At 67.9% G+C, this 56,159-nt stretch carries 56 protein-coding genes and 1 pseudogene (1 of these 57 running past the window's edge); 27 read left to right on the top strand and 30 right to left on the bottom strand.

Features of this window, described 5'->3' with window-relative positions; translation table 11 throughout:
* On the top strand, positions 1–683 hold the 3' portion of the coding sequence (locus BLW84_RS13140; RefSeq protein WP_093265334.1) for a DMT family transporter. 256 nt of this gene lie to the left of the window's left edge; only the last 683 of its 939 coding nucleotides appear in the window; its start codon lies beyond the left edge, outside the window; it ends in the stop codon at positions 681–683.
* A 423-nt stretch (positions 684–1,106) separates the two neighbouring features.
* On the top strand, positions 1,107–2,903 hold the full coding sequence (locus tag BLW84_RS13135) for a LamG-like jellyroll fold domain-containing protein (RefSeq protein WP_093265333.1): 1,797 nt from the start codon (positions 1,107–1,109) through the stop codon (positions 2,901–2,903).
* A 17-nt stretch (positions 2,904–2,920) separates the two neighbouring features.
* Here the strand turns inward: BLW84_RS13135 and BLW84_RS48360 are convergent, their stop codons facing one another.
* Complete coding sequence (locus tag BLW84_RS48360; RefSeq protein ID WP_218157307.1) at positions 2,921–3,103, bottom strand: MerR family transcriptional regulator; 183 nt, start codon at positions 3,101–3,103, stop codon at positions 2,921–2,923.
* Between the two features lie 551 nt (positions 3,104–3,654).
* Between BLW84_RS48360 and BLW84_RS13125 the strand changes: the two genes are divergently transcribed.
* From BLW84_RS13125 to BLW84_RS13095, 7 genes are all read left to right on the top strand, one after another.
* The gene (locus BLW84_RS13125) at positions 3,655–4,779 is read left to right on the top strand and encodes a glycosyltransferase (protein WP_093265330.1); all 1,125 of its coding nucleotides are present in this window, start codon (positions 3,655–3,657) and stop codon (positions 4,777–4,779) included.
* A 199-nt stretch (positions 4,780–4,978) separates the two neighbouring features.
* A complete protein-coding gene (locus BLW84_RS13120) occupies positions 4,979–5,851 on the top strand; it encodes an FAD binding domain-containing protein (RefSeq protein ID WP_093265328.1) in 873 nt (290 codons plus the stop codon).
* 1 nt (position 5,852) lies between these two features.
* The gene (locus tag BLW84_RS13115) at positions 5,853–6,392 is read left to right on the top strand and encodes a (2Fe-2S)-binding protein (protein ID WP_093265327.1); all 540 of its coding nucleotides are present in this window, start codon (positions 5,853–5,855) and stop codon (positions 6,390–6,392) included.
* Positions 6,389–8,767: an aerobic carbon-monoxide dehydrogenase large subunit gene (locus BLW84_RS13110; RefSeq protein ID WP_093265325.1), complete on the top strand. Its 2,379-nt coding sequence runs from the start codon at positions 6,389–6,391 to the stop codon at positions 8,765–8,767. Before BLW84_RS13115 ends, BLW84_RS13110 begins: the two co-directional genes overlap by 4 nt.
* Before the next feature lie 11 nt (positions 8,768–8,778).
* Entirely contained in the window at positions 8,779–9,657 is an 879-nt protein-coding gene (locus BLW84_RS13105) for an XdhC family protein (RefSeq protein ID WP_093265324.1), read from the top strand.
* Positions 9,654–10,544 (top strand): AAA family ATPase, encoded by an 891-nt coding sequence (locus BLW84_RS13100; protein WP_093265322.1) that lies wholly within the window; start codon positions 9,654–9,656, stop codon positions 10,542–10,544. Before BLW84_RS13105 ends, BLW84_RS13100 begins: the two co-directional genes overlap by 4 nt.
* Positions 10,537–11,682 carry a vWA domain-containing protein gene (locus BLW84_RS13095; protein ID WP_093265320.1) on the top strand — a complete coding sequence of 382 codons (1,146 nt, stop codon included), beginning with the start codon at positions 10,537–10,539 and terminating at the stop codon, positions 11,680–11,682. The genes BLW84_RS13100 and BLW84_RS13095 overlap by 8 nt, the downstream gene beginning before the upstream one ends.
* Positions 11,683–11,795: 113 nt before the next feature.
* On the opposite strand, the gene BLW84_RS13090 is transcribed toward BLW84_RS13095, so the two are convergent.
* On the bottom strand, positions 11,796–12,764 hold the full coding sequence (locus BLW84_RS13090) for an antibiotic biosynthesis monooxygenase (RefSeq protein ID WP_093265318.1): 969 nt from the start codon (positions 12,762–12,764) through the stop codon (positions 11,796–11,798).
* Between the two features lie 82 nt (positions 12,765–12,846).
* Here BLW84_RS13090 and BLW84_RS13085 point away from each other — a divergent pair, with 82 nt between their 5' ends.
* On the top strand, positions 12,847–13,413 hold the full coding sequence (locus BLW84_RS13085; RefSeq protein ID WP_093265317.1) for a nucleoside deaminase: 567 nt from the start codon (positions 12,847–12,849) through the stop codon (positions 13,411–13,413).
* On the opposite strand, the gene BLW84_RS13080 is transcribed toward BLW84_RS13085, so the two are convergent.
* Positions 13,410–14,795 carry an FAD-binding oxidoreductase gene (locus tag BLW84_RS13080; protein ID WP_093265315.1) on the bottom strand — a complete coding sequence of 462 codons (1,386 nt, stop codon included), beginning with the start codon at positions 14,793–14,795 and terminating at the stop codon, positions 13,410–13,412. The two genes, BLW84_RS13085 and BLW84_RS13080, sit on opposite strands and share 4 nt — an antisense overlap.
* Before the next feature lie 493 nt (positions 14,796–15,288).
* Between BLW84_RS13080 and BLW84_RS13075 the strand changes: the two genes are divergently transcribed.
* A complete protein-coding gene (locus BLW84_RS13075) occupies positions 15,289–15,603 on the top strand; it encodes a helix-turn-helix transcriptional regulator (RefSeq protein WP_093265313.1) in 315 nt (104 codons plus the stop codon).
* Between the two features lie 80 nt (positions 15,604–15,683).
* Here the strand turns inward: BLW84_RS13075 and BLW84_RS13070 are convergent, their stop codons facing one another.
* The 9 genes from BLW84_RS13070 to BLW84_RS13030 all read right to left on the bottom strand — a co-directional run bounded on the left by BLW84_RS13070 (position 15,684) and on the right by BLW84_RS13030 (position 26,908).
* Complete coding sequence (locus BLW84_RS13070) at positions 15,684–16,529, bottom strand: alpha/beta fold hydrolase (RefSeq protein ID WP_218157306.1); 846 nt, start codon at positions 16,527–16,529, stop codon at positions 15,684–15,686.
* Between the two features lie 136 nt (positions 16,530–16,665).
* A complete protein-coding gene (locus BLW84_RS13065) occupies positions 16,666–17,928 on the bottom strand; it encodes a nucleotide sugar dehydrogenase (RefSeq protein ID WP_177226438.1) in 1,263 nt (420 codons plus the stop codon).
* A gap of 104 nt (positions 17,929–18,032) precedes the next feature.
* Positions 18,033–20,072 (bottom strand): GNAT family N-acetyltransferase, encoded by a 2,040-nt coding sequence (locus tag BLW84_RS13060; protein WP_093265310.1) that lies wholly within the window; start codon positions 20,070–20,072, stop codon positions 18,033–18,035.
* A complete protein-coding gene (locus BLW84_RS13055) occupies positions 20,069–20,674 on the bottom strand; it encodes a sugar transferase (RefSeq protein ID WP_245761118.1) in 606 nt (201 codons plus the stop codon). The genes BLW84_RS13060 and BLW84_RS13055 overlap by 4 nt, the downstream gene beginning before the upstream one ends.
* A gap of 82 nt (positions 20,675–20,756) precedes the next feature.
* Entirely contained in the window at positions 20,757–22,205 is a 1,449-nt protein-coding gene (locus BLW84_RS13050; RefSeq protein WP_093265307.1) for an O-antigen ligase family protein, read from the bottom strand.
* A complete protein-coding gene (locus tag BLW84_RS13045; protein ID WP_177226437.1) occupies positions 22,202–23,812 on the bottom strand; it encodes a lipid II flippase MurJ in 1,611 nt (536 codons plus the stop codon). Before BLW84_RS13045 ends, BLW84_RS13050 begins: the two co-directional genes overlap by 4 nt.
* Complete coding sequence (locus BLW84_RS13040; RefSeq protein WP_093265304.1) at positions 23,809–24,720, bottom strand: YveK family protein; 912 nt, start codon at positions 24,718–24,720, stop codon at positions 23,809–23,811. The genes BLW84_RS13045 and BLW84_RS13040 overlap by 4 nt, the downstream gene beginning before the upstream one ends.
* 2 nt (positions 24,721–24,722) lie before the next feature.
* Positions 24,723–25,826, bottom strand: a complete 1,104-nt coding sequence (locus BLW84_RS13035; RefSeq protein WP_093265303.1) for a DegT/DnrJ/EryC1/StrS family aminotransferase — start codon at positions 25,824–25,826, stop codon at positions 24,723–24,725.
* Positions 25,823–26,908, bottom strand: a complete 1,086-nt coding sequence (locus BLW84_RS13030; protein ID WP_093265301.1) for a Gfo/Idh/MocA family protein — start codon at positions 26,906–26,908, stop codon at positions 25,823–25,825. The genes BLW84_RS13035 and BLW84_RS13030 overlap by 4 nt, the downstream gene beginning before the upstream one ends.
* A 579-nt stretch (positions 26,909–27,487) precedes the next feature.
* Here BLW84_RS13030 and BLW84_RS13025 point away from each other — a divergent pair.
* Both BLW84_RS13025 and BLW84_RS13020 read left to right on the top strand, forming a co-directional pair.
* Entirely contained in the window at positions 27,488–28,534 is a 1,047-nt protein-coding gene (locus tag BLW84_RS13025) for a chitinase (protein ID WP_245761117.1), read from the top strand.
* A 192-nt stretch (positions 28,535–28,726) separates the two neighbouring features.
* Positions 28,727–29,977: a phenylacetate--CoA ligase family protein gene (locus tag BLW84_RS13020; protein ID WP_143060934.1), complete on the top strand. Its 1,251-nt coding sequence runs from the start codon at positions 28,727–28,729 to the stop codon at positions 29,975–29,977.
* A gap of 259 nt (positions 29,978–30,236) precedes the next feature.
* Here BLW84_RS13020 and BLW84_RS47420 read toward each other — a convergent pair whose 3' ends face one another.
* The 10 genes and pseudogenes from BLW84_RS47420 to BLW84_RS12980 form a co-directional block, all read right to left on the bottom strand.
* Positions 30,237–30,452: a hypothetical protein gene (locus tag BLW84_RS47420; protein ID WP_177226436.1), complete on the bottom strand. Its 216-nt coding sequence runs from the start codon at positions 30,450–30,452 to the stop codon at positions 30,237–30,239.
* Positions 30,453–30,610: 158 nt separating this feature from the next.
* A complete protein-coding gene (locus BLW84_RS46125) occupies positions 30,611–31,006 on the bottom strand; it encodes a hypothetical protein (protein ID WP_143060933.1) in 396 nt (131 codons plus the stop codon).
* A 205-nt stretch (positions 31,007–31,211) separates the two neighbouring features.
* Positions 31,212–31,519, bottom strand: a pseudogene (locus BLW84_RS50295) (DUF6896 domain-containing protein).
* Positions 31,520–31,552: 33 nt separating this feature from the next.
* Positions 31,553–31,900, bottom strand: a complete 348-nt coding sequence (locus BLW84_RS13010; RefSeq protein WP_143060932.1) for a hypothetical protein — start codon at positions 31,898–31,900, stop codon at positions 31,553–31,555.
* Positions 31,897–32,562: a hypothetical protein gene (locus tag BLW84_RS46120; protein WP_143060931.1), complete on the bottom strand. Its 666-nt coding sequence runs from the start codon at positions 32,560–32,562 to the stop codon at positions 31,897–31,899. The genes BLW84_RS13010 and BLW84_RS46120 overlap by 4 nt, the downstream gene beginning before the upstream one ends.
* Positions 32,563–32,664: 102 nt before the next feature.
* Positions 32,665–33,633: a 3-hydroxyacyl-CoA dehydrogenase NAD-binding domain-containing protein gene (locus BLW84_RS13000; protein WP_093265292.1), complete on the bottom strand. Its 969-nt coding sequence runs from the start codon at positions 33,631–33,633 to the stop codon at positions 32,665–32,667.
* Positions 33,630–34,736: an NAD/NADP-dependent octopine/nopaline dehydrogenase family protein gene (locus BLW84_RS12995; RefSeq protein WP_093265290.1), complete on the bottom strand. Its 1,107-nt coding sequence runs from the start codon at positions 34,734–34,736 to the stop codon at positions 33,630–33,632. Before BLW84_RS12995 ends, BLW84_RS13000 begins: the two co-directional genes overlap by 4 nt.
* A gap of 27 nt (positions 34,737–34,763) precedes the next feature.
* On the bottom strand, positions 34,764–36,134 hold the full coding sequence (locus BLW84_RS12990; RefSeq protein ID WP_177226435.1) for a spinster family MFS transporter: 1,371 nt from the start codon (positions 36,132–36,134) through the stop codon (positions 34,764–34,766).
* 478 nt (positions 36,135–36,612) lie between these two features.
* The gene (locus BLW84_RS49025; RefSeq protein WP_245761116.1) at positions 36,613–37,029 is read right to left on the bottom strand and encodes a transposase; all 417 of its coding nucleotides are present in this window, start codon (positions 37,027–37,029) and stop codon (positions 36,613–36,615) included.
* 171 nt (positions 37,030–37,200) lie between these two features.
* On the bottom strand, positions 37,201–38,472 hold the full coding sequence (locus BLW84_RS12980; RefSeq protein WP_093265289.1) for an alkaline phosphatase family protein: 1,272 nt from the start codon (positions 38,470–38,472) through the stop codon (positions 37,201–37,203).
* Between the two features lie 467 nt (positions 38,473–38,939).
* Here BLW84_RS12980 and BLW84_RS12975 point away from each other — a divergent pair, with 467 nt between their 5' ends.
* The 6 genes from BLW84_RS12975 (at position 38,940) to BLW84_RS12950 (ending at position 44,405) form a co-directional block, all read left to right on the top strand.
* The gene (locus BLW84_RS12975) at positions 38,940–40,262 is read left to right on the top strand and encodes an MFS transporter (RefSeq protein ID WP_093265287.1); all 1,323 of its coding nucleotides are present in this window, start codon (positions 38,940–38,942) and stop codon (positions 40,260–40,262) included.
* A complete protein-coding gene (locus BLW84_RS12970; protein WP_093265286.1) occupies positions 40,259–41,044 on the top strand; it encodes an SDR family NAD(P)-dependent oxidoreductase in 786 nt (261 codons plus the stop codon). Before BLW84_RS12975 ends, BLW84_RS12970 begins: the two co-directional genes overlap by 4 nt.
* Positions 41,041–41,433, top strand: a complete 393-nt coding sequence (locus BLW84_RS12965) for a nuclear transport factor 2 family protein (protein ID WP_093265284.1) — start codon at positions 41,041–41,043, stop codon at positions 41,431–41,433. Before BLW84_RS12970 ends, BLW84_RS12965 begins: the two co-directional genes overlap by 4 nt.
* Positions 41,434–41,468: 35 nt before the next feature.
* On the top strand, positions 41,469–42,287 hold the full coding sequence (locus tag BLW84_RS12960) for an SDR family NAD(P)-dependent oxidoreductase (RefSeq protein WP_093265283.1): 819 nt from the start codon (positions 41,469–41,471) through the stop codon (positions 42,285–42,287).
* Positions 42,288–42,486: 199 nt separating this feature from the next.
* A complete protein-coding gene (locus BLW84_RS12955) occupies positions 42,487–43,920 on the top strand; it encodes an FAD-dependent oxidoreductase (protein WP_093265281.1) in 1,434 nt (477 codons plus the stop codon).
* Positions 43,917–44,405, top strand: coding sequence for a nuclear transport factor 2 family protein (locus BLW84_RS12950; RefSeq protein ID WP_093265280.1), 489 nt, complete (start codon positions 43,917–43,919; stop codon positions 44,403–44,405). The genes BLW84_RS12955 and BLW84_RS12950 overlap by 4 nt, the downstream gene beginning before the upstream one ends.
* A 10-nt stretch (positions 44,406–44,415) precedes the next feature.
* Here BLW84_RS12950 and BLW84_RS47415 read toward each other — a convergent pair whose 3' ends face one another.
* Positions 44,416–45,135 carry an IclR family transcriptional regulator gene (locus tag BLW84_RS47415; protein WP_177226434.1) on the bottom strand — a complete coding sequence of 240 codons (720 nt, stop codon included), beginning with the start codon at positions 45,133–45,135 and terminating at the stop codon, positions 44,416–44,418.
* A gap of 8 nt (positions 45,136–45,143) precedes the next feature.
* On the opposite strand from BLW84_RS47415, the gene BLW84_RS47410 reads away from it, so the two are divergent.
* Positions 45,144–45,317, top strand: coding sequence for a hypothetical protein (locus BLW84_RS47410; RefSeq protein ID WP_177226433.1), 174 nt, complete (start codon positions 45,144–45,146; stop codon positions 45,315–45,317).
* A gap of 297 nt (positions 45,318–45,614) precedes the next feature.
* Here the strand turns inward: BLW84_RS47410 and BLW84_RS12940 are convergent, their stop codons facing one another.
* The 3 genes from BLW84_RS12940 to BLW84_RS12930 all read right to left on the bottom strand — a co-directional run bounded on the left by BLW84_RS12940 (position 45,615) and on the right by BLW84_RS12930 (position 47,414).
* Positions 45,615–45,959, bottom strand: coding sequence for a hypothetical protein (locus tag BLW84_RS12940; RefSeq protein ID WP_093265277.1), 345 nt, complete (start codon positions 45,957–45,959; stop codon positions 45,615–45,617).
* A gap of 211 nt (positions 45,960–46,170) precedes the next feature.
* Complete coding sequence (locus BLW84_RS12935; protein ID WP_093265275.1) at positions 46,171–47,016, bottom strand: ABC transporter ATP-binding protein; 846 nt, start codon at positions 47,014–47,016, stop codon at positions 46,171–46,173.
* Positions 47,013–47,414: a GntR family transcriptional regulator gene (locus BLW84_RS12930; protein ID WP_218157304.1), complete on the bottom strand. Its 402-nt coding sequence runs from the start codon at positions 47,412–47,414 to the stop codon at positions 47,013–47,015. The genes BLW84_RS12935 and BLW84_RS12930 overlap by 4 nt, the downstream gene beginning before the upstream one ends.
* Positions 47,415–47,589: 175 nt before the next feature.
* On the opposite strand from BLW84_RS12930, the gene BLW84_RS12925 reads away from it, so the two are divergent.
* Positions 47,590–48,195 carry a class I SAM-dependent methyltransferase gene (locus tag BLW84_RS12925; protein ID WP_093265272.1) on the top strand — a complete coding sequence of 202 codons (606 nt, stop codon included), beginning with the start codon at positions 47,590–47,592 and terminating at the stop codon, positions 48,193–48,195.
* Positions 48,196–48,326: 131 nt separating this feature from the next.
* On the opposite strand, the gene BLW84_RS12915 is transcribed toward BLW84_RS12925, so the two are convergent.
* Positions 48,327–48,557: a hypothetical protein gene (locus BLW84_RS12915; RefSeq protein WP_093265271.1), complete on the bottom strand. Its 231-nt coding sequence runs from the start codon at positions 48,555–48,557 to the stop codon at positions 48,327–48,329.
* Between BLW84_RS12915 and BLW84_RS50290 the strand changes: the two genes are divergently transcribed.
* Complete coding sequence (locus BLW84_RS50290; RefSeq protein WP_093265269.1) at positions 48,482–48,763, top strand: helix-turn-helix domain-containing protein; 282 nt, start codon at positions 48,482–48,484, stop codon at positions 48,761–48,763. The two genes, BLW84_RS12915 and BLW84_RS50290, sit on opposite strands and share 76 nt — an antisense overlap.
* Positions 48,764–48,894: 131 nt before the next feature.
* On the opposite strand, the gene BLW84_RS49875 is transcribed toward BLW84_RS50290, so the two are convergent.
* Positions 48,895–49,824, bottom strand: coding sequence for an STAS domain-containing protein (locus BLW84_RS49875; RefSeq protein ID WP_093265268.1), 930 nt, complete (start codon positions 49,822–49,824; stop codon positions 48,895–48,897).
* A 73-nt stretch (positions 49,825–49,897) separates the two neighbouring features.
* Positions 49,898–51,175: a helix-turn-helix transcriptional regulator gene (locus tag BLW84_RS12900; protein WP_093265266.1), complete on the bottom strand. Its 1,278-nt coding sequence runs from the start codon at positions 51,173–51,175 to the stop codon at positions 49,898–49,900.
* A gap of 153 nt (positions 51,176–51,328) precedes the next feature.
* Here BLW84_RS12900 and BLW84_RS12895 point away from each other — a divergent pair, with 153 nt between their 5' ends.
* Both BLW84_RS12895 and BLW84_RS12890 read left to right on the top strand, forming a co-directional pair.
* Positions 51,329–52,414, top strand: a complete 1,086-nt coding sequence (locus tag BLW84_RS12895; RefSeq protein ID WP_093265265.1) for an S-(hydroxymethyl)mycothiol dehydrogenase — start codon at positions 51,329–51,331, stop codon at positions 52,412–52,414.
* The gene (locus BLW84_RS12890) at positions 52,411–53,037 is read left to right on the top strand and encodes an MBL fold metallo-hydrolase (RefSeq protein WP_093265263.1); all 627 of its coding nucleotides are present in this window, start codon (positions 52,411–52,413) and stop codon (positions 53,035–53,037) included. The genes BLW84_RS12895 and BLW84_RS12890 overlap by 4 nt, the downstream gene beginning before the upstream one ends.
* A gap of 22 nt (positions 53,038–53,059) precedes the next feature.
* On the opposite strand, the gene BLW84_RS12885 is transcribed toward BLW84_RS12890, so the two are convergent.
* Positions 53,060–53,779: a GntR family transcriptional regulator gene (locus BLW84_RS12885; RefSeq protein ID WP_093265262.1), complete on the bottom strand. Its 720-nt coding sequence runs from the start codon at positions 53,777–53,779 to the stop codon at positions 53,060–53,062.
* A 133-nt stretch (positions 53,780–53,912) separates the two neighbouring features.
* Here BLW84_RS12885 and BLW84_RS12880 point away from each other — a divergent pair, with 133 nt between their 5' ends.
* From BLW84_RS12880 to BLW84_RS12870, 3 genes are all read left to right on the top strand, one after another.
* Positions 53,913–54,605: a hypothetical protein gene (locus BLW84_RS12880; protein ID WP_093265260.1), complete on the top strand. Its 693-nt coding sequence runs from the start codon at positions 53,913–53,915 to the stop codon at positions 54,603–54,605.
* Positions 54,606–54,618: 13 nt separating this feature from the next.
* Positions 54,619–55,581 (top strand): PDR/VanB family oxidoreductase, encoded by a 963-nt coding sequence (locus BLW84_RS12875; RefSeq protein WP_093265259.1) that lies wholly within the window; start codon positions 54,619–54,621, stop codon positions 55,579–55,581.
* Positions 55,582–55,824: 243 nt separating this feature from the next.
* On the top strand, positions 55,825–56,159 hold a 335-nt coding region (locus tag BLW84_RS12870; protein ID WP_218157303.1), incomplete at its 3' end, for a hypothetical protein.

The raw sequence follows: 56,159 nt of genomic DNA, 5'->3' as shown, positions 1-56,159 counted from the left end.
CACTGGGTTCGGACTACGCGGCCTGGACGGCTTCGATCTACCACGTCGGCGCCGGGATCAGCACCGTTCTGGTCAACGTGCAAGTCGTCGTGTTGCCCGCCCTGGCATTCCTCGTCGACCGGGAGAAGGTCACGGCGCGGTTCGTGATGGCGCTACCGCTGATGCTCATCGGCATCAGCCTCGTCGGCGGGCTCTGGGACGCAGGTGCGCACGGCGCGATCACCGGGACCGTGCTCGGCGTGATCGCGGGGATCGGGTACGCGGCCTATCTCTTCATCACCCGCCGAGCGTCCCAGCGGGTTCCCGGCCTCACGATCCAGCCGCTCACTTGGGCAACCACGGCCGCCGCACTCACCGCTGCAGCGATCGCAACGCTGTCCGGAGGTATCCGCCTGTCGGGCATCTCGGCGCACTCCTGGGTCCTCCTGGTCGCGCTGGCCGTGATCGGACAGGTCGTCGCATGGCTCTTCATCCACCACGGCAGTGTCCGGCTCCCACCCACGACGACCGCGGCCATGCTCCTGCTCCAGCCCGTCCTCGCCCTGGCGTTGTCCGCCGCGATCCTCGGCGAGCACCCCACCCCGCTCCAGCTGCTCGGCGCGGTACTGGTCCTCGTCAGCGTCGCCGCCGCGAACGGCATCATCCGCAGGACTGGCGCACGTTCGCAGGCCACCGGCGCATGAGACGTCCGACGAACGTGGCACCGTCGGCAGACGCCCATTCCCCTGAAGCGGGAATCCTGCAGCCGGCACGAACGCACACAAACCGAGCCCCCTCAAACGCCTCCGGTACCTGAGCTCTCAGCGACACCCTCGCTCAGTGTTGCCGGCTCGGAGTCTGTGGCGATGCGTAGCGCTGTGCTGGAGCCTTCCCCAGTCCAGGGTCGGATACCGGCGTTTCAACAGCCGTGGGTTGCTGGGCGTGCCAGGAGCGTTGAGCGCTTTTGCGGCGGTACAGGCCACCAGAAGGGTATCCGTGCGTCCACAGTGGCTCGCCGCCTCTCGCGCCGTCGTTGTTCGGCTTCGCAAAACCAGTGGCCTGACCTGCGGCGAATGTTCATCATCCGTTTCCGACACCGTCCACATTAGCCATCTAGCGTTCGCGCCATGATGAACGCTAATCGGCGTACTTTCCTGCTCGGCACCGGTGTGCTCGGCGCTGGGCTAGCCAGCTCAGGCTTGGTCGGCGCATCAGGCACCGCCAGCCAGGCCGGGCGGATCGATCCGGAGAACCCGCGATTCACCGTGGCCGTCATGCCGGACACCCAGTACCTGTTCGACGCCGATCGCGGCGACTCCACCCCTCTCGACGCCTCCCTGCGGTACGTGCTGAAGACGGACGAGAACATCGTGTTCCTCGCACACCTCGGCGACCTGACCGAGCACGGCCAGCCGGGCGAGCTCGCGCAGATCGGCCGCTCATTCGAAGATCTCGACCGGCACCGGTTCCCATACAGCGTGCTCGCAGGGAACCATGACATCGACTCGTCCACGGACGACCAACGCGGACCGACACCTTTCCTCAGCACCTTCGGTCCGAAGCGAGCTGCGCTCTCCCCGGCCTACCGCGGCTCGAGCAAGGACGGATACAACAGCTATCACATCTTCCGGGGCGGTGGTCGGCAATGGCTGTTGCTGGCGCTGGACTGGCGTCCGTCGGCGAGTGGCATCGCGTGGGCCAACTCGGTGATCAACCAGCACCCGGACCTGCCGGTGATCCTGACGATCCACGAGATGGTGTACGCCGAAGCCGACGGGCAGGCGCAACTGTCCGAGTTCGGCCAGCGCGTCTGGCGCGACCTGGTTGCCGACAACGACCAGATCTTCCTCACCCTCAACGGTCATTTCTGGCCTCCCGGCCGCACGGTGCTCCGCAACAAGGCCGGCAATGACGTGCACCTGCACATCACCAACTATCAGGACCGCTACTACGGCGGCAGCGCGATGATCCGGTTGTACCGGTTCGACCTGGCGCGCGGTGTGATCGACGTGCACACAGTCTCTCCGTGGCTGCTGGCGAAGGCTCCTGACCTGAACGAGCTGGAGCGCCAGGAGATCGAGCGCACCGGCGACGTGGACTACTTCAGCGTTCCGATCGACTTCGAGCAGCGCTTCGCCGGCTTCGCACCGGTCCCTGTGCCCCCACCGCGACCAGCGCGGGACATGCTGCTGCCGGGAACGATCGCGTACTGGCGTTTCGACAACGCTGCCGCCGGGACCAAGGTCGAGTCCGTGCGAGATCTCTCCGGTCAGGGCAACGACCTGAAGCTCATGACACTCGGCGGTGGCTCGCTGACGTACTCCACAGACTTCGACAGGCGGCAACCAAGCCATGCCAGCCTGCAGTTCACCGGGTCCAAGAACCCTCCCCGCGGTTCGTACTTGCAGACCGTCGACTCGGCGCCGTTGAACAGGATGGACTTCGCCAGCGGATACACCATCGAGGCGTTCGTCAAGCTGCCACCGGACTTCAAGGACGGCAACCACGCCTGGTGCGGCGTCTTCTCGCGATTGGGCACCGGCGCAGACGCAGGCAAGACCGGTGATGACCCGAGCGAACCGGCGGTCACGTTGTCCCTCTCAGACGGCGCCGGATTCCAGTGGGCGACATTCCCGCTCAACACGAACAGCATCAGCACGAACTGGAGCCACGAACTGCAGCTGGACAAATGGTGGCACGTCGCCGTGGTCAACGACGGCACGCACACCACCATGTACGTGGACGGGTGCCCGGTCGTCCGGAACCCGAGGACTTCCGCGGCCGGCCTCGCCAATCCAGGCACTAGTTGGCTACTCGGCGGATACGCCTATGACCGGACGGTAGAGCAAGGCTTCCACGGCTGGATCGGAGACGTCCGCGTAGTCGCCCGCCCGCTCCCGGTGAGCGACTTCATGCTCGGCTGACATCCCGGCTGGACTCATCATTGCGTGTGATCGCAGCTAGGAGGAGGGTTCCGCGTGTTGGCGATCACATCGTCGAGCCGGTCACGCGCCGCGAGCAGGTCGATGATCCGCCGACTGATGCGGGCGCGCTCGGTCTCCGGGTGGTCCAGGAGCCCCGGGGGCACTGTGCCGGAATCCACGCACGGCAGCACCTCGCGCACGGACCTGCTCGGCAGGCCGGCGGCGAAGAGCTGCTCCAGTCTGGTTTTGTAGGCTCTGAGCGAGCTTCCCAGTGGGGTGAGCCATTTTCCAGGCCGCACCGGGACTCCTTCTTCGCTCCACCACGCGGATCATTTCCCGCTCCGCGCTGATGGTCGGCGTGCAGCCTTGCCCGGTGCACGTACAGGATGTACGCAGAGTGGCGCTCCGCTGCAACGTCACAGTCAACAGTAAGTTCGCTGACGAGACCGTTGATTGCCGAAGCAGGAATCCCGTTGGTGTACCGGCAAACGTATGCGATCACCACGCAGGGATAGGAATCCCAGATCACAGCGGATCGGGCTGCGTCGACGGCGTCGACCATAGAAATCAGGCTCGACGCCCGTCGCCCTCGAAATGCTCTACCAGAACCGAACCGCTGATCAACGACCCAACCCTGTTCCGTCCGAGTAGCAACGCCGGGAAACCTTCGCGGGCGCCCAAAAGGGCATGATTCCTCGTGCTGCCCCGCATTCTGGACATTCGTCCAGCGCAGCGTGGCTAGCCTTTTCGCATGCGAGTCCTCTTCTCCACCACCCCTCAGCACGGTCACCTGCTGCCACTGCTCCCCCTCGCCCGCGCCTTCCAGAAGCGGGGCGACGACGTCGCGGTACTCACCTCCGACACGCTGCAGTCCGTCCTGGAACCCGAAGGGCTGCACCTGCTCTCTGCCGGCCCGACGGCAGCCGAGCTGATGGCCGAGGTGAGCGCGCGCACCGGGGTGGACGCGGCGCACAACCCGACGCCTGAGGCCGTCGGCGAGTTCTTTGCCGGCGCCCGCATCGACCTCACCGCCGACGAAGCGCTTGCCGCCGCGAACAACTTCCGGCCGGACCTCGTCGTCCGCGAGGTCTGCGACTACGTCGGTCCGCTTGTCGCAGCGGCCCACGCGGTCCCGATGGTCAGCCTCGCATTCGGTCCGGCGCTACCGACCCCATTCGTCGCGGCCTTCGAGGCGACCGCCCAACCCCGGTTCGCTGCGCGAGGTCTGTCATTGCCAGCAGACATGTGTCTGCTCGACACCTGCCCGCCGTCGCTGCAGGCCGACGACTGGCAGCGCCCGGCGGGCTGGCAACCGTTGCGTCCCGAGCCCCACCGTGCACCCGGCACCCCGGCACCGGCCCCCGTCGCGTCGGAGCGGAAGCGAGTGCTGGTCAGCTTCGGCACTTACTTCGACGCCCCGGAGGTCATCAGTCCGCTGCTGACCGACCTGACCACTTCGGACATCGACCTCGTGGTGACACTCGGTTTGCTCGCTTCACCTGCGCAGTTCAACGTCGATCACAGCCGGATCAGCTTCGTCCCCTTCACCCCGCTGGCCGATCTGCTGCAGGGCGTCGACGCGATCCTCACCCACGGCGGCGCGGGCACCACTCTCGCCGCCTTGGCCAAGGGGATCCCGCTCGTGGTCATTCCGCAGGGCGCCGATCAGTTCATTCAGGCCGAACGCGTCGCCGCCACGGGCGCAGGCATCGCTCTGGAACCCGGCGAAGCCACCCCGCAAGCCACTGCTGCCGCGGTCTTGAGGGTCCTCACGGACCCGCTCATCCGCAAGACCACCAACGCCTTGGCCGAGCAGATCGCCGCCATGCCCACCCCGACCGAAGTCGCGGCCGTCCTGGCAGCGGCCGCGGATTGACCCTCCCCCCGCCGCACCGAGACATCCGGTCACGGTACGGCGGGGGGAGAGACCACACCGGTCCGATTTGCCCCACGAGTTACCGCAGCCAGGCGAGAATGGCCGAGATCGATGTCGAGGTAGGTACTAACGCCCCTTGTGGCGGGCGGGCCGTCGGCAGAGCGTCACATTCGCGCGGCCCCGTCGACGGGAGGGGCGCATGCAGGTACCAGCGACGTTCCAATACGAGAAGGCCGCGAGCGTGGCCGACGCGCTTGCCCTGCTCGCCCGGTACGGGCCCGAGGCGAGGGTGGTGGCGGGCGGGCAGAGCCTGCTGCCGATGATGAAGCTGCGGATGGCCGAGCCACCGGCCCTGGTGGACATCAACGGACTCACCGAACTCGCCAGGATCAGCGTGGACGGAGATGAGCTGTCCATCGGTGCGATCGTCCGGCACGCCGAACTGCTCGCCTCGCCCGTCGTCGGCGAGCACCTCCCGATCCTGCGCGACGCGGAGCGCTTGATCGCTGACCCGATCGTGCGCAACCGCGGCACGGTCGGCGGATCGCTGTGCCAGGCCGATCCCTCGGAGGATCTGTCGGCGGCCTTCGCCGCCCTGCGGGCCGTACTCGTGGTCGAAGGCGCCGGAGGACGCCGGAACGTGGCGGTCCGGCAGTTCTTCACCGGCCCCTACGAGACCGTGGTCGAGCCAGGCGAACTGCTGGTGGAGATCCGCGTTCCGATCCGATCGCACGCCAGCGCCTACCAGAAGGTGGAGCGCCGCGTCGGGGACTGGCCGGTGGCCGCGGCCGGTGCCGTGCTGGAGCTCGATCGCGATCGGGTTCGCGAGGCCGGGATCGGCCTGACCGCGGTCGGCGCCGCCGGATTCGTCTCTGCGGAGGCCGAGGACGTCCTGCGCGGCAGGCCCGCTGACGAAGAGCAGTTCGCCGAGGCCGGGCGGATCGCCGCCCAGCACTGCAATCCGGTTTCCGACCAACGCGGGCCGGAGGACTACAAGCGGCACCTCGCGGGCGTCCTCGTGACGCGCGCGTTGCGCAAGGCAACCGCCCGCTCGCGCGGCGAGGAGGCCTGACATGCAGATCACCACGACCGTGAACGGCCGGGAGTACACCCAGGACGTCGAACCGCGGCTGCTATTGGTGCATTTCCTCCGCGACCACCTCGGACTCACCGGCACGCATTGGGGCTGCGACACGTCCAACTGCGGTGCCTGCGTCGTGTGGCTGGACGGAACGCCGGTAAAGGCGTGCACGGTCCTGGCGGTGATGGCCGACGGTTGCGAAGTCCGCACAGTGGAAGGGCTGGAGACAGAATCCGGGCTCGATCCCATCCAGCAGGGCTTCGTCGAATGCCACGGACTGCAGTGCGGATTCTGCACGCCCGCCATGCTGATGACCGGCCGCTGGCTGCTCGACCACGACCCGGACCCTTCCGAGCAGACCATCCGGGAAGCGATCTCGGGCCAGGTCTGCAGATGCACCGGCTACGAGAACATCGTCCGCTCGATCCGCTGGGCTGCCGAGCACGGATCTGGCGCGCCGACTGCGGTCGCGGAGGCCGACGAATCCGCGGTGCCCGGACAGCGGTCCGCCGCCGAGGAGGTGCGGGCATGACGGCAGTGGAAGAACACGGGGCGCCGATGGGGTTCGGCCCCATGCACCGGAAAGAGGACGCACGGTTCATCCGCGGACGCGGGACCTACATCGACGACGTGCAGTTGCCGGGGATGCTGCACGGCGCGGTGCTGCGCAGCCCGGTCGCGCACGCGAAGATCGTGTCGATCGACACCAGGGCGGCCGAAGCCCACCCGAAGGTCCGGGCGGTGATCACCGGCCAGACGCTCGACGAGCTCGGTCTCGCCTGGATGCCGACCCTGTCCTATGACACGCAGGCCGTGCTCGCCACGGACAAGGTGCGTTTCCAGGGCCAGGAAGTCGCTTTCGCGATCGCCGAGGACCGGTACGCCGCGCGGGACGCCTTGGCGCTCATCGACGTGGAGTACGAGCCGCTGCCGGCGGTGGTGGACGCCCTCAAGGCGCTCGACCCGGACGCCCCGGTCATCCGCGACGACAAGGACGGCAAGTCGGACAACCGCATCTTCGATTGGGAGGCCGGTGACAGGGCCCGCACCGATGAGGTCTTCGCCCGGGCCGAGGTGGTCGTCGAACAGGACCTGCTGTACCCGCGAGTGCATCCGGCGCCCCTGGAGACCTGCGGCGCGGTGGCGGACATGAACCCGGCCACCGGCAAGCTCACCGTCTGGGAGACCAGCCAGGCACCGCACGCCCACCGCACCGTCTACGCCATGGTGGCCGGTCTGCCGGAGCAGAAGATCCGGGTGATCTCGCCGGACATCGGCGGCGGGTTCGGCAACAAGGTCCCCATCTACCCGGGTTACGTGTGCGCGATCGTCGGCTCGATGGTCACCGGCAAACCGGTGAAGTGGGTGGAGGATCGCGCCGAGAACCTGATGAGCACGAGCTTCGCCCGCGACTACCACATGCGCGGCGGGATCGCGTCCACCAAGGACGGGAAGATCGTCGGAGTCCGCGTCGAGGTGATCGCCGATCACGGCGCCTTCAACGGCACCGCGCAGCCGACGAAATTCCCGGCCGGGTTCTTCCACGTGTTCACCGGCTCGTACGACCTGCAGGCGGCGCACTGCCACGTGACCGGCGTCTACACCAACAAGGCGCCCGGCGGAGTGGCCTACGCCTGCTCGTTCCGCGTCACCGAAGCCGTCTACCTCGTCGAGCGGATGGTCGACTTGCTGGCCCGCGAGCTGGACGTCGACCCAGGCGAGCTGCGGATGAAGAACCTGTTGCGCCCCGAGCAGTTCCCCTACACCTGCGCCACCGGCTGGGAATACGACTCCGGGGACTACCCAGCGGCGTTGCAGCTGGCCATGGACATCGCCGGCTACCCAGAACTGCGCGCGGAGCAGCAGCGGAGGCGGGAGCGGGGCGAGTTGATGGGCATCGGCATCAGCTTCTTCACCGAGGCGGTCGGTGCTGGACCCCGCAAGCACATGGACATCCTCGGGCTCGGCATGGCGGACGGTGCTGAAGTGCGGGTGCACCCGACCGGCAAGGCGGTGGTGCGGATCTCCGTGCAGACCCAGGGCCAGGGCCACGAGACGACCTTCGCGCAGATCGTGAGCGACCAACTGGGCATTTCGCCCGATGACATCGAGGTGGTGCACGGCGACACGGACCAGACGCCATTCGGCCTCGGCACGTACGGTTCGCGCTCCACACCGGTCTCCGGCGCAGCCGCCGCGGTGGCGGCGCAGCGGGTGCGCGAGCGGGCGAAGGTCGTGGCCTCGGCGATGCTGGAGGTCAGCCCGGACGACCTGGAGTGGGAGCGGGGGCGCTGGTTCGTCCGCGGCGACCCTGAAGCGGGCAAGACGATCAGCGAGATCGCCCTCGCCGCGCACTCCACCCTCGAACTGCCGGAAGGCGTCGAAGGCCACCTGGACGCCAGCTGCGTTTACAACCCGCCCAACCTGACGTTCCCATTCGGCGCCTACATCTGCGTCGTCGACGTGGACGGGGAGACCGGGAAGGTGGCGGTGCGCCGGCTGGTCGCGGTCGACGACTGCGGTGTGCGGATCAACCCCATGATCGTCGAGGGGCAGGTGCATGGCGGGCTCGCCGAGGGCGTCGGCATGGCCCTGATGCAGGTGATGGCGTTCGACGAGGAAGGCAACAACCTCGGCGGTTCGTTCATGGACTACCTGCTGCCGACGTCGGTGGAATGCCCGTCGTGGGAGCTCGGTGCCACGGTCACGCCCTCGCCGCACCACCCGATCGGCGCCAAGGGGGTCGGCGAGTCGGCGACCGTCGGGTCTCCGGCGGCGGTGGTGAACGCGGTGCTGGACGCGCTCAAGCCGTACGGCGTTCGCCACGCGGACATGCCGTTGACCCCGGCCACCGTGTGGCGCGCCATGCAAGGTCGTCCACTGAGGACGGATTTGGCGATCGGCTGAGGTGGTGGGATGTGAGCGATTTCGTGGAGCGCAGAGCGGATCTGCGCTCCAGGCGCACGCCGTTCGTGGTCGCGACCGTCGTCCGGGTGCAGCGGCCCACCAGCGCGAAGCCCGGCGATTCCGCGCTGGTGCTGCCGGACGGGACCGTGGAAGGCTTCGTCGGCGGTGCGTGCGCGGAATCGACCGTGCGCGCGCAGGGACTGCGACTGCTGGACGGCGGAGCTCCGGTGATACTGCGGATCACTCCCGCAGTCTCCGACGAGACGCGCGCTGAAGGGCTCGTCACGGTGAGCAATCCTTGCTTGTCCGGCGGATCCCTGGACATCTTCCTGGAACCGGTGCTGCCGCCCGTGCTGGTGCGGGTGTTCGGTGATACGCCGGTGGCGCGCGCACTGGTTCGTCTCGGCGGGGAACTCGGGTACGAAGTGGACAGCGCGACCGATGCGGATGCCGGACTTCCCGCCGATATCGGGGCCGTGGTCGTTGCTTCGCAAGGCCGATCCGAGGAACCGGTGTTGACCTCGGCGCTGCGGGCCGGCGTTCCCTACGTCGCGCTGGTCGCCAGCCGCCGCAGGGGCGCCGCAGTGCTCGACCGGCTGGACGTGACCGCTGAGAAGCGGGCGCGGGTGCACACACCGGCGGGACTGGACATCGGCGCTCAGACCGCACCGGAGATCGCGCTGTCCGTGTACGCCGAACTGGTCATGCAGCGGCCACGCCGGGCAGGGCCGGGGAAGCAGACGCCCATGGCCGTGGACCCGGTGTGCCGAATGGCGGTTGCGATCAATGCCTGTACCCCGTCCGCGCACTGCGGCGGCCGATCCGTCTACTTCTGCGGACCCGCGTGTCGCGAAGCTTTCATCGACGAGCCGGCGAGATACCCGACATGAGCGAGCCGTCCAGCCCGTTCCGCGATGCCGTCACCCTGCAGGCGGAGTTGGGCAGCGTCGGATATCTCGCCGACGACGCGCTTACCACCGCGCTGCTGCTCGCGGTGCGGATGCAGCAACCGATCCTGCTGGAAGGCGAGCCCGGTGTCGGCAAGACGGAGGCGGGCAAGGCGCTTGCGGCGGTGTTGGACACCCGCTTGATCAGGTTGCAGTGCTATGAAGGTCTCAGCGCCGCGGAGGCGCTCTACGAGTGGAACTACCCGCGCCAGCTGCTCGCCATCCGGCTGGCCGAGTCGCGCGGTGCGGTGCTGCGCGACGCCGACCTGTTCACCGACGAATACCTGCTGGAACGGCCGCTGCTGGCCGCGATCTCCCACCCCGGCCCGCGCCCCGCAGTCCTGCTCATCGACGAGGTGGATCGAGCCGACGACGAGTTCGAGGCGTTCCTGCTCGAACTGCTCGCCGACGCCGCTATCACCATCGCCGAGCTCGGCACCCGGCGAGCCGTGGTGCCGCCGATCGTGGTGCTGACGTCCAACCGCACCCGCGACCTGCACGATGCCCTCAAGCGGCGCTGCCTGTACCACTGGATCGCCTATCCCGATGCCGACCGGGTCGCCGCAATCATCCGGCGCCGGGTGAACGCGACCAATCAGCTGGCTGCCGCCGTGGCCGCATCGGTCGGTCGCCTGCGCCGTCTGGACCTGACCAAACCGCCCGGCGTGGCCGAGGCGATCAACTGGGCGATGGCGCTTCAGGTCCTGGGCTTGTCCACAGTGGATGAAAGTGCCGCGGAACGGACGCTCGGTGCCGTGCTGAAGTACTCCGAAGACGTCACGGCAGTGCGCGAAGCGGGGACGACGGTTCTGGTGTGCGACGATGGCTGATCTGGCTGACCTGGTGGCAGCGTTCGGCGCCGCGTTGCGCGCCGAGGGACTGCCGGTCGGGCCGGATCGCTGTGCGCGCTTCACCGACGCCATCGGAGTGGTTCGACCGGCGAACACCCGGGAGCTGCGCTGGTGCGCACGAGCGACCCTGATCTCCGATCCGGACCACATGCCGGTGCTCGATGCGGTGTTCCGCGCGGTGTTCGAGCGCGTCGTGGACCCGTCTGAGCAGCGCGGACAACTGGAGCATCCGCCGGCGGAGCGGGCGATTCCACCGACCAGGCCCGGTGGCCCAGACCGGGACAGCGCGAATTCCGGTGGTGCGAACAGGTCGACCACGGACCTCGAGGTTCCGGCGTTGGCCAGTGCCGCGGAACAGCTGAGCCATCGCGAATTCACCGACCTCTCGGCCGACGAACTGCGGTCATTGGCCGCTCTGATGCGCCGATTCGCACTCGTCCCACCGGTGCGGCGGTCACGACGCGACCGCCGCACCGCGCACGGTCGCCGAATCGACCTGCGCAACACGTTGTGCGCCGCTCGGCGAACCGGCGGGCACCCCGTGCGGTTGAGCAGGCGCAGCCCGAAGCTGCGAGCGAGGAAACTCGTCGTCCTGTGCGACATTTCCGGCTCCATGGAACCGTTCGCCCGAGCATTGCTGCAATTCCTGTACTGCGCGGCCGGCGGAGCGCACGCGGAGGTGTTCACCTTCGCCACCCGACTGACCCGGCTGACCCGGCTGTTCGCCCGCACGCGAGCCTGCACCGCGTTGGCGTGTGCGGGCGACGCGGCCCCGGACTGGTCCGGCGGAACCCGGATCGCCGACGCGGTCGGAGAGTTCCTGGACCGCCACGGTCGGCGCGGCATGGCAAGGGGATCGGTGGTCGTGATCGTCTCCGACGGGTGGGAGACCGGAGATCCGCGCGAGCTGGGACGGCAGATGGCGCGGCTGGCGCGGCTGGCGTTCCGGATCGTCTGGGTCAACCCGCGAGTGGCACGTCCCGGCTACCGGCCGATGGCGGGCGGGATGGCAGCGGCGTGGCCGTACTGCGACGTGGTGCTCAGCGGGCACCGGCTCGACGAGCTCGACGAGCTGACCGCAGCGATCGCCGATCCGTGGCGCCGGCGGCGCAGGTGACGCCTGGTCGCATTCACCTTGTGATCGCCTGCAGAGGACATTCGCTACGATCGCCGCGCGTCGCCATTCCCTGTATTGCGATTTTCTTCAAGTTCGTCCTACCGGGCTCGCGGTTAGGCAGTGACCCAGGCGAAGATGACCAGGAACAGCAGGTAGCAGGCTACGATGGCGGCCGTGCCCGCCAGGTTCGTCACCACCACGCGGACCGGCCCCGGCACCAGCCAGAACGCGAATAGCCTGTTCACCAGGGGCATCAGCAACCAGGTCAGGACGCTCACGCTCAACATGTTGCCGATGAACAGGGACAGATACCCCGGTAGCCCTGCCGCGTCCAGTTGGTGACCGACTGTCAGATTCAGGACCATGACGGTGGGATAGAGGGCCAGCAACACGGTCATGGCCTGCTTCCAGTTGGGTGGGATCCCTTCCTCCCCTTCGCCGTCGAAGCGGAACCAACTGCCGAATGCCGATCTGATCTTCCGCACGTCATAGGCTGCGAAGTAGTCCCTTCCTTCCTCCAGAAGTTTCGCTCGCGCCTCGGAGTCCAACCATTCCTCCAGGTGCTCACGACTGTCGTATCGGAACACCGCGACCCATTTTTCCTGAACTCCTGGTACGGGCTCGAAAAGTTCGAGTCCCATGAATCCCGGAGACTTCTCCTGCACCTTGCGGACCTTGTTCTGCCAGTGCCTGAACTCGCGTTCACGACCCGGCCTGACGTCGTGTGAGACGACCGCGGTCACGACATCCCGGGTCGGCGGCTCTCCAGCGAGAACCTCCTGCGTGGTCGGCCCTTCGAACAGGCCCTCGCCCTCGGCGAGCAGTTCCTGCCGTTCCGTCGAGTTCAACCAGGCCCTCAACTGGTCGATCGTCGAAAAGCGAAAGACGACCGACCACGCGTTCTGCTCACCTGACGTCGGTGGATACTGCTCCGCCGCCTCGAACCCGGTGAAGCCGCTGGCCGCCTGGTCCACCCTTTGTTGCCATCGCTGGTAGTCGTCCTCACGGCCTTCACGGACCGTCAACGAGATCAGGACGGTCGCGCCGCGACTCCCGAATTCCTGGTTTGGCCCCCATTCCATACCGGGTAACCATAACTAGCTCCGGCAGGTCGGACAACTCGACTAAGAAGCGCTGAGTGCGATTTGATCGGAGGTTCTGGGGATGGAAAACAAGGAACTCATTGCCGAAGCCGTGCGGTTGGCGACCGAATCCGTTGAGAACGGGTGGGGCGGCCCGTTCGGCGCGGTGATCACCCGCGACGGAGAGATCATCGCACGGGGGCAGAACCGCGTTCTGCTCACCGGCGACCCGACCGCGCATGCGGAGGTGGAGACCATACGGAAGGCCTCGCAGATACTGAATTCCGAGGCGCCGAGCATTCCGGAAGACCACCAGAACGAATCGACACTGGAGTTCGTGCCACGGCAGAAAGATTCGGATGACGTGGTGCCCGAGCGGGCCCGCATGCTCATGGGATGCTCCATCTACATCAGCGGTGCACCGTGCCCGATGTGCATGAGCGCGATCTACTGGTCCCGAATCGACGCGGTCTACTACGCCAAAGATCTCAAAGACACCAGAGAGATCGGTTTCGACGACGCCTTCCAGTACGACGACTTCAAGAAACCACTCGACCAGCGGAGAATATCGATTCAACAAATCTATCCCGAGATCGGGGACAAGGCGTACCAGGCGTGGATGAACAAGCCCGACCGGCACCCGTACTAGCGCGGAGCGACGCCGTCGGGATAGGTGTGGAAAAGTCCGTCCGGGTCGAAGCGTGCGCGCAGCGCCTGCAACCGCTGCCAGTTCTGTTCGGTGTAGCACCGGCGGGCTCGTTCCGGCTCCGCAGTGAGGTCCGCTTCACCCACGTAGTGGCCGACCGTGACGGGTTCCAGAGCCGCCATCGTTTCGCGCAGCCAAGCACGGTTCGCGGCGTCGTCGGCCCGCTCCTGCCACACGGCATAGCAGTCGAGCAGGGTCCGTCCGGCCACGGAGAACGCCGTGTCCGCCGCCGGGTCGACGTCGCGGAGTTCCGGCGACAGGGTGGCGAGGATGACCGACTCCCTCGCGGGAGCGGCCAGGATCGGTTCCCGCAGGCGGCTCACCACGTCACCGAGTTCGGCATTCGACCACGCCGTGTCGGCGGCGTAGCGACGGCCCTCGGGCCAGAACGTCGCGGCGGCGTCGAACAGCCCGTCGAAGGTGGAGGGCACGGCGACCTGGGCCTGAAGCGCCCGCCCGGCGGCGGGACAGCGGTCGAGCGGCGCCAGTGCCTCGACTGCGGCGTCCGTCGAGTCCGCGAAGGCGGCGGCGGTGACGATGGCGACCTTGCCCGGCTGTTCCGCCGTCACCCCGGGTGGTGCGGCGGCAAGAAGGAAGCTCGGCTCGACCATTGGGGGCAGCCGGTCGCCCAGGTCGGACGCCCAGCCCGCAACCTCCTCCGCGTCGGCGAGCGAGTAGACGTAGGTGCTCGTGGTGAGCGCGCGCGGCAAGGGATAGACGTCCACCAGGTAACTGGTGACGACGCCGAAGAAGCCCGGGCCCGCGCCGCGCGCCGCCCAGAACAGCTCGGCGTTGTCCCGCTCGTTCGCGTACACAAGCTCCCCGTCTGCGGTGACCACGTCGATCTCTCGCACGCTGTGACACGCCGGTCCCCAGACGCGGGTGTTCCAGCCAAAGCCACCGGCGAGCAGGTAACCGCTGACGACCACCTGACCACAGTGGCCGGCCGGAAAGGCAAGCCCGTGCTCGGCGAGTGCGGCAGCGAGCCTGCGGTTGGAGACCACCGGCGACAGCCGCGCGGTGCGCGCGGCGGGGTTGATTACCACGTCCCGCAACCCGGACAGGTCGACGAGCATTCCCCCGTCGCGCAGCGGGGAGCCCCACCAGTTGTGCCCACCACCGCGAACCGCGACCCGGAGACCACGGGCGCGGGCAAACCGCACCGCGCGCACGACATCGTCCCTCGATGCGACAGTGACGATCAGCTCGGGAAAGCGCTCCGGCTTCCACGCGTTCCACAGCATGGCGCGCCTCGTCCGCTCGTAGGCATCCGATCCGCGCCACACGACGGTGCCCCGGGTTCCGCGCAGCATCTCGGTACCCATTACGTCCCCCACACCTGTGTTCGCGGCAATGCACGACCCCGACCTGCCGCGGGGAAGCGTCGACACGTTCGTCCCGGTTCCCGGACTCCACGAGCCCGCCATCGCGAGCGTGGCACAGCAGAAGTGCCTGTGCTCGCCGGTGGGCAAGGCAGAGGGGCATCAAGCAGCGGTCGAAGCGGCGACCTCCTGGGAGGGACTTGGCGGCACGTTCGGGGGTCCCGCGCGACCGGGCGGCCGGTGGGAACCCCGCGCCAGGCCTGACCCCGGCAACCAAGCCAACGGGTTTCCCGTGTACGAGTCACCCAGCGATTCCGGCATTGCAGCTGACCGACGCATGCGCGTCCGCGCGAAAACCCGTGACACGTAACAGAACCAGTTTCTCGTGCCGGGATCTGGCCGCTGGAGGTAGACGGAATAGTAGTTCTCGTAGTCCTCCCCGGCGCCGGCACGCAGCCCGGCGAGATGAGGCCGGTCCGCGTGCGGCTGAAAGGGAGTGCTCAGGGACACGACCCCACGCACCACATCGGGCGGCCTGTCCCGGGCGACACTCACCAGGCGGTTCACCAGCACGATAGGCGAACCACCACTCTGCTACCTCCGGCGCCGGCGAATGGAACTTGCCGCACGCCGGCTACGGGAAAGCGACGACCCGCTGACCGCCATCGCCAAACGCATCGGCTACACCTCCGAGTTCGCCTTCTCCCGCGCATTCTCCCGAACCTTCGGCATACCGCCCAGCCACTACCGCACGGCCAGCAGGCAAGACCGCCGCCACAACCAAGAGAGCAACTCGCCGACCCACGACTGACCTTGACCCGACAACGCCTGCCTCAAGTCTGCTGGAGTGGAGTCCGCGATCTCAGCCTCAACTGGGGCCGCGCAATCCCGTCAGGTGTGCAGTAGGTGCCTGTGCAGCTCCGGCACGACCACATCCCACACGGCAGGCGGCGGGATCTCATGCCCCACTCCCCCTAGGCGCATGAGCCGGGCTCCTGGGATCACTCGCGCGAGCGCTTCCCCGTGCGGGAGAGGAAACATCGGGTCGTCAGCGCTATGCAGGACGAGGGTCGGCACGCGAATCTCGGCCGGGTCCACCGAAGTCCCAGGTTCGGCGATGAAGTGGTTCGCCATCGACGATGCCATGTTGCGACTGCGGCGCACCTCGAGCGTCGCCAGGGCACGCACGCGCGCCTCGTCGAACCCGAGCGGGCCGGCGAAGGGTCGCTCGACGTCGACGCGATAGTCGATGACCGCGGTCTCGTCCGCCCAGTCGATCTCTGGCTCGGGCTCCTCCCAGGTTGCGGCGACCGCGAGGCTTGGCGGCGGCAGATCACCACGGTCGCCACCCGCGGGGCTGGATTCGACGAGCGTCAGAGACCGCACCCGCTCGCGTGCGCGCACCGCGATGCTCTGCGCGATACCGCCACCCATCGACATGCCCATCAGGTGCGCGTCCTCGATGCCGAGGGCATCGAGGACGCGTAGCGGATCGGCGGCAAGGTCGTCGCCGGTGTAATCGGGCTGTCCTGGCGCGGACGTACTCGATTGACCGGTGTCGCGGTGGTCGTACCGAATGACCTGCAGCTCACCAGCGCCGAGAAGGTCGCAAAACTCGGGTGTCCACCAATCCATCGACTGGCCACCACCTGCGATCAGCAGCAGTGCCGGGGCGCCGTCGGGTCCACGGCGATCGAGCGCCAGCTCGATGCCGTCGACTTCGAGGACCTTCACCACTCCTCCAGTGTGGTCCGGAAGCCGGTCCACCGGAACCCTGCTCAGACCCGCAAGATCGGCCATTCTCCTCGGCATGTCATCGGTCTTCTCCGCCTCTGCGTCGGATGTGAGGGTTCCGTTCGTGTCGCGGAGTTCGTCAAAACCGTTCCACCTGCGGTGAGCGGAGCCGGTTGCGGGTGTCCAGCACGCGGTCGGCGTAGCGCTCCAGCAGCGCCCAGTCGAGCATGTCGTGGTCGGCTAGCACGATGATCAGGTCGGACTGGGAGATCTGGTCGGCATCGAACCCCACCAGCCGCACGTAGGGCGGAACTTCGTCCGGGTCGATGAGGGGGTCGACCGCGCGCAGGTCGGCGCCGAGCCGGTCGAGGCGCTCGGCCACGGCCATCGACGGGGAGTTGCGTGCGTCGCCGGAGTTCGCCTTGTAGGTCAGCCCGATCAGCAGGACGTTGCTGCTGTTCACGGATTTGCGGCGCCGGTTCAGGTGTTCCGTGGCACGTGCGACGACATAGTCCGGCATGTGCTTGTTGACATCGTTGGCGACGTCGACCAATCGGAACTCCTGTCCCAGGGAACGCCGCACCTGCCAAGACAAGTAGGAGGCATCGATTGGCAGGCAGTGCCCGCCGACCCCGGGTCCGGGCGAGAAGCGCATGAACCCGAACGGTTTGCTGGCCGCCGCATCGAGGACTGACCACACGTCCACCCCGAGTCCGTGCGAGAACACCGCGAGTTCGTTGACCAACGCGATGTTGATGTGCCGGAAGGTGTTCTCCAGAAGTTTTGCCAGTTCCGCCTCCCGAGGTCCTGGCACCGGAACGGTCACTTCCACCAGCTGGTCGTAGAAGTCGCGGACGACGCGCAGCGATCCCGGGTCCACACCGGACACGATCTTGGGCGTGTTGTGGAACTTCCAGGTCGGGTTGCTCGGGTCGATGCGTTCTGGGCTGTAACCGACGTAGAAGTCGGCTCCTGCGCGCAGTCCTGAACCGGACTCCAGGATCGGTACGAAGATCTCCTCCGTGGTCCCGGGATAGGTGGTGGACTCGAGCACTACGCAGCAGCCGGGCGAGATGTGCGTGGACAACGCACGGGCGGCATCTTCTATGTAACGCAGATCCGGTGCGCCGTCGTGCAGTGGGGTGGGAACGCAGACCGAAGCGAAGTCGAAGCCGCGCAGTTCCGCGCGCTCGGTGGTCGGTAGGTACCGGCCCGTCGCCAGAGCGGCCTCGAGTCGCTCGTCGTCCACGTCGTCGATGAAGGACTTGCCGCGCTGGAGCAGATCGATGCGGTCCTCGTCGACGTCAAGACCGACGACGTCGAATCCGGCCTCGCAGGCGCGCATGGCGACGGGAAGGCCCACGTAGCCCTGGCCCACGATGGCAACTCGTGCACCGGACATTCCGATCACCCCTTCCGGGCTTTTCCTGGCTGCGTTCGTCCGTGCAGGTGCAACGGCACGCTTCGTGTTCACGGCTGATCGGTCATCGCGCTGCATGAAGCCCCCTAGCAGAAGTACCGGTAGAGCAGGGAGCCTGCCTTCCCGGTGATGTCATCGGAGACGGATTCGTCGGTGAGCAAACCGGTGATCTTGCCGAGCAGATCGTCCACTTCGGAACGCTCAGTCGATGATCCGCGTTGTGAGCGCAAGATCACGACCTGCTTCTCGTCGTCGGCGTACTTCCGCTTGAAGCGCAGCAGCCCCGGCTGGTCGAGGTCGCTAACACCCCAGTCGACCAGCCGCAGCCCGCGATCCACAGCCCAGCGGATCGCGGCCCAGTAGATCGCGTCGTTGGGGCGCAGGTGCAGCCGGTCCTGCAATGACGAACCGAACTTGAAGTGCAGCACACCGTTCCACTGCAGGAACACCGCAGCGGCGACGGGTTCGTCGCCCACGCGCGCTGTCATGGTCACGACCGAGTCGTCGGAGTGGAACTGCTCCCAGATGTTCTCGAAGAACTCCATCGGCTGGGCCAGCATTCGGTACTTGTGCTTGCGCAGCCGGACCTGCATCCGGTGAAAGTTCCGCAGCGCTTCCACCCCGGTGTCGGCACTGATCCGGACGCCGCTCCGCTCGGCTGCGGCGATGTTGCGGCGGGCGTTGGCGGAGATCCGCCGGTGGAGTTCGGGCAGGGGGGCGTCCAACCGCGTCGCGTGCCAGGCGAGCCGGCCTGCTTCCCGCAGCCGCGGATCCCGCACGGGGGCTTCGGAGTGCAAGCACCGCAACGCAATGGGGAGGCCCTGGTCGACGATCCCGTCGGTAAGCTGGTGCCAGACGGTCTCGTCGGGTGCGAACGGGTCCGCCCAGTCCGAGAACGGCAGGCTGCACAGCCGTTCTCCGCGGATGTCGTGGACGCGGACCCAGGCGAAGCCGCCGACTACCGCTCCCGATGCGTCCACCGCGATGCGAGCTTCAGGGGTGAAACCGTACGTCCGGCACAGTGCCTCCAGCCACGGCTGGGAGGTGAACATGCTGCCCTGCGGACCAGCGGCGAGTTCCGCCCATCGCGGGTCTTTCCGCGGGTCGACGGTGACGATTTCGGGTGTCGCGCTGCGCATCAGGGCCTTCGCAGGAGTTCGGGAGAGCTGGAACGACGGTGGCTCCCGCAGCGCTCCCACCGCCGTGGACCGAGCTGCCAGCAGGTCATCGACGGTGATGTCGCCGAGTTCCCGGTGCAGTACCAGGCCGCGGCGATCGAGTTCGGTCGCGAGCTGGCGCTGGTGGTCGTCGATCGCCTCGCCGAACCGGCGCTCCCTGGTGACCACCACCGGCGCCTTCCCCGCATCGAACGCCAGCAGCACGGACCCGGTACCGGAGTGGCTGATCACCACGTCGGCCGACGAAAGCGCCTCCGCGAGTTGGGTGATCGGCAGGTACGGCTTGGTCTGGATCGGCAGGTCGTCCACCGGCGCCGGACCGGTCTGCCAGAGAACTTCGACCGGCAGACCGGTCGCCTGGTGCAGCGCACCGTCCGGCTCGAGCAGCGGCACCAGAGATTCGATCATCCGGCGGAACGGGTACGTCGATGCGCCGACCGTGACCACCACGCGCAGCCGGTCTCCCCGCGGGCGGTCTGCGATCGTTGCCCGGTAGACGTCGAACTGGCTGCCGCCGTAGCGCCAGCCGCGGTCGGCAGCGTGCGGGTACTGGGTGTACACCCGGACCCGGGGAACCCAGCGGAGCAGTTTTCCCGTCAATGACGGGCTGTTCACCCGTGCGGCGCTTTCGATGTAGTGGCACTCCACGCCGCGCGCGGCCAGGTATGGCAGGAAACCGAGTGCGATGCCGGAACCGGTGGAGATGGCCCGGGTGATGCCCCGGGCACGCCACAGCCGGTGCGCGATCGGCAGGCACCGCAGAACTCCCCGCACGCTGCGGCATCCGACCGGCGGAACGTATACGACGTCCCGATCTGCCAGCATCGACGTGCTCTGCTCGTTGCGGCTGGTCACCCACACCGCCGGACCGTCCGCGGGAATCCGCTCGGACAGGCTGTGCAGCTGGGCCAGGTGACCGCCCGTGGTCGCCACGAAGAGTGTCGTCATCGGGCACCGTCCCCGCGCAGCATCGACGGCAGGGTCCGGGCCAGGATCCGAAGGTCGGTCTGCAGGCTGCAGGACCGCACGTAGACCATGTCCAGACGGAGCATGCCCAAGGTGTCCATGGTGCTGCGGCCGCTGACCTGCCACAGCCCGGTCAGCCCGGGTTTCACCGCGCTCCGTTCGGCGAACTCCGGTGGGAACATCGCGGCCTCCCACTCGAGGCACGGGCGGGGGCCCACCAGCGCCATGTCACCGCGCAGCACGTTGAGCAGCTGCGGCAACTCGTCGAGGCTGGTACGCCGCAGCCAAGAACCCACCGCGGTGATGCGCGGATCGCGGTCCAGCTTGAAGCTGCCGTCGGCGGAAGTGTCCTCGCCGCGCAACTCGCGTGCGATCATGTCGCGCAGCGGTTCGTCGCTGCACCCCAGGCGCATGGTGCGGAACTTGTAGAGCGTGAACGGCTTTCCGCCCTGCCCGACCCGGCGTTGCCGGAACAGCGCCGGGCCCGGGCTGGCGAGGCGGATGATGCCGGCGACGATGAGCATCGGCGGCGCGAGAACGGCCAACCCGACGGCTGCACCGACCACGTCGATCCCGCGCACCACGGACCGCTCCCACCGAGGTCGCCGACCGCGCGGCGGCAACGGTTCCGGTGTGCGCTCCGCCCGCGCCGCCGGTGTCGGTCTCCTAGGTTGTGCGAGACCGATCGAGAGCAGGATCTTGAGTGCTGTTCTCGTCATCACCAAGCCTCCCAGACATGATCGCCAGCAGAACGAACAGCAGATCGCCGAACCCGCGGACCGCCAGGTGGATGTCGATCAGCGACAGAACCAGGACCATCCACCAAGCGACCTCGAGCGTTGCCGCGCACGCCCCTGCCGAGCCGGGACTCGCGGCCAGCCGACTGACCCCGCGCAGCACCGCGACCGACAGCCAGACGAACCCGATCAGCAACGGAATCCCGCCGGCCCAAAGGAAATACAGGTAGCCGGATTCGAGGTAGATGTGGTCCCGCCAGGTCTCCGGGGCGGTGAGCACCGAGTCAGGCGAGATCCCGAAGACGAAGTGCCCGTCCGCCAGCTGGGGCAGGTAGAAGGTGGTGAGGTTGTCCCACCGGCCGAGCCAACTGCGGGGCACGGTGTAGCCCTGCGTGAAATCCGCCATGCGGCCGAGGAACGCGGGCGCGCCGACGAGCGCGGCGATCCCCACGATCGGCAGGAACCTGGCCACCTGCTGCCGGGCCTGCGGGTAACGGCGCAGGATCAGCACCCCGGCCACGAGTGCGGAGATCCAGGTCGAGAACTGCCCGCTTGCGAGGACGCCGGCACCGAGCAGGACACCGAGCCCGATCCGCTCCCACTTGCCGAGGATTCCGCGAATGCCGCAGTACAGCAGGAGTACCAGCCCGACGGTGATGTAATCGCCGGTCGCGATCGAGGACCCCAGTGTCGCCGTGCCGCGGTCGCTGGCCTCGCTCGTGCTCGCATGCCAGAACCCGCTCAGCAACGTCAGCACCGGTTCGACACCCAGCGTCTGCAAGATCGCCACTATCGACAACCCAGCGGTCGGCCAGACCACCAGGCGGATGCAGCGGAGCCGCTGTTGCTCGGTGTGCACGGTCAACCGGACGAGCAGGAACAGCGCCACGAGTTTGCACACCGGCAGCAGCGCCATTAGATCGGAGCCGTGTGGTTCGGCGCCGCGCAGCATCATCGACGCGATCGGCCACACCGTGCTGAGCACCACGAAACCGGCTAGCGGGACGTCCAGCGGCCGGAGGCGCAGCGGGATCGGGTCACCACGTAGCAGCCGCAGCCAGCCACCGAGACACGCCCCGGCCACCAGCACGGCGAACAACGCCTCGTTCGGCCGCGCTCCCGGCACCAGCGCGCCCCGTTCGATACCCGCGAGAAACGGCAAGGTCAGCAGGTAGGCATAGGTCGCGAACACGGGACGGTACGCGGCCGCGGCGAAGAGCGCTGCGCCCACCATTGGTCCGACGACCACCGGTCCGGCCACGACGACGGCCAGTCCCGCCAGCGATGCGCACAAGGCGGCCCGGGTTATGAGCCGTGTTTCCGCGCGGTCCGGAATCCTGCCGGAGACCTCGTCGCGCCGGGGCAGCAGAGCGCTCATGGGCATCGTCCGATCCAGCTGATGCGCACCGCCCCGGCGTAGACCGCGATCGCCACCAGTCCGCACGCGCCGAGGGCGATCACACCTCCAGCCCGGCTGATCTCGCCGGTGCTCAGAAACCAGCGGCCGAAAGCGACGATCGGCACCATCGAGACGCAAGCGAGAAGAGCCCGCGCGATCTGTGCGTGGTCGATCCAGCGTTCGGGCCGCAACGCGGCTCGCAGCCCGAAGAGCACGGTCACCGCTCCGACCAGCTCACCCGCCAGCAGGCCCGCGCACAGCACCACCAAGCGGGATTTGTCGTCCGGCACGAGCAGTGCGGCGACGGTGACGGTGAGCGACGCGGCCAGGAGTGCGTAACTGGCCAGCCGCGGGCAGCGGGTGTTCAGCTGCGCGAACAGCGCATCGAGCCCGACCATGTGCACGCTCGCCGCGAACTGGGCGACTGCGATCACCGCGAGGCAGGCCGCGAGCTGGTCGATCAGCTTGTCCGAGTGCAATTCCCCGTTCGCCAGCATGCTCGCGACCGGGTGTGCGAGCGCGGCGAGCAGGAGCAGCGGAGGCAGGCTGGTGATCGATGCGAGCGTCAGGGCTTGTCGCCACGACGCGGCGAAACCGCTGTGGTCGTCGCGTGCAACTGCGGCTGACATCCCGGGCAAGACGACGGTCGACACTGCCCGTGCCCCCAACGCGGTCGGGACCTGCATGACCGTGTAGGCGCTCTGCACCACGATGACTCCGCCAGGCACAGTCGACGCGGCGGCCAGAAGCACGTACAGCGCGACCGATCGCGTGAGGGGCAGGCTGATCGAATTGCGCAGCCGTCGCAGGACGGACGCCACCTCCGGGTCCGGTCGCCAGCGCAATGACGGGCGCAGCGGCAGCCCCGCCCGGGCCGCCCCGAACAACTGGAGGCAAGCGTGCACCGCCACGGCAAGGGTGCTGCCCAGCCCGAGAACGACCAACGGGCCGGCCGTGATCTCCGCGACATCGAGCCCCGGCCCCCAGTGCACACCTACCACGACTACGGCGGCGATGAGCACCACGTTCTCCGCTGCGGGAGCCACGGCCGCCAGCGCGAAGCGTTCGCGGGCCTGCTGAGCAGCGGCTCCCAGCGCTGCCGCTGTGTAGAGCATGACCTGCGGGGCGACCAGCAGGACGAGCACTGTTGTCGTCTGCTCGGCTTGTTCCCGGAGCGAGGGTTGCGGGATGCCGAGGGTCAGGCACCATCCGAGCACTGGCGCGGAGAGCGCCACGATGCCGGCTAGCACTGCTGAAGCGATCAGCAGGAATCCGGTGACCCGGCCGAGCAGCCTGGTTGCCGCGTCTGGTCCGCCGCGCGCGAGCACCTGCACCACGGTCGGGACGATCACGAGAGCGAGCGCGGGCCCCGCGATGACGCTGTAGGTCAGGTTGGGGACCATGTTCGTGGCGACGAACGCGTTCGCGAAGTAGGTCGGGCCGAGCACCGCGCCAACCACGACGACCCGGACCAACCCGGTCAGTCGGCTGATGAGGATTCCGCCGGAGACGACGGCAGAACGCCGCACCGTTCTCCTGGCGGCTGGCCGGGACAGGCCGGCGCGCAGCACGGACCGAGCACTCACCGAATGCTCCACCGGCGGACCAGGAGCACAGCTGTGACGGCTGCGACCAGGAGTCCGGCGACCGCTCCGGCTGCCGTGGCGAACATGGGGCGGGGGCTGACGGGGTCGGTCACCGAGTAGGCCGGCACCACGACCTTGGGTTCGGACCGCGCGAGTTGGGTCATGCTGAGCTGGTCGAGCTGCGACTGCAACTGCTGCTCACGTTGCTTCAGGCCGTGCACCAGAGCTTCGGCGGCGGCCAGCGAGGGAGAGCCGGGTACTGCGCGCTCTCGCGAGACCTGCGCGTTCGCCTCGGCGAGCTGCGCCCGGACATCGGCGAGGTTTTCGAGCACGTAACCGTCCACTCCGGACTCGCTGTTGGTTCGCGCCACGTCCCGGTAGCGGTCGACGATCTCCCGGGTCCGGCGCACGGCGGCGTCGGGGGTACCAGCCCTGGCCTCCACCTGCAGGACCTCGCTGCTGTCCAGCAGCGACATCGTCACCGTCTTCTCCAATTCCTCCACCGGAAGCCGCTCCTGGTCGGCGACCGGCCCCAGCACCTGCCTGCTGCGCAGCAGCACCAGTTGGGTCGTCAGACTCCGGTCCTCGCGCAGGAAACCGGTCGACTTCTCCTCCCCGATCTCGAAGAGGATCTGCGCGCGCGCCGCGTACACCGGCGGCCACACCAAGGCCCCGATGAATGCGGTGCCGGCGCCGAGCAGCACGATCAGCAGAGATACGCCCAGCAGTCGCCGCTTGTTGGCCAGCAGTGCGGACCACGCCCGGCTTTCCGGCCCGGGCGGCGGGGTCTGCCGGTCTTCCCGGGCGCCGGGGAGCGGACTGGTGGGCGCGGCACCGGTTCTCACCTGTGCGGCGTCCAAGTGCTGAGCGTTGACCGGTTCGCCGTTGGAGTGTTGGGTTTCGGTCAAGGTCAGACACCTCGCAACGCGTCGCAAACCCGTACGACGTCGCCGTCGTCGAGCGTCGGGGAGATGGGCAGGGACAAGATCTGCGTGGCCGCCTCCTCGGCGATGGGAAGCCGTTCGTCGCATCCGGCGAAAGCCGGTTGCAGGTGGCAGGGAACCGGGTAGTGCACGCCCCACCCCACATCGGCAGCGGAAAGCGCCGCCCCCGCCTGTTCCCGCCGCAACGTCCGCACCACCGCGAGGTGGTGCACGTGCTCGGCTGCGGGGTCCACGGCGACCGGCTCGAAGGACACCGGCAGCGATTCCCGGTACCGGCGCATGAGTTCGCGCCGACGCGCGTTGTCCGAGTCCAGCCGCGGGAGTTTCAAGGACAGCGCTGCGGCCTGGATGCTGTCGAGCCTGCTGTTCCGGCCTGGCAGCTCGTGGCGGTGCCGGTCGTGCGCGGCTCGACCGTGGTTCGCGAGGCGCCGCACCCGGTCGGCCAACTCGACGTCGCTGGTGACGACGGCGCCGCCGTCGCCCAGTGCGCCGAGGTTCTTCCCGGGGTAGAAGCTGAAAGCGGCGGCGCGGCCGACACTTCCGGCGGGTTGCCCGCCGTAGCGCGCCCCGTGCGCCTGTGCCGCGTCCTCGATGAACGCGAGACCGCAGCGGTCAGCGAGCGAGCTCAGCGCCGGCACAGCGACCATTTGGCCGAACAGGTGGACCCCGATGATCGCAGCGGTACGTCGGTTCACCGCTGCGGCTGCCGCCGCGGGATCCATCAGCAGCGTGTCGGGGCGGACATCGACGAATACCGGTCTCGCCCCGGCCGCACGCACCGCTTCCGCGGTGGCGACGAAGGTGTTCGCCGGAACGATGACCTCGTCGCCGCCTCCGATGCCCAGCGCAGTCAAGATCAGTTCGATGGCGTCGGTGCCGTTGGCGACACCGACGCAACTGCGCGACTCGCAGTACGCGGCGAACTGCGTCTCGAACCGCTCGACTTCCGGCCCGCCGACGAACCGGCCGTGTTGGAGGACCGCCTTCCACGCCACTTCCAGATCCGTCTGCAGGTCGGCGTTGATGTCCACGAGGTCCAGGAAGGGGACCGCACCGGTGTTCCCGCTCATTGCACGGCCTCCCTGTAAGCCGGCTCTGCGAGCAGCTGCGCGGGTTCCACGTCATCGGCGGAGCGCTGGGCCGGAACGTCCAGAACCCGTACCGGCCGACCGGTGACCTGTGCCAGGTCCGACGCGCTGAGCACCCGGACGATCTCCAGGCCTTGCCGACCGGAGGTGTTGGGGACTCGGCCGGTGCGTGCGCAGTCGATGAAGTGGGTGTCCTGCACGAGCAGCGGCTCGCGGAACGCCACGTGCGGCGAGACGATGTCGCCGGAGCGGTAGGTGATCGGCATCGCGTGCGCGTCCGCCGGATCGTCGAGGCCGTGCGAGTCGACGCCGATGTCGTAGACGCGGATCCGGTCCTCGTCGGAAGTGTCGTCGTAGACCGCCATCTTCCGGTCGCCGACGACCGTCACGCGGCGGACCTTCTGCGGATTGAGCCAGCTGACGTGCACGAAGGCGTAGGTCCCGGACTTCTCCAGCTCCAGCCGCACGTGCGCCACGTCCGCGTGTCGCCCGTCGACGTGATGATGGGCCCACGTGGTGACCGACGCCGGCGTCTCGCCCATCAGGAACGAGATGATCGAGAGGTCGTGCGGTGCGAGGTCCCAGATGACGTTCACGTCCCGTTGGTAGAGACCGAGGTTCAGCCGCGCGGTGTCGATGTAGAGCACCCGCCCCAGCTCACCGGAATCGATGATCTCCTTGAGCTTCCACACGGCGGCGTTGTATTCGAAGGTGTGGCCGGCCATGAGCAGCACGCCACGTTCATCGGCGACATCGACGAGTCTTCGGGCGTCCTCGATCGAGGTCGCCAGCGGCTTCTCGACGAGGGTGTGCTTTCCCGATAGCACGGAGCGCAGCGCGATCTGCGCGTGCGAGCACGGTGGAGTTGCCACCACCACCGCGTGCACGTCGGGGAGAACCTCGTCCAGCTCGCACGCCGTGCCCGCCGCCGGGAAGTTGCGGTGAGCCTCGGCCAGCCGCCCGAGGTCCCGGTCGACGACCACCACCTCCACGCCGGGCAACGTGCTGAGAACGCGTACGTGCTTGGAACCCCAGTAGCCGTAACCGACTACTGCAACGCTCATGCTGTCCGTTCGATCCACGCAAGCCTCCAGAAACCGGTTGGGACGCAACAGGGATCCGGTGAGCCATCGTTGACCTTCATGCGGAGATCCGCTTGGTTGGCAATACCAAAGTGGATGCTCCACCGAATTTGTCGCACAGCGTCAGCGCGGTTCTGTCTGCCCACGAGCAGGCGAACCTCTGATTGGGACGCAGCGCCGTCACCTGCACGCCTGACTGCGGGCGCGCAAAGTGACCACGACGGCGGAAAACGAGCAATCCTCGCGGAATCGGTGCAGCCGAACTAGATCCACTTTCTGGAAACTGAAAATCGCAGCCTGATCGAGTTACATCGAGCTGCGGCTGACAGAATGCGGAGCGGATGGATGGCAGCGAGGGAGCCAGGACATCCTGCAGATCTTCGGCGGAAGATCGAAGTTTCCCCGGATCTCAGGCCGGCTTCGGTCGTGCAGTCGATCGCGAGACGGGGCGGCTGCACGCTGGTGCTCGGCCTGCGCAGCGCGTTCGTTCGACATCGAGTTCGACTTCTGCGAACGCTAGCGCGGCACATCCGCTGGCCGGCCTGTTGGCGGAACCACCGAATGAGTACCCCCGATTACCGGACCGTCCATATGGTGACGCGACAGGCGGCTCTCATGGCGGCAGGGGAGAATCGAATCATGCCGAAGATGTGCGCGCTTTTCATGACCCTCGTGATCTGTTGGGCGTTCATCTCGTGCGGAACACACAGCCACAAGCCTTCCCGGAGCACGGCCACGGTGACTTCATCGCCCTATCTTTTCTTCGGGTGGGGCAACCCTCCTGATCCGGTTGCGGTGATGAAGGAAACTGGCGTCAAGGCGTTCACCCTTGCTTTCATCCTCTCCGGTAATGGCTGCGATCCCGCATGGGACGGCGAACGGCCGCTGGGCGGAGACGATGCCGCTCAGATCAAGAGGATCCGCGACGCGGGCGGTGACGTCGTCGTCTCCATGGGGGGCGCCGCCCAGGAGGGGCGAAAGCTGGGCGAGGTGTGCCCGGACGAGCAGTCCCTGGCGAACGCGTACCAGAAGGTCATCGACGCCTACCAGCTCAAAGCGGTCGACATCGACATCGAGAAGGGCGAATTCAAATCCCCTGAAGCGCAGGACCGCGAACTCGGCGCACTGAGGATCCTCAAGCAGCGGAACCCCGGACTGAAGACGACCCTGGTGTTCCCCACGGAACGTACCGGCCCGAGCGACTTCGGCAAGCGGCTCATCCGACGAGCGCACGAGCTCGGCGCCAACGTCGACGTCTTCACGATCATGCCGTTCAACTTCGGGGGCACCGACATGACCCGCGATACGATCTCGGCCGCCGAAGGGCTCGCGTCGGAGATCGCCCGCACCTTCGCAGTACCGATCGAAGAGGCGTACCACAAGGCCGGCATATCGTCCAAGAACGGTGGGCTCGAGGAAACCGTGCGGTTGTCGGACTTCCACAATTTCCTGGACTACGCCAACGACCGACGTCTCGGCCGATTCACCTTCTGGGCGGTCAACCGCGACCGTCCCGGCGACCCGAGTCATGACGCGGGGAGCGGGATCCCCCAGCGCGACTGGGACTTCACCAGGGTCGTAGCGAGCTACCGCTCCACGGAGCCCTGATCGGTCCGGTCCGAGAACCGGAGAGCTGAATCTGCCCGTGTCACGAAGACTTGCTGATTGAACAGCCCAGGAGTCCGGATGATGTCTCTGCTCCGCCTGCACACCGCCTTGCGCCCACGAGTGGTCTCTGCCGTTACACGCAGCGTTGTGGAGCCCGCTCTGCGGACACCTTATCTGAGCACCGCCCGATGGTTGCCGGAGTTCTTCACGTGGCCTGAGCAAAAGCGGCGATCTTGGCAACGGGACCGGTTGCGCGCTGTCTTGCGGCACGCCCAGCAAGAGGTGCGGTACTACCGCGACGTGCTGGCCGGGCGGGACGTGGATGGGGTGGACCTCGCCGAGCTCCCCGTGATCGACAAGGCGATGATGCGGTCGTGCATGGACGATTTCTTGAGCCGGGGCTGGCGAGACATCCCGCACATCGCCAAGAAGACCGGTGGTAGTACCGGCGACCCATTCCAGTACCCGCTCGACAGGCGCGCCTGGATGCACATCTACGCGGCGAACCTGTACTTCTGGGAAAGCACCGGCTACCGCTACGGAGACCGCCTGGTAATGGTGGGTTCGCCGCCCTCATTGCAGTCCGCGAGCGAGGGTGTGAAGTCCCGCTTGCGCGCTCTCCTGGAGGGGCGCGTGGTCTCCGCAGCGGGATGCCATACCGACCCGAAGACGAGCCTGGAACGCGCGCTCACGGCCGGGCGCGCGGGGGGAGTGCTCTGGTACGGATACGCGAGTCATGTCGCAGCGATGGCCGACGCCGTACTGGAAGCCGGCGTGCGCGTGCCGGCGCCTAAGGCGATCGTCACGACGGCTGAGCTGTTGCTCCCGTCCTGGCGCGAACGCATCGAGCAAGCCTTCGAGGCGCCACTGCGCGACCAGTACGGGTGCAACGACGGCGGCATCATGTCGCAAGAATGCTCGCTCGGTCGGCTTCACCTCGCCGAGAACGTATCGATCGTCGAGATCCTCGACGACGCCGGCCGCCGGTGTCGACCGGGCGAGGAGGGTGACGTGGTCGTGACGAACCTGCACGCCCGGGCGCTGCCCTTCCTGCGATACCGGATCGGGGACCGGGCCGTGCTCGGCGCGGCGACATGTCCATGTGGCACGGAAGGCACATTCCTGGAGCGGGTGATCGGTCGGCAGGGCGACAGTTTGCACCTGCCGAACGGCAAGCACGTTTCGATGCACCCGCTCGGGAAATGCTTCTTCGACGCCCGTCACGTGCGTCGCTACCAGTTCGTCCAGCCGGAGCCCGGTCGTGTCCTGGTGCGTCTCGACGTCGAACCGGGTTTCGAGGCGGATGAGCGCTCGATGATACTCGGCGAAGTTCGACGCCTGGTGGGCAGCGCAGTCGACATCGACCTGACGACCGACGAGCCGCTGGAACGCACTCGGGGCGGCAAACACCGCGTAGTCGTGCGGACCTTCGACTCGGCGTGACTTCGTTGCGCACCGCGCCCACTTCGTCATCCGCGGCGTCAGACTGCCGAGAGCAGCCGCACACCACGGCAATGAGCCCAAGATGAAAGAAGCCACGAACCCAGCAACAACATCAACGCTTGATGCGCCGGATCACCGAGATCAACCGGCCCGCCCGCCTCCGGCAACCACAGCTGCACGCCCTGCTCGGCCAAAAATCATCACGGCCCGGAACTGATCACCGCAGAAAGCCCGCTCGTACTCACCCACGACCACGGCGTCAACCGTGCAGCTTGCGCAGTTGGCGGGCCTTCCCTTCGTGCTCCTGCCCCGCGCGGTCGGCCCGCGACTGGACGACCAGATCACCCGCCTGTGCGCCGCAGCCGGCTTCACACCGCAGATCGCCCAGCACGCGGTGGAATGGCAGACCGTTTTCAGCAGCCTCACGAGGACTACTGCTCGACGGCTGGTAATGACCCGACTGCTTCTCCGACACCGTCCACTCCCCCAAATCCATCCGTCGCCCCGCACCACCAGCGCGTCTAGCGCCCCCCAGCTCCGGTGGACAGTGCTGTGCGGCGCGGCGCGCTCTACTGCCCTTGGACTTCGATCACGGCCATGGTGCAAGCGAGCCCGGATGTACGAATGGTGACACTAGAGAGAAAGCGAAGGAAAACAGTCACGATCCTCCCAGTCGCCGTCGAAAGCCTCCAAGATCAGCTCGTACGCTCGCACTTTCCTCAAATCGCCGGATCGAGACCACTCCAGCCGCCGACTTTCAAACTCTTCCCTCAGCCACTGCCATCTGAAGCGCCAACCGAGATACTGCAATGACTCAATCACACCAGAATGCTCGCCGGAATCAAGCAGTCGGATGATCGCAGCCTTCATCGAGTCCAGATCTGGATATTGATCATATTTCCTGGCCACTTCATTCAGTATCGAATCAGCGGCCAGGATCGAGTTTCTCTCCTTGATAACCTCAACTACATCTTGAAGCCGGCGAAATATCCGACAAGACTCAGAATTTTCTGCTTCGCGGTTATCCATACCGTACCCGCCCCTAGCTACCATCGTTCCTTGTGCGTACGCGGCCCGATGTCGAAGCCAGCTCGCCCGAATGCTTCTTCTGCGGCCTCGCGAGGACTGCTACCCGACGACTGGCAATGCCCCGACCGGTCGCCTATGGACTTAATTCCACCATCGAAGAATCGGATATGAGCGCGACCTCCCCCAACCGCAATCCAGCAGAGCGCTAAGTGACTATCGAAAACCATCCGCTGCGCGGCTCTGTCAATCGCCCCTGAGAAACCAAGGATCGGCAGACCTCGGCAAGCTCCTCAAGACTCCTTGACGGCCCCTTTTCAGCGCTCATCGAAAAGCGCTTCACCCGCCAGGAGTCAAAACCTCCAGGACCTCCTCCAGGAACTCGACGTCAACCTCGGCACCGTCAGCCTCAATAAAGAGGCACCCTGAACCATGGAAGTTGTATTCAAGACCTTCGCAGATGGTTCCGGCCTTTTCCATGGCCCTCGACCGATACTGGCGGAGAAGACCAGCCAGTCCCCCCGCCCCCGGGTGGCAGCGCTGAACCCTTCAAGCGAACACGGTCTCGATCTGCACAGAGGCGACCGTACGCAGCCCCTCCAGCACCAGTAGCTCGGCTCCCGCGCGTACGTGAGACAGTACCAACTCCGGCACGAGGAATCCGACCAGGCAGCGGCGACTGTCATCATCTACTCGATCGGTCTCTTGCAGCAGGATGCTCACCTGGTCCGCCGAAGCCGGCCAGCCCGGCTGGACCTCGTCGTCGCCGCCTTGGACGAACACCGCGGTAGCCATATAGACGGGCGCGGTCGGTGGGCCTGACTTTCGTCCTCCTTCCTCAGGCGTGCGCCAAACAACCATGGCCTCAGCCACCGGCTTCTCGATCTTCTCCATCATGGCCACAACTCGATTCCGCTCATCTGCTCGTTGATCCGGGCAAGTTGGCCGCCGTCGGCGTAGTAGCCAGGGCCGACCCCATCCAACTTGCCCGCGTGAAAGTGCAACCCATCGGCCAACGCTCTGGGTATCCGCGTCGTGACAGTCAGGCCGTCACCACCGTTGAGCAGTTCGCCCCACCGGTCGGCGTGTTCGCCTTGCGTCGCAAACCACTTTCGCTCCATCTGGCCCTCGCCGGTCCCGAACCTGCCGGTCTTGGCAATGGAATCGAATTCGGCGGAGTCCACATTACGGAAGATCTGGACAATGTCCGCGGCGCCCCCAGAACCCTGCCGAGCAGCTACGCTCGATGATAGAGCGTTTGAGCTAGTGACATCACGGTCCGCACGAACGTCCACACCGTTGCCCGCTGCACCGCAGCCGTTGTAGAGAAGACTCCTGCTGTGGTTGTAGCCGTCGGTGCTGCTCCAGGTTTCGGTGATCTCACAGCCGTCACCGCTGTAAATCGCCTGCGCCTGTGGCGGCAACGGAGCCAGACCTCCAGCAGCGGTCAGCTCGTCCGGGATGAACGGTTCATCCGCGGCGGAGTCTGTTTGCGCTGCGTGCGCGAGCTTCCGCTGGGAGGCGCTGAGGGCCGCGTGCTCATTTCTGGATTGGTCCACGGTGGACCGCAGCGCAGCTCTGCCTAGGGGGTCGCACCTCCTCACAGCTTCAGCCTGTTCGGTGTGCGGGTGCAGGAGGCGCTGCTTCGGCTCAGCTGTTCTTCAATCCTCCTGTCGCGTCGGTACCGGGGTGCCGTTGCGCAGTTCCGGTTCTCGGAGGCGGAAGATCGCTTCGAACTCGCGCATTCGTGCTGCTCGGTACTCCGCGACTCCTTCGGAGTCGTAGTGGTAGAAGCCGGTGCCGTCCTGCAGGCCTCGGCGGTTGGTCGACATGTTCTCCTCGATCACGTCCGGCGGTTGGAAGCGCTCGCCGAGCTGTGCCGCCAGGTAGCGGGACGCGTAGTAGAGGATGTCGCCGCCGCCCCAGTCGATGAACTCCAGCGGGCCGAGCACCGAGAAGCGCGGGCCGAGCCCGGCTCGAACCGCCAGGTCGATGTCCGCGGCGCTGGCCACGCCCTCCTCGACCATGCGGGCGGCCTCGTTCATCACCAGCGCCTGCAACCGCGGCACGATGTAGCCCGCCGAGACCCCGCACACCACCGGAACCTTGCCGATGCGCTCGAGCAGTCCGGTCAGCGTCGACACCGCGTCCGGGTCGGTGTCGTCGCTGCGGCTGACCTCGATCAAGGGCATCACGTCGGCGGGGTTGAGCCAGTGGGCGTTGACCACCCGGCCCGGCCGGGTGGTCAGCTCGGCGATCTCGGTGACCAGGAACGTCGAGGTAGTCGACGCGATCACCGCGAACTCGCCAACCTGGGCGCAGACCCAGGCCAGCACGTCCCGCTTCACCTCGATGACCTCCGGCACCGCCTCGAACACCACGGCCGCGTCGGCAAGCCGCGCCGATTCCCGGCCGCACACCGTCAATCCCGCCAGCGCCGCGTCGTCGCCGAGCTTGGCGCGCAACTGCTCCGCCAAGCGCTCGCGGACGCGTTCGCAGTAGGCGCGGCGCTCGTCGTCGGTGCGATCCTTGACATCGGCCAACACCACCGGCAGGCCCGCCGCCAAGCAGGCCAGCGCGATGCCCTCGCCCATCCGGCCGGCACCGACCACCGCGATCTCGTCGGTCACGACTTGAACCCCTCCCCCAGCAGCTGCGCCAGATCGTCCCTGGACAGCTCCGCCAATCCCAGGCTCTCCAGCGTGCGTCCCTCGGCGTAGAGGTCGCGGCCGGTCACCGCCGAGGCGATGCTCAGCAGGCCGTGCGCGACCGGGGTCGGCACGCCCGCCCAGCGGCCGACCGACACCAGCAGGGACAGGCCCAGCCTGGTGTCCTCCAGCATGTAGCGGTGGCTGAGCAAGTCGATCTTCTCCCGCCAGTCACCGCTGTCGGTCAGCTTCTCGTGCGCGGCGCGACCGTACATCCACTCCTCGCCGTCGGTGGCGTAGTGGTCGGCCAGCGGGAAGTGCGGGGCGCGATAGCCGAGCGCCTCGCGCAGCGCGATGCGCTCGGCGTCCAGCGCGTCGGTGACCCGGCGGATCGACTGCTGGGTGCCTTCGTTGTGGATGTCCCAGGCGTCGAAGTGCTCCAACGGCCCGGCGTTCATCATGATCAGCGGCGGGTGGATGATCGGCCCTGCGTTCATCAAGGCCCCGCTGAGCCCGTCCTCCGCGATCTCGACGCTCGGGTAGGCCTCGCGCAGCACGCCGAACGCCTTGTCCGCCAGCCGGCTCGGGAACACCCCCGTCGGCAGGCGAGTCGCGTATCCGCTGATCACCACCTCGGTGCTGCCGTGTTTGCGGGCCAGGTACGGCAGCGTGCCCGTTTCAGCGAACGCGACATCGGCGAAGTTGCCCGCGTCGACCATCGCCTTGCCGAACAACACGGAACCGAGAGTTCCCGGCGGCAGGAAGACCACCTGGCCATCAGCGAGCAGCGGGGCCAGCCGCTCGGCCAAGTCCTGGTGGGTGGTCGAGGGTAGCGGGATGACGATCAGCGCGGCGTCGCGCACCGCCTCACCGAGGTCGGTGACCGGCCGGATCGCGCCGCTGGCGTCGCCCACCGGCACCTGCCGGGTGCCGCCGTGGTCGCGGATGGTGATGGCACCTGCCTCGCTGAGGGCCTGGTGCGCCTCAGCGTCGCGTCGCCACCACCGCACGTCGTGCCCGTGCTCGGCGAGTTCCGCCACTGCGGCCCAGCAACCGTGCCCGCCTCCAAGGACTGCGATTCTCAACTCGTCGAACCCTTCTCGTGTCGGAATTCAGCCGGCCGGCACCGTCTCGCGCTGCTCAGCTAGCAGCTTTTCACGCGAGAGGCTGTGCCGGAAGTGCTTGCAACCGCGCCACAGGAGCAGGACGGTCACCACCGACGCAAGGCCGTAGACAATGGACAGCGACGAGCCGACCATCTTCTCGTCCCCGAAGACCCGGTCGGTGACCAGCGCGACCAGGGCCGTGCCCAGCGCGAGGCCGATCAGGTTCGAAATCAGCAGGAACATCGCCGACACCTGGGCCCGCATCTGGTTGGGGCTGAGCACCTGCATGGCGGCGGTGGAGGCGGGCATCGGGAACGAGGCGAAGAACATCGCCACCGCCAGCAGCACCAGCGACGCCCACAGGTTCCCCACCTGCGTGAACGCGATGACCGGGACCGTCATGCCCACCGCGCCGATCACCCCGGCGCGCATCGCGGCATCCGTGTGCCCGCGCTTGGCCAGCAGGTCGATCAACCAGCCGCCGAAGAGCACCCCGCTGCCGTTGGCCAACAGTACGACGGCCCCCAGCAGATAGCCGGCCTCGGTGGGAGTCAGCCCGAAAGCGCGGATGTAGAACGCCGGGGTCCACGCCATCATCCCCAACAGCACGAGGGCGTAGAGCGAGAATCCCAGGTAGTGCATCGCGAAGGTCTTGCGGTGGCTCCACAGGAACGCGAACACGTTGCGCAGCGCGACTTTCTGAACACCACCGTCGGCGGTGTGCTTGAGGCCCTTGCGGCCCGGGTCGCGCACTGTCAGGAACACCAGCAACGCCAGCAGCAGTCCGGGCAGCCCGACGATCAGGAACGTCAGCTGCCAGGCACGCACCTCGCCGACCAGCGGCAGCGCGACGGTGTCGACCGACTTGAGCAGGTTGATGACGTAGCCGCCGATGATGAACGCGGCGGCGCCGCCGATGAACGACCCCAGCGAGTAGATGCCGTAGGCCCGTCCGAGCTTGTTCTTCGGGAACATGTCGCTGAACATCGAATACGCCGCGGGCGACAACGCGGCTTCCCCGACGCCCACCCCGATCCGGGCCAGGAACATGTGCACGAATCCCTTGCTGAGGCCGGAAAGAGCGGTGGCCACGCTCCAGAACGCGATGCCGATGGAGATGATCAGCGGTCGGGATCGCTTGTCGGCGAGGAGTGCGATCGGCAACCCCATGAACGAGTACAGCAGGGAGAACGCCAGCCCGTTGAGCAGGCTGAACTGGGTGTCGGTGAGGTTCAGGTCGCGTTTGATCGGTTCGATCATCAGCGACAGGATCTGCCGGTCGACGAAGGAGAAGACATAGGCGATCATGCAGACCGCCACCACGTACCACTGGTACCGGTACGATTTCCGCGCCTCGGGCAACAATTCGTCGGTCATCGGCAAACGCCCTCTGCAATTCAGTGGTGTTGTCAGGCCGGCCGGACTCGGCGAACGACCGAGCCGGCGAACATCGGCGTGCCGGGAACGCTAATTTCGCGTGACCTCGGCAACAACTAGTGCTTCCCTTCCCGGGAGTTGGGAATTTCCTGAGGTGGATAAGGAAATCCCCTACTCCGATGCGGGTGCCGATGTCCGGCTGCGTGGAGGTTCGACACGTCGCATCCGACCGGACTGGCCGGTGCCGGTGCCGATGCCGACGCCCCCGGCCTGCGTGGCGCGCCGCACCAGACCGACGCGGCGCGCAGCCCGACGAACCCCGCGGAGGCGCCCCAACCGGAACCCCGGCAGGACAGGTGGCACAGCTAAAGGCCCCTGGCTCAGCCGATACCGGAGAGCAGAAGGCGTGTAGTCGGCGGGCAAGTCCGCCTCGGACACATATACCCCATGAGACCGTGGTGAGCGTACTTCGGATCGATCACCACGGTCGTTCGCGTCTTTCGCCTGCAGTGGCGTGCGCACGGCGTTGATCGACCGCCAGGTTCACCCTCGAGAACTTCGAGGACGGCCATGCCCGCCTCGCCTCAAGGCAAGCGATCGGCTCCATCGTCGAGGTAGGCCAGCAGGAACGCCAGGCGAGACCGTCGTAGCTGGCGTCGGCCACCAACAGGATGTCCGGGTCCCTTGGCTGCCAATGCCCTGCAGCGATCAGCCGGGTCACCACCCCACGGACCTGCCCTGCGGTGACGGTCGCGGCGTCATCCCCGGGCGCCAGCCGCACCGCGTCCAGCGGCGCGGTCCCTGAGCTGCGCCCGGTCTCCAGCGCGACGATCACCGAAAGGGCAACGCGGTGAGCGGTGGTGCAGGCGACCTGCGGCAACCAGGTCTGGGACAACCGGGACCGAAAAACCCAGACACACGGCATGTGGATCAGCGACCGCGGCCTGGCCGATGGGGCGGCTGGGGGCGGATCGATAGCGGTGGTGGTCTGGTCTGCGCGCCTTCGCAGGTGCTCGGCGGGGGGGTAGCCGGTCGGGGGCCCGCGTTGGCAGGCCCCCGAGCCGGGTCAGCGCAGCGCCTCCCTCAACACCCGGCCCTGCGCACCGGTTGGGGCCGGTACGCCGAGCAGCTCGGAGATCGTGGGTGCGACGTCCACGTGACTGGGGACAACCCGGGCGTTGGGACGTACGCCGGCGCCAGCGATCAGGAAGGTGGTCTGCAGTTCGGTTGTGGACCCGTGTCGCCCGGCGGGTGCGGCCGGCGGGTTGGGATCGACCGTCCAGCCGGGCTTCGGCTCGACGAGCAGCTCGCCAATGGCCGGGCTCATCCGCATCATGCGTTGCTCGGGCTTGCCGAACACCGCCCGTACTTGCGGGAGCTTTTCGATGTTGGCGCGGATGCGGGCGATGGCGCCCGGGTCGGCGGCGGCACCGCGCATGTGCAGGCTGCCGTTGCCACCCACCACGATCGCCACGTCGGTGTCGGCCGCGGGCGACGCGCCGCTGCCGAGGAACTCGCCCTTGAACCCGGCCTCGGCGATAGCGGTCAGTACGTCGTTGCCGAACGCCTTGTCGAACGTCGTCATGCCGTGGTCGCCGACGATGAGGAATGCGGTCCGGCCGTAGGTGCCGGCGTCCTTGGTCGCCTGCACGATCCGGCCGAGCTGGCGATCCATCTCGGCCATCTGGACGGCGAGCTGCGGGTCGTCAGCGCCCACCTGGTGACCCAGCGCGTCCAGGTCATTGCAGTAGACGGCGGTGAAGTCCGGGATCTCAGGCACCGTCACCGGCGTGCCGTTGGAGATCACCGGCCGTCCGGCCATCAGGTCCGTGAACTGGTCGACCCGCTTGTCGCAGGTGCCGCCGGGCTGCGTGTAGAGCGCCTTCGGATCGCCGTACGTCGTGCCGTAGTTCTGCAGGATGAACCACTGGATCGAGGCAACAGTGCGACCCTGCGCACCCAGCGACTGAGCCAGCGTCTCCGCCGCCATGGCTCGGCTCTGGCCCGTCGCCACGTTGGTCGCGGCGTCGTACACGTACGCGGTGTTCAGGTGGCGTTCGGGGAAGGCGCCGGTAGCCAGCGACGCCATGGATGGGCTGGTGATCGTTTGCATGACACCGGTGCTGTCCGTGATGGCACCGTGACGGGCGAGTGCGTCCAGGTTGGGCGTCGCCACCCGGTGCCGGTACTCGGAATCGAAACCGTCCCAGACGACGAGTACGACGTGGTCGGCGCGAGGGCCGGCGGAGCCGTGCCCGATGGCCGGGGTTGGGGTGACCGCCAAGGTAATCGCCGCTGCCGCGGCTACCGCGCAGGCGAGGGCCCGTCGGAGACGCATATCAACCTCCCGTTGTTAGGCGTCCATCGGGGCGGAAGGCTGCCATGATCGCTTGGCCGGTCGTCGTGATCGAGTGGAACAGGTCATGATCTGCGTGGAAACGCTCGGCGACGTCCGCGATTTCGCGAAGGCGTCGGTATCGGCCGCCGGCTGACGGATGGATATGAAATCGCCCAGGCCCACGGCCTGGACGGGGATGTGCCGGGCGAGCGTCAGACCGGGGTCAGTTGGGGTTGTTGGCGTGGATGAGCGTCTTCCACGAGCCAACGTCACCTCCTGTCTCGTGACGCCGAGACGCTGCGCGCAGTTGGAGCGGCCACCTTCGTACCGCCCCACTGTTGTGCCCCGTTGACCGTTGCCAAGCAACGGGACGGATCCATATACTCCCATTTAGTGAGCATAATGCTCACTATTTGAGCATACCGTGCTCATTCGTCCCGGACGAGGGCCGCACCGAAGGACATTCAATGGCGAATTCCACCACCGACAGCGTCACAGCCGCCGACCAAGCGGGCGCGCGACCCGCGCAGTCGCACGCCAAAGTCATCCGCGCCGCCATCCTGGGCACCGTCGTCGAGTACTACGACTTCGGCATCTACGGCTACATGGCGACCATGGTCAGCGCCCACTTCTTCGTCCAGGACGATCCGACCGCGGCGCTGCTCGGCACCTTCGCCGCGTTCGCCGTGGCGTTCTTCCTCCGCGTGCCGGGCGGGATCTTCTTCGGCCACATCGGCGACAAGTACGGCCGCAAGAAGGCGCTGACCTGGACGATCCTGCTGATGGCGGTGGCCACCGCGCTGATGGGGCTGCTGCCCACCTACGCCACGCTCGGCGTCTGGGCGACCGCGCTGCTGACGCTCTCACGCTGCTTGCAGGGTTTCGCCGCCGGCGGTGAGCTCGGCGGCGCCAACTCGTTCGTCTCCGAGCACGCCCCGCCCAAGTGGCGCGCCTTCCAGACATCGATGGTCAACTCCGGCACCTACATCGGATCGCTGTGCGCATCCCTGATGGCGCTCGTGCTGACCACGGGGCTGTCGGCCGAGCAGATCGCGGCCTGGGGCTGGCGAATCCCGTTCCTGCTGAGCCTGGTCATCGGCGTGGTCGGGCTGTGGATCCGCAACTCGCTGGATGAGACCGAGCAGTTCGCGGACGTCCAGGAGCAGAGCGAGGTCGTGAAGGTCCCGCTGTTCGCGGTGCTTTCGACCGCGTGGCGGCAAGTCCTCACCATCATCCTGCTCGGCGCGGTGATCACCGGCGGCTACTACATCGCCTCGGTCTACGCCGCGACCTACCTGCAGACCGCCGGGCAGCGCTCACCGCAGTTCGCCTTCGCCGCGACCTGCATCGCGATGGTCCTGGGCGTGATCACCCTGCCGATCTCGGGCTACCTCGGTGACCGGATCGGGCGCAAACCGGTGTTCATCGCCGGTTCCGCGGCCGGGGCGCTGCTCGGGGTGCCGATGTTCATGCTGATGGCCGACGGCCCAGCGCCGCTGGCGATCCTGGGCCCGGCCGTGCTGTTCATCTGCGTCTCGGTGGTCAACGGCGTCTCGTTCGCCACGTACGCCGAGATGCTGCGGGCCCGCTTCCGGTACAGCGGAATCGCGTTGGGCAACAACGTGACCAACATGCTGCTCGGCGGCACCGCGCCGTTCCTCGCGACGCTGCTGGTGAGTTCGACCGGCAACAAGCTCGCCCCGGCCGGGTACTTCGTCGCCTGCGCCCTGATCAGCCTCGTCACCTCCTTCTTCCTCAAGGAGACCAAGGGAAGGGAACTCGCACTATGACAGCCAGGTTTCGCGATCGCCGGATCGTGGTGACCGGCGCCGGAAGCGGCATGGGCCGGGCGGAGGCGCTCGGCCTCGCCCGGGAAGGCGCCGATGTGCTGGTCGCCGACATCGATCTGGCTGCCGCCCGCGCCGTCGCCGACGAAATCACCGCGGCGGGCGGCACCGGCCGGGCTCACCACCTCGACGTAGCCGACCCCGACGCGTGGCGAGGACTCGCGACGGCGCTCGACGGGAAGCCGTTGCACGGCCTGGTGAACAACGCCGGTGTGAGCTTCCGGAAGGGCATCGCCGAGACGTCGGTCGACGACTGGCGCCGGGTCATGGACATCAACCTGTCCAGCGTCTTCTTCGGCATGAAGTTCCTCTCCGGCCCGCTGGCGCGAGCCGGGGGCGCGTCGGTGGTCAACGTGTCCTCGATCGCCGGGATGGTCGGCTACTTCTCCGCCTCCTACGGGGCGAGCAAGTGGGGCGTGCGTGGACTGTCCAAAGTGGGCTCCCTGGAATTCGCGACCAAGGGCGTCCGGGTGAACTCCGTCCACCCGGGGCTGGTCGACACTCCCCTGCTGCATTCCGGTGACCACCGGTTCGTCGACGAAAGCCTCCGATCCGTGCCCGCCGGCCGGGTGGCCGCGCCCGAGGAGATCGCCGAGGCGGTCGCCTTCCTGCTCTCCGACGAGGCGTCCTACATCAACGGCACCGAGCTCGTCGTCGACGGCGGCCTGGTGTCCGGCGGCACCTACCACCGCATCACCACCGCCCTCGCCGAGGGCGCCTCATGACCGGCACACTGCTCGAAATCCTGAACCTGCTGGGAAAACAGGCCCACGCCATCGACGGCGGGGCGGCCCGGCAGTGGGCCGAGACCTTCACCCCCGATGGCGTGTTCCGCTCCCCCACCTATCCCGAGCCCGTCCGCGGACGGGAAGCGCTCACCGAGTTCGCCGCCGCCTTCGCCGCGAACAACCCCCGAGCCCACCACGTCGTCACCAACGTCTGCATCGACCGCGAGATCAGCGCGGACGAGTGCCACGTCAAGGCCAACCTGCTCATCGTGCGGACCACGAGCTCCGGCGCGGTGGCCATCGACCGGGTCACCACCATCGACGACAGCTTCGTCCGCCACGGCGGGCTCTGGCGGATCGCCGAGCGGGTAGTCACCCGCGACTGAATCGCCTCTTCCTGCGAACACTTGGAGAATCCCCCATGACGGCACCGAACGACCAGGCCAACCCGACGCGCGCGGACGACAGCCCCATCTCCGCGAGCTACCCCGAACTCGTCGGCAAGGTCGCCGTCGTGACCGGTGCCGGTCGCGGCATGGGCGCGGTCTTCGCCACCGAGCTCGCGCGGCGCGGCATCAACGTGGTGGCCGGTGACCTCACCGGCGCGCCCGAGGTCGCCAAGCAGGTCAACGGGCAGATCACCGACGGCGGGCGGGTCGTCGGCCACCGCGCCGACGTCACCGACCCCGCCGGTCACGACGGCCTGCTGCGCGCCGGGCTCGACGAGTTCGGTCGAGTCGACTTCTGGGTCAACAACGCAGGGATCTTCCCGCAGGCCGAGTTCACCGAGATCCCTCCGGAGCAGCTCACCTCCACCTACCAGGTCAACGTCAACGGCGTCGTCTACGGCGCGCAGACCGCCGCCAGGCACATGCGCGAACACGGCGGCGGCGCGATCGTCAACATGGCCTCGGTGGCCGGAGTCCGGGTGCGCGCCACCCGCGCGGCCTACAACTCGTCCAAGGCCGCCGTGCGGCACCTGACCAGCTGCATGGCCGTGGAACTGGGCTCGGACAACATCCGGGTCAACGCGATCGCGCCCGGCTTCGTCGACACCGAGATGACGCGGTGGGTGCGGGAGGACCCGGCGGCGCTCGACCGCGCGCTCAGCACCGTGCCGCTGCACCGGGTCGGCGCGCCCATCGAGGTCTTCGGTGCCCTGTACTTCCTGCTGTCCGACAGCGCGCGGTACATCACCGGCGCGGTGATCCCGGTCGACGGCGGCTCCCAACACATCTGAGAGGGCCTGTCTTCGAACTCGTTTTGCGTGGCGGTGCAAGCCAATGCACGGCGGCTGGGCCGTCCTCGCCGGGAGAACCCCGGAGGGGTGGGCACCGTGAACCCGCGGCGGTGCAAGCGCCGAGGGTGGGCTATGCGCCTGCGGCGCATCAAAACAGAAGATCACAACCAAGATCAAAGACAGGCGCTGAGGTAGATCCATGGGTTACGACTACGACCTCGTCGTCATCGGTGCCGGGGGCGCCGGGCTGGCGGCGGCGGTATCGGCGGCGCAGCACGGGCTGCGGGTGCTGGTGCTGGAATCCGAGGCCGAGATCGGCGGGTCGACGCAGCTCTCCGCCGGGATGCTGACCGCCGCGGCCACCGGCGTGCAGCGGGCGCTGGGCGTCGAGGACTCGCCGGAACGCATGTTCCAGCACTACATGGACCTCAACCAGTGGCGCGTGCTGCCCGGCCCGACGCGGATGTTCTGCGAGCAGTCGGGCACGCTCATCGATTGGCTGCTCGACCTCGGCGTCGAGATCCCCGCCCAGCTGTCCCGCAACGCGCACATGCCCGGGTTGACCCGCGCCGGCGTCGAGGACGTCTGGCGCGGCCACGTGCCGAAGGACCAGGGGTACGGGCTCGTCCAGGCCCTGGACCGCGCCCGCCGACGGCTCAAGGTCGATCTTGCGCTCGGCAGCCGCGCCACCGACCTGCTCCGCGACGGGCCGGCGGTGCGCGGGGTGGTCGTCGACGGCGCGGAGGTCACCGCGCCTTCCGTCGTCGTGGCCTGCGGTGGGCTGGCGCAGAACCCCGAACTGGTGCGGGAGTACTTCCCGGACGCCGGCATCGCCGGCGACAGCCTGTTCGTCGTCGCCGCCCCCGGCAGCCGGGGCGATCACATCGCGCTGGCCGAGCGGCACGACCTGTCGCTGTTCGGACACGGCTGGGGTCTGCTGCTGGTCACCGCCGAGTTCCAGCGGTTCCACCACTGGCAGAGCGGTTTCCCGCCGGCGTCCCGGATCCACGTCAACGCCGACGGCCACCGGTGCATGGACGAGGACGCCCCGTATGCGGTCAGTCCCGGAATCCTCAAGGACCACGGCGGATTCGTCTGGGCGGTCTTCGACGAAGCGGCCCGCACCGGGCTACCGCCCGGTTACGCCGACTGGGCCGCGGACCGGGTCCTCGAAGAGGTCGGCAAAGGCGTCGTCCGGCGCGCCGACACGCTGCCCGAGCTCGCCGAGCGGATCGGCGTGCCGGCCGCCAACCTCATCCGGAGCGTCGAGCGGTTCAACGCGCTGTTCGAACGGGGCTACGACGAGGACTTCCTCCGGCACGAGTCGTTGGCCGCCAAGCAGGTCGACCCCCGGCTGCCACCGGTGGAAACCGGTCCGTTCTACGCGGTCCGGATGCTCCCTGCGGAGCTGGTGTGCACGCACACCGGCCTGCGCATCGACAGCCGCGCCCGCGTGCTCGACACCGGCGGCCGCGTCGTTCCGGGGTTGTACGCGGCAGGCGAGGCGGCCGGGGGAATCCTCGGGGAACGCTACGTGGGCGGCGGGAATTCCGTGGCCCACGCCCTAGTGCTCGGTCGGCTCGCCGGGCAGGAAGCAGCACAACGGCTCAACGACGCAGGGAGCGCCGCATGACCACATCGGACGATCGGGTCGCCATCGAGCAGGTGCTCTACCGCTACGCGAGGGCGGTGGACCGGCTCGACTACGACGGCATCCGGGACTGCTACTTCCCCGATGCCATCGACGACCACGGCGGCTACCACGGGCCGGTGAGCGGACTGATCGAGGACATCCGGCGGCGGCACACCACGATCGACTCGTCCCAGCACTTCATCAGCAACGTGCTCATCGACTTCACCGGCGACGACTCGGCCGAGGTCGAGTCGTACTGCCTCTGCTACCTCAGACAGGCTCCGGTCGACGGCACGACCGAGCAGGAACTGGCCACCATCCGATGCCGCTACGTAGACCGGTTCGAACGGCGCAGCGGCCAGTGGCGCATCGCCGACCGGGTCGTCGTCTTCGACGAGTTCCGCACACAAACCATCACCGACAGCCTCAACCCCGGCTGGGTCCGCTCCAGGAGGGACGGCACTGATCCGGTCTACCGGCAGTGATTCTGCAGCGTCAGCGCACCCGCGAGCGTGAGGCGAACAGCTGCGCGCTCACCTCGCGGGCTGCCTCCACCACCCGCGGCGCCACCTGCTCGATCGCAGCGGGATCGACCAGCGACACACCGATGCTGACCTCCGACATCGTCGGCGGTGTTTCCACCGGCACCGAAACCCCGATGACTCCTGGGATCACGTGACCGGTGGAAACGGCGTAGCCCTGCTCGCGGGCCGCCACCACCTCGGCCGGGTCGTCATCGCGGGATGGGCGGCCCGCCAAGATCGCAATACCGCCTGAGCCACGGTCTATCGAGTGGCGCTGACCTGTCCGGAAGGCGATGTGCGCCGCGGCAAGCCTCGGCTCGACCACCAGCACCGCTTGTACCTCGGCATCGCTGACCGGCACCATCAGGTGCGCCGTCGCATCGACGGCGTCGGCGAGCCCCGCCATGATCGGGTAGGCCAAGCCGCGCAGATCACTGTCCACCGCGGACGCCAACTCCACGAGACCGTAGGCCAGGTGGTACCGCTTGTCCTCGGTCCGCCGGACCAGGTTGTGCGCGGCAAGCGCCTCCAGCATCCGGTGCAGCGCATTGCGGTTGAGCCTCAACGAGCGCGCCATTTCGGTCAGCGTCTCGCCATCCGGCCGTCGGGCGAGGTGCCACAGGACCCGGATTCCCCTGTCGAGAGTCTGGGCCCCCGAAACCGAGGATCCTCGGTTGTCTTCCACGCTCATCCGCCGCCTTGCCGATCGCACTTCCCACGCAATCCTATCCAACCGGCGACAACCACGCGAAGACCAGCTCAGCCACCGAAGACACGCTGGAAGACGAACTCGCCGCCATCCTGGACTACCTGGTGGCGAGCGTCGATACCGACGTTGCCGAGGCACTGCACCATGCGCTCGGCGCCGCGTAGCTGCCCCGGTGAAGATCGCTCGATGGGGTGCGGTCGCCGTGGATGCGGTCGCGGCTGCCGTGGCGACGGCGATCATGCTCGTCGCGTCGACGGTCTCCAACGATCGGCCTGGCCGGCCGATCGGAAATTGACGCCGAGAACGGCGCGTCTGGGTGCCGGCCCTAGGCAGGACCGGCACCCAATCCGACACCGGCCGACGAGAGTCGGCCATTGTGGACGGACATTCGGCCGGCCGGCCGCGCTCCGCCGCGAAACCTCATCCCGCGGTCGGCGGTGACGCGGCCGCCGGCCCGCGCGTCAGCCGAAGGCGCAGGTGACCGACGGCGCCGCGTCGGTGCCACCCGCGTTGCAGACCAGCGTGTGGTCCGCCTCCAGCGGGGCGTAGCCGATCACCGGCTTGCCGTTCACGAAGAACTCGACGGTCGTGAAGCCCTCGGCTTCCAGGTCGCGCACCGAGTTCGGCTCCATGGTGGACGAGAAACCGTCGCCGTTGACGTTGAGCACGCGGTACTCCAGCGGGTAGCCAGCCGAGTGAATCTGCAGCTCAGGAGTGTCCGCCGCGGGCGCAGCAGACGCAGCACCGCCGAATCCGACGAGCGCCGCCGCAGCCAGCAGTCCGGCGATGATCCCGGTCTTGTTCATGATCCCTACCTCCACAAAACTACTCCACTAGTTATCTAGTGGAATGACACAAGGCTAGCACGGTCCACGCCCGGTCACCACGCACCGGATCGCGAGAAAGTTGATCTGCATCGCACCGACGACGGCCCGCCGCGGGCGCACGATTCGGCCTGAGAGCACAAAAAAACTCCGCCGACCCGGTATCTCGGGACGACGGAGCTTCGGAACGGTGTCAGGCGGTTTCGCGACTGGCGCGGAGGTAGTTCGTCACGAGCCCTTCGAGATCGGGCGGCTGCGCCTCCCAGCCGGGCGCGAGCGAGCCAGGGGCCCGGACCAGCATGCGCTGCTGCCGCCCGGCCCGGCTCGTGCGGATCACCGTGCCGGTGATCGAGGTTCCGTCGTCGACGGGGCCGACGATGTCGCTGTGCTCATCGAGGATCTCCTCGATGTCGCCCTCCAGCAGTACACGCCCCTCGTGCAGCAGCAAGAGGTGATCGCAGACGTCCCGCAGGTCCGCCAGCAGATGCGAGGACAGCACGACCGTCATCCCGCGATCGGCGACGTCCGTCATCACCAGCCGGAGGACGTCCTCGCGGGCCAGCACGTCGAGGTCCGCCAGCGGCTCGTCGAGCAGCAGCAGCTTCGGCAGCCGTCCCAGGCTGAGCGCGAGCGCGAGCTGCGTGCGCGTTCCCTGGGACAACGAGCTGACGCGGGCGTCGCAGTCCAGTTCGGTGGCCTCCAGCGCTTCCTCCACGCGGTCGCGCGACCACCGCTGGTTCATGGCACCGGCCGCCCGGATCATCTCCCCGACGGTGAAGTCCTTGTACAGCGGGCGATGCTGCGGCAGATACGCCGCCTCCGGGTGCAAACGGCCGCGCACCTCGTCCCCGAACACCCGGACCGTCCCGGCCGAGGGCCGCACCAGCCCGGCGGCCAGCGCGAGGAACGTGCTCTTGCCTGCGCCGTTCGAACCGACCAGCCCGACCACCTTGCCCTCGGGCAAATCGACCGCGCAGTCCTGGAGCGCCCGGCGGCCGCCGTAGTTCTTGGACAGTCCAATGGTGCTCAGCGCGCTCATGATGCGTGGGGTCCTTCGGGGTGAAAGTGCTCATCGCGGACGGCCGCGTACAGCGCGTCGACCTCGTCGATCACGAGGCCGCCGCTCTTGGCGCGGCTCATCCAGTCTGCCAGTTCGCGCCGCAGCGGGGCCTCGGCGGCGGTTTGGTCGCTCGCCAGCGAACGCGTCACGAAGGTGCCGACCCCGCGCCGCGCCTCGACCAGGCCGTCTCGCTCCAGTTCGCGGTAGGCCTTGAGCACCGTGTTCGGATTGACCGCCGTCGCCTCCACCACCTCACGCGCGGTGGGCAGCCGGTCGCCAGGGCCCAGCAGGCCCAGCCGCATGGCCTGTTTGACCTGCTGGATGATCTGGACGTACGTGGAGACCCCGGAGCGACGGTCGATCCGGAACTCGATCATACCGTTCAGCATAAGCGCCGCGGCTTTCCCGAGCGTGTGACCGGGGAGAGCCGGCTCAATGCTGTCGCCGCAACGTCCACGAGCGGGCGACATCACCCGAATAGGGCGTCGTGCGGGAAGCGGTCATCCGGACGGCGATCGCTGGGCACCCACTGGGCTCCGGGAGAATGCAGGCATGGTTGAGCAGAGCATGTGGATGCAGAAGGTCACCGCCGACCCCGAGCACTCCACCTGGTACATCGAACGCTTCCGTTCCATGGCTCGCGCCGGCGACGACCTCGCCGGGGAAGCCCGCCTCGTGGACGCCATGGTGCCGCGCCACGCCCGCATCCTCGACGCCGGCTGCGGCCCCGGCCGAGTCGGCGGCCTGCTGGCCGAAGCCGGCCACGACGTCGTCGGCGTCGACGTCGACCCGGTCCTGATCGAGGCCGCCGAGCAAGACCACCCGGGGCCGCTCTGGATGGTTGGCGACCTGGCCGAACTCGACCTTCCCAACCGGGGCATCACCGAACCGTTCGACGCGATCGTCTGCGCCGGGAACGTGATGACCTTCCTCGCACCGACCACGCGCGGTGCTGTGCTGAAACGGCTCCGTGCGCACCTCGCGCCGGGCGGCCGGGTCGCGATCGGCTTCGGCGCCGGCCGCGGCTACGAGTTCACCGACTTCTTCGAGGACGCGGCGGCAGCAGAACTCGAACCCGACCTGCTGCTGTCCACTTGGGACCTGCGTCCGTTCGCCGACGACTCGAGCTTCCTCGTGGCCCTCCTCCGCGGACGATGAGCGCCGGACCAACCGAACCCAGATGGGTGCCGGTGAGTCCCAGGGAGTCGCGCACGAAGTCCGCCAAGGAGGTGCGAGCGGGTACCGAACGTTGGTAACGCACACCGTTGACGGTGACGTCGATCGGTGTTTCAGACACGCCGCTCTCCTCCCTGCTCGCCGCTCAAGCGTTGCCGGGCGTCCGAACCCGCACTCGTGATGCAGTAGGCCGCCAGCCGGCGTCTGTAGTCCGCCCGGTCCACCGGCTCCAGCTCCGAGGTGAGATCGTGAGCCAGCGCCGACCAGGATTCCGGGTCGCCGTCATCAAGGGTGCGCTCGAAGAGCAGGGGCCTATCGGCAACGCCGAACAGCACCAGCCGCAACCGGCCTCAGCCCGCTGACCTTTCAGAAGCAGGTACGCCTGCAGCATGCGCGAGTGCTCCTGGCCGCAGGAGATCAGACGGCGACGCAGGTAGCCCAGAAAGTCGGCTACGCGACATCCGCCCAGTTCACGCGGGAGTACACGAGGTTCTACGGGATGCCGCCGGTGCGCCACGCGGCAAAGCTGCGGAAGCCGACGGCCGGCTAGACACCTGTATCTCCTTGCCCGTGTCCAGGTCATGCTCCTTCGAGATCGGCAGGTGACGCCTCGTCGTGACGGAGGTGCGCGCTCGACCTCGGCTCGCAGGGCGGCCGCGCGAAGGGATCGGGTGGCGAGGCTCAGGCTGTGCGGTGGGGAGATGCCGTTCGTTCGTGGCTCTTGTCCGGTTGCAGGGCTGCGTCGTCGGACGTCGCCTGCTGGAGTTCCAGCAGGGCGGCGGCGGGATCGCGGAACAGGGCGGGGTTGCGTTCCCAGTGCGCCAGTTCGACCTGGGTCAGGTTGCGCACCACGATCACCTCGTCCACCTTGACCAGCAGCACCGAGCCGATCTGCACGACGGCGCGCGGGGTGTCTTTCAGCGACTGGATCAGGCCCGCCACGGCCGCTCCCTGGGCGGCGTCGACCTCGGCCTGCTGCCGGTCCAGCACGCGCAGTTCCAACGCCCTGCTGAGCTTGAGGAACTGCTCCTCCTTGGTCGGCAGCGCGCCCGAGTTCTTCAATCGGATCAGGAACTCGCCGAACCACGACCCGACCTCGGGAGTGAAAGCGTGGCCGAATTCCAGGCCGAAGGCTTCGAGCACCCGTTCCGCCGCGGCCTGCACGTCCCGGTGGCCTTGCTCTTCGCTCAGGTAGATCCGGCCGGGAACCCAGTGCCAGCCGACGGATTCGACGTCGGGTTCCGGCCGGGCGAGAGAGGCTGTGCGGTCGGCGCACCGGGCCCGGGCCGAGGCCACGTCCGGCTCGATCTGGAAGACCCTGGTCAAGCCCGTTACCCGGAAGATCTTGAGGATCCGCTCGGCGCTGCACACCAGGACCAGGGCGCCGTCGTGGGCTCGCACCCGCTTCAGGCCGCCGACCAGCACGCTGAGCCCCGTGCTGTCCAGGAACTCCACCCCGGTCAGATCCACGATCAGCCGGTGCTCGCCGTCGTTGACGGCGTCGGTCAGCCGGTTCCGCAGAAGTGGCGCGGTGTAGACGTCGAGCTCACCGGTCACCTCGATCAAGGTGATTCCACCGGGCAGCGTGGTGTTGGTCAGTCCCAGCTCCATCGGCACCTCCTGATCGACTGCCCCGAGTATGCCAACGCGAGCGGGCCATAGGTCGCCGGTCGAGGATTCTCGGTCACCGTGCCGGTGCCGGCGGGGTGCGTTCGGCGTTGCGGGCCAGTGCGGCCGCCTCGCCCCGCGAGGCGACGTCGAGCTTGCGGAGCACACCGGTGACGTGGAATTTGACGGTGCTTTCCGCGACGCCGAGCTCGTCGGCGATGGCTTTGTTGCGCTTGCCCTGGGCGAGCAGGCGCAGGACTTCGTGCTCCCTGGTGTTGAGGCTGGTCAGTCGCGGCTCGCCGGAGTGCGTGGCGGGCGAGTCGAGCGGGAGAGCGATGTTGGCCCGGCTGCCCCAGCCCGGGACGGCGTCGAGGTCGACAGCGGCGCCCAGCGTCCGTGCCCGGCCTGCCAGCTCGCGCGACAACGTGCTCACGTCCAGCTCTCCGGCTTCCTGATCACGCACGTCGATCAGCAGCGAGCCACCGTCGCAACTCCACGCGATACGCAGCCGGGCCAACCGGGGCTGCGCGGCGAAGGCCAGCACGACCGTCCTCGTCATCGCGCGCGCCGCATAGGCGACTTCCCCCGGCAACGGTCGCGCAGTCTTGCCGGGCGCGATGAACTCCAGGCACACCTCATGGTGCTTCAGCAGCTGCCGGATGTTCTTGCGCAGCTTGGTGAACGCGGCCGAAGCGGGTTCTTCCGACAACGACAGATCCGATTCTTGCGCGGACCGCAAGGCGACCAGCGCTGCCGAGGCCGTCTCGGTCGCGGTGAGCCGAGCACGCCGGTCATCGAGTCCGGCGGAGCGCAGTGCGGTCAGAATGGACAACAGCGTGCTTTCGTGCGCGGCGACCATTTCCGTGATCGTGCGCGCCCGCTCGCTTGAGGCGGCCCGTGATTCGGCGAGGTAATCCGGGCTGGCCTGAGCTACCTGCTGCCTGATCGAGGTCGCGACGATGCCGAAGAACCCCGCCAGCTCGTCTGCTTCCGGCAATCGCTTCCGTGGCGTGCGGGGCACCAGCACGAGCAGCGTGTCAACCGGATCCAGCACCACCCACACCGCACGCGTCACGCCGCCGATCATGGCGTTCGCCGCGACGGGGGTGCCGGGGTCGGCACGGGCCTTGAGCTGGTCGAGTTCGTCGATGGTGACGCGGTTGATCATCTCGGCGTCCCCCGCGACCTTGCGTGGACGGCCCGTGCATTCCCGGGTGAAGATGACGAGGGCGCTGTGCGGCCACCGGGTGGACAGGAAACGGGAGAACCGGCCGGCGATCCCGTGCAGCGGGCCGTCGACGACCTCTCGCAAACCGCGCAGGCGGTCCGGGCGCGGGGACTTCGGGTCGACCATTCCAGCGAGTCTAGGCTGTCCGTCCGCTAGCCGGAAGTCGAGGTTTTACCCGCCTTTCGACCAGGTCGTCCAACGGCGTCGCGCGGTTAGGGTCGCGAACGGCATGCGCTGATGCGCATGCTTTTCCGCCGACAGACAAGGAAGAAAGCCCACATGCCACAGCAGGTGCGCGGGGTGATCGCCCGTTCGAAGCAGGCCCCGGTCGAGCTGACCGATATCGTGATCCCCGACCCCGGTCCCGGCGAGGTCGTGGTCGACATCGCGGCGTGCGGCGTGTGCCACACGGACCTGACCTACCGCGAGGGCGGGATCAACGACGAGTTCCCGTTCCTGCTCGGGCACGAGGCCGCGGGCACCGTCGAAATGGTCGGCGAAGGCGTCGAATCCGTGCGGCCGGGCGACTTCGTGATCCTGAACTGGCGGGCGGTCTGCGGCCAGTGCCGTGCCTGCAAACGCGGGCGACCGCAGTACTGCTTCGACACCTACAACGCCGAACAGCCGATGACGCTCACCGACGGCACCGAGCTCACCCCGGCGCTCGGGATCGGCGCGTTCGCCGACAAGACGCTCGTGCACGCCGGGCAATGCACCAAGGTCGACTCCGCCGCCGATCCGGCCGTCGCGGGGCTGCTCGGCTGCGGGGTCATGGCCGGACTGGGCGCGGCGGTCAACACCGGCATGGTCGGCCGCGGCGACTCGGTCGCGGTCATCGGCTGCGGCGGTGTCGGCGACGCCGCCATCGCCGGTGCCCGCTTGGCCGGCGCGGGCACGATCATCGCGGTCGACCGGGACGAGAAGAAACTCGACTGGGCCCGCGAACTGGGCGCCACCCACGTGATCAACGCCTCCGACATCGACGCGGTCGAAGCGATCGCGGAACTGACCGGCGGGTTCGGCGCCGACGTCGTGATCGACGCGGTGGGCCGCCCCGAGACCTGGAAGCAGGCCTTCTACGCACGTGATCTCGCCGGCACCGTCGTGCTCGTCGGCGTGCCCACGCCGGACATGCGGCTGGAAATGCCTTTGCTGGACTTCTTCGCCCGCGGCGGCGCCCTGAAGTCGTCGTGGTACGGCGACTGCCTGCCCGAGCGCGACTTCCCGATGCTGATCGACCTGTACCTGCAGGGCAGGCTGCCGCTGGAGAAGTTCGTGACCGAACGCATCGGCCTCGACGAGGTCGAGAAAGCCTTCCACACCATGCACTCCGGCGAAGTCCTGCGCTCGGTGGTGATCCTGTGAACCTGCGGATCGACCACGTCGTCACCACCGGCGTCTTCGAACTCGACGGCGGGACCTGGGAGGTGGACAACAACATCTGGCTCGTCGGCGACGACACCGACGTCGTCGTCATCGACGCGGCCCACGACAGCAAGCCGATCATCGAGGCTGTGGGCGGTCGCAATGTCGTCGCCATCGTCTGCACGCACGGGCACAACGACCACGTCACCGTCGCCCCGCAGTTGGGCGAGCAGCTGCACGCTCCGGTCCTGCTACACCCCGGCGACCGCGAGCTGTGGGAGATGACCCACCCGGGCCAGTCGTTCCGGCAAGCGAGCGACGAGGAACGGATCGCCGTCGCGGGAACGGAACTCGAGGTGCTCCACACGCCGGGACATTCGCCCGGTTCGATCTGCCTGCACCTGCCCGAAGCCAAGGCCCTGTTCTCCGGGGACACCCTCTTCTCCGGCGGTCCGGGCGCCACCGGCCGCTCGTTCTCCGACTTCCCGACCATCATCGGCTCGATCCGGGAACGCGTGTTCGCCCTGCCCGAGGACACCCGCGTGCACACCGGCCACGGCGACGGCACCACCATCGGCACCGAAGCACCGCACCTGGCCGACTGGATCGCCCGCGGCTACTGACGGACCGGCCCGCGTGGCCGGTTCAGTCGCCGAAACCCCGGCCACGCAGGTAATCCACCAGCATCGCCTGCGACCCGCGGATGTGGTCGCGCATCGCCGTGCGCGCCCGCGCGGCCCGTCCGCGGGTGATGTGCTCCAGGACGACCGCGTGCTCCTCGACGTAGAGCGCCCGCAAGGTCTCCGGCGACCGGACGGCAAGCCGCACGGTGTCCTTCGGGAAGTAGCGGTGCAGGTCCTGGATCATCCCGCCGAGCCGCTGGTTCCCCCCGGCGTCGTGGACGATGCCGTGGAAGGTGTCGTTGAACCGGCGCAGCCGCTCGCCCGCCTCGGTCTCCTCGGGGTCGCCGAGTTGCACGACGGCGAGCGGCACGACCTCGGCCAGCGCCTCGTGCGCCTTTTCCAGCTTCGCGAGCATCTCGGGGTCGCGTGAACGGGCCGCCAGTTCGGCGGCGAACCCTTCGAGCTCCGCCCGCACCTGGTAGACGTCGTTGAGCTCGCGCAGGGTCGGCACCTTGACCATGGCGCCCCGGTTCGGCACCAGTTCGACCAGGTTCATCGCCTGCAGCTTGCGCAGCGCCTCGCGCGCCGGCGTGCGGCTGACCCCGAAACGCCCGCAGATCTCGTCCTGCTGCAGGTGTCCCCCGCGGGGGTACCGCCCGTCGAGGATCTCGCGTTCCAGGATGTGCGCGATCTGGTCGGCGTAGCTGCTCGGCGCCCGCAGCGTGTCCGCGGCCTCGCTCATTTCGTCCTCACACCGGAAATTCTAGGACAGCCGGGGCGGCTCCGGTTCGGCTACCTCGGTCTTGACAACCACTGCGCACTCAGATTGTATCCATGGATACACGAACATTGGATACACGAATACGGAGGGCGACATGGTCGACGTGCGCAACGTCAGGGGCGGCAGTGGCCTCGATCCGATCAGGGCCGAACTCGACGAGTTGCTCGACTCGGTCCAGGTGGCCACGGCCCAGGCGACCGAAGCCTTCTTCGCCAGCTACGACGAGGACCCCGACCCGGCCCGGCTGGCCTCGTGGCTGATCCCCCGCTGCTGGCGCGAGATCGACTACGTCTACCTCCTCAACGAGGAGATCCGGCGTTACGGGATGCAGTTCGAACGGCGGCACATCACGTTGCTGGCCAAGCAGTCCTTCCAGGAGGCCGAGCACTACGACATGGTCGGCAAGGCGATCGAGTCCCTCGGCGGCGAGGTGCCCACGACCGTTCCCGCCGAAGCCGAGCCGTGGAGCCGGTTCCTCTGGGAATGCCTCGACCGCCACCCGCTGTCCGCGGTCGCGGCGTGGAATCTGTCGGAGACGTCGGCGTCGGGAAGCTTCGAGCCGACCTTCCGCGGCGCGGAACGACACGGCCTCGACGAGGTCACCCGGATCTACAAGCAGATCGAGAAGGACGAGAAGTTCCACGTCGGCCTGGGCCTGCAGATGATGGCGACCTACGTGCACACCGACGAGGACCGCGACGAGATCCTGCGGGCCATGCGCGGCATGCGCGACATCGCCTGGCGCACGTTCAGCCCCGAGTCCGTCGCGGCCGGCCGCGACACCTGATCGGCCGCCGGAGATGATCGCTCAGGAAATCGACGTCTGGCGCACTGTCGTGGTCGAGGCCACGGACAGCCGCGCCGATGACGTGGTGGCGCTGACCCTGCGCGACCCCGAGGGGCAGCACCTTCCGGCCTGGGAGCCGGGAGCGCACATCGACGTGGATCTCGGCCCGGGGCTGATCCGGCAGTATTCGCTGTGCGGCGATCCGCGGACCGCCGACCGGTGGCGGATCGCCGTCCTGCGGGAACCACGCGGGCGCGGTGGATCCGCCCGGATCCACGACCACGTCCGCGTGGGCGACCGGCTCCGGGTCCGCGGGCCGCGCAACCGGTTCCCGCTCGCCGACGCCGAGAGGTACTTCCTCGTCGCCGGCGGAATCGGGATCACCCCGATCCTGGCTATGGCGACGAAGGTGGCCGCGCTCGGCCGGCCGTGGACCTTGCTCTACGGCGGGCGGACGCGATCCTCGATGGCGTTCCTCGACGAGCTGACCGCCCTTCCGGGAGGCGAGCTGATCGTCGTGCCGCAGGACGAGTTCGGCCTTCCCGATCTCGACCGCTACCTGGCGGTGCCCGCGGACGGAACGGTGGTCTACTGCTGTGGCCCCGGGCCCATGCTGTCAGCTGTGGAAGAGGCCTGCGGAGCGTGGCCGCCGGGGACACTGCACCGCGAGCGCTTCTCGGCGGAGGTTCCTCAGCCCGACGCGGATTCCGGGTCGTTCGAGGTGGTGCTCAAGCGCAGTGGCCTACGGCTGGCGGTCCCCGAGCACGAGCCGTTGCTCGACGTTCTCGAGGCCTCGGGCATCGAGCTCGACAACTCGTGCCGGGCGGGGATCTGCGGCACCTGCGCCGTCGGGGTGGTCTCGGGAGAGCCGGACCACCGCGACGACGTGCTGACCGACGAGGAGCGGGAACGCGGCGAGATCATGCTGCCGTGCGTGTCCCGGTCACGGGGCCGCGTGCTGGTGCTCGACCTCTGACCTTTCCCATGCAGCGTTCAGCGCCACAGCAGGTACGGCGCTGAACGCTGCCTTCATCCGGTCACTTCTCTTGCCACGCACACCAGATTCGCACTCTTGCCCCTGGCGCCCGTGCCGTTCACTTCCCCGCAGTCGCCGATCCTGTCCGGTGAGCAGGTCAGCGTGGCCCTCCGTGCGCGGAGCGGACGCCCCAGGTTGGTGTTCGGCGGCGGTCATAGCTGGTCGAGCAGGAGTTTTGCTCAGGTGCTCCGGCTGATCGGAGTCGTACGGAGCTGCCTGGCGTTGGGCGGGAACCTGCCCGCCTCGCCCTGCGTCGCACCTGGCGTGATCAACAAGCTGGCCGAACGCATCGGCTCCTGGCGCTCCGTCCACGCGAACTCCGATAGCGCCGAGACGGACTCGCTGGTGTTGGAGTGCGCCCGCTTGCTGGCCGGTGATCCCGGTGGCGAACAAGCTCCGCTGTGGACCTTCGGGTTGGCGGCGATGTCGGAGTACGTCGCCTGGCGGCCCGGCGACGGTGTCGCGGACGCCGTGGTGGACGCGCTGCTGGCCGCCGACCGGGCATTGCGGGACCGGCC

This window comes from Saccharopolyspora shandongensis, assembly GCF_900106995.1.
Classification (GTDB): domain Bacteria; phylum Actinomycetota; class Actinomycetes; order Mycobacteriales; family Pseudonocardiaceae; genus Saccharopolyspora; species Saccharopolyspora shandongensis.
This window is presented reverse-complemented; position numbering and strand designations above follow the sequence as displayed.

What these genes read in the sequence shown, in the direction of transcription:
- BLW84_RS13090 (WP_093265318.1), bottom strand. Translation starts at nt 12,764, where the DNA reads ATGGAATGGGGGCCAAACCAGGAATTCGGGAGTCGCGGCGCGACCGTC.
- BLW84_RS13110 (WP_093265325.1), top strand. Translation starts at nt 6,389, where the DNA reads ATGACGGCAGTGGAAGAACACGGGGCGCCGATGGGGTTCGGCCCCATG.
- BLW84_RS12875 (WP_093265259.1), top strand. Translation starts at nt 54,619, where the DNA reads ATGATCGCTCAGGAAATCGACGTCTGGCGCACTGTCGTGGTCGAGGCC.
- BLW84_RS49875 (WP_093265268.1), bottom strand. Translation starts at nt 49,824, where the DNA reads ATGGAGCTGGGACTGACCAACACCACGCTGCCCGGTGGAATCACCTTG.
- BLW84_RS12935 (WP_093265275.1), bottom strand. Translation starts at nt 47,016, where the DNA reads ATGAGCGCGCTGAGCACCATTGGACTGTCCAAGAACTACGGCGGCCGC.
- BLW84_RS13065 (WP_177226438.1), bottom strand. Translation starts at nt 17,928, where the DNA reads ATGTCCGGTGCACGAGTTGCCATCGTGGGCCAGGGCTACGTGGGCCTT.
- BLW84_RS13025 (WP_245761117.1), top strand. Translation starts at nt 27,488, where the DNA reads ATGAGTACCCCCGATTACCGGACCGTCCATATGGTGACGCGACAGGCG.
- BLW84_RS46125 (WP_143060933.1), bottom strand. Translation starts at nt 31,006, where the DNA reads ATGGATAACCGCGAAGCAGAAAATTCTGAGTCTTGTCGGATATTTCGC.
- BLW84_RS13100 (WP_093265322.1), top strand. Translation starts at nt 9,654, where the DNA reads ATGAGCGAGCCGTCCAGCCCGTTCCGCGATGCCGTCACCCTGCAGGCG.
- BLW84_RS12950 (WP_093265280.1), top strand. Translation starts at nt 43,917, where the DNA reads ATGACCACATCGGACGATCGGGTCGCCATCGAGCAGGTGCTCTACCGC.
- BLW84_RS13050 (WP_093265307.1), bottom strand. Translation starts at nt 22,205, where the DNA reads ATGAGCGCTCTGCTGCCCCGGCGCGACGAGGTCTCCGGCAGGATTCCG.
- BLW84_RS13120 (WP_093265328.1), top strand. Translation starts at nt 4,979, where the DNA reads ATGCAGGTACCAGCGACGTTCCAATACGAGAAGGCCGCGAGCGTGGCC.
- BLW84_RS12965 (WP_093265284.1), top strand. Translation starts at nt 41,041, where the DNA reads ATGACCGGCACACTGCTCGAAATCCTGAACCTGCTGGGAAAACAGGCC.
- BLW84_RS13095 (WP_093265320.1), top strand. Translation starts at nt 10,537, where the DNA reads ATGGCTGATCTGGCTGACCTGGTGGCAGCGTTCGGCGCCGCGTTGCGC.
- BLW84_RS12990 (WP_177226435.1), bottom strand. Translation starts at nt 36,134, where the DNA reads ATGACCGACGAATTGTTGCCCGAGGCGCGGAAATCGTACCGGTACCAG.
- BLW84_RS13125 (WP_093265330.1), top strand. Translation starts at nt 3,655, where the DNA reads ATGCGAGTCCTCTTCTCCACCACCCCTCAGCACGGTCACCTGCTGCCA.
- BLW84_RS12975 (WP_093265287.1), top strand. Translation starts at nt 38,940, where the DNA reads ATGGCGAATTCCACCACCGACAGCGTCACAGCCGCCGACCAAGCGGGC.
- BLW84_RS13060 (WP_093265310.1), bottom strand. Translation starts at nt 20,072, where the DNA reads ATGACGACACTCTTCGTGGCGACCACGGGCGGTCACCTGGCCCAGCTG.
- BLW84_RS13080 (WP_093265315.1), bottom strand. Translation starts at nt 14,795, where the DNA reads ATGGGTACCGAGATGCTGCGCGGAACCCGGGGCACCGTCGTGTGGCGC.
- BLW84_RS13010 (WP_143060932.1), bottom strand. Translation starts at nt 31,900, where the DNA reads ATGATGGAGAAGATCGAGAAGCCGGTGGCTGAGGCCATGGTTGTTTGG.
- BLW84_RS12960 (WP_093265283.1), top strand. Translation starts at nt 41,469, where the DNA reads ATGACGGCACCGAACGACCAGGCCAACCCGACGCGCGCGGACGACAGC.
- BLW84_RS12925 (WP_093265272.1), top strand. Translation starts at nt 47,590, where the DNA reads ATGGTTGAGCAGAGCATGTGGATGCAGAAGGTCACCGCCGACCCCGAG.
- BLW84_RS13115 (WP_093265327.1), top strand. Translation starts at nt 5,853, where the DNA reads ATGCAGATCACCACGACCGTGAACGGCCGGGAGTACACCCAGGACGTC.
- BLW84_RS12980 (WP_093265289.1), bottom strand. Translation starts at nt 38,472, where the DNA reads ATGCGTCTCCGACGGGCCCTCGCCTGCGCGGTAGCCGCGGCAGCGGCG.
- BLW84_RS47415 (WP_177226434.1), bottom strand. Translation starts at nt 45,135, where the DNA reads ATGAGCGTGGAAGACAACCGAGGATCCTCGGTTTCGGGGGCCCAGACT.
- BLW84_RS12895 (WP_093265265.1), top strand. Translation starts at nt 51,329, where the DNA reads ATGCCACAGCAGGTGCGCGGGGTGATCGCCCGTTCGAAGCAGGCCCCG.
- BLW84_RS12880 (WP_093265260.1), top strand. Translation starts at nt 53,913, where the DNA reads ATGGTCGACGTGCGCAACGTCAGGGGCGGCAGTGGCCTCGATCCGATC.
- BLW84_RS12970 (WP_093265286.1), top strand. Translation starts at nt 40,259, where the DNA reads ATGACAGCCAGGTTTCGCGATCGCCGGATCGTGGTGACCGGCGCCGGA.
- BLW84_RS12900 (WP_093265266.1), bottom strand. Translation starts at nt 51,175, where the DNA reads ATGGTCGACCCGAAGTCCCCGCGCCCGGACCGCCTGCGCGGTTTGCGA.
- BLW84_RS13135 (WP_093265333.1), top strand. Translation starts at nt 1,107, where the DNA reads ATGATGAACGCTAATCGGCGTACTTTCCTGCTCGGCACCGGTGTGCTC.
- BLW84_RS13035 (WP_093265303.1), bottom strand. Translation starts at nt 25,826, where the DNA reads ATGAGCGGGAACACCGGTGCGGTCCCCTTCCTGGACCTCGTGGACATC.
- BLW84_RS13030 (WP_093265301.1), bottom strand. Translation starts at nt 26,908, where the DNA reads ATGAGCGTTGCAGTAGTCGGTTACGGCTACTGGGGTTCCAAGCACGTA.
- BLW84_RS12885 (WP_093265262.1), bottom strand. Translation starts at nt 53,779, where the DNA reads ATGAGCGAGGCCGCGGACACGCTGCGGGCGCCGAGCAGCTACGCCGAC.
- BLW84_RS12955 (WP_093265281.1), top strand. Translation starts at nt 42,487, where the DNA reads ATGGGTTACGACTACGACCTCGTCGTCATCGGTGCCGGGGGCGCCGGG.
- BLW84_RS13085 (WP_093265317.1), top strand. Translation starts at nt 12,847, where the DNA reads ATGGAAAACAAGGAACTCATTGCCGAAGCCGTGCGGTTGGCGACCGAA.
- BLW84_RS12940 (WP_093265277.1), bottom strand. Translation starts at nt 45,959, where the DNA reads ATGAACAAGACCGGGATCATCGCCGGACTGCTGGCTGCGGCGGCGCTC.
- BLW84_RS12930 (WP_218157304.1), bottom strand. Translation starts at nt 47,414, where the DNA reads ATGATCGAGTTCCGGATCGACCGTCGCTCCGGGGTCTCCACGTACGTC.